Here is a 56,986-nt window from a genome sequence, read left to right as displayed (position 1 = left end):
TCGAGACCGGCCAGCAATTCCTCGCTGAAATCCGTGATCTTGAAAAACCACTGCGTCAACTCGCGCTGTTCGACCAGCGCGCCCGAACGCCAGCCGCGACCATCCACCACCTGCTCGTTGGCAAGCACGGTGTTGTCGACCGGATCCCAGTTGACCTTGGAGGTCTTGCGCGTCACCAGACCCTTTTCAAAAAGGTCGATGAACAGCATCTGCTGGCGATGATAATATTCCACATCGCAGGTCGCGAATTCACGTGCCCAGTCGAGCGAAAGCCCCATCGATTTGAGCTGGCTGCGCATCGTGGCGATGTTCTGATAGGTCCATTCCTTCGGATGCACCTTGTTCTGCATCGCCGCATTTTCCGCAGGCATGCCAAACGCGTCCCATCCCATCGGATGAAGCACGTTGAAACCCTTGGCGCGCTTGTAACGGGCGACAACGTCACCCATCGCATAGTTGCGCACATGGCCCATATGGATGCGCCCCGATGGATAGGGGAACATCTCGAGCACATAATATTTCTCGCGGATGTCGCTATTGTCGGTTTCGAAGGTCCGGTCTTCTTCCCAGACTTTCTGCCAATGAGCTTCCGCCACGCGCGGATTATAACGTTCGGCTGCCATGACCGTATTTACTCGTACGAAGGTGATGCAATAAGGAGAGTCGATGTTTAATGGCGACCTTCACCACGTATTGGCGAAAGCGTCAACCTTTTGCGGATGAAAAGCCTGAAAGCGAGAGTTTCATGTCAGATATCGTAGCGAACCTGAACACGGTCAAGGCCGCAATCGCCAATGCCGAAGAGGAAGCACAGCGCGACAAGGCTTCCGTGACGCTCGTCGCCGTATCGAAAACCTTCGATGCCGAAGAAATTCGCCCGGTCCTCGACGCAGGCCAGCGCGTCTTCGGTGAAAACCGCGTGCAGGAAGCACAAGCCAAATGGCCGGGACTGCGCGACGATTATTCCGGCATCGAACTGCATCTCATCGGCCCGCTGCAATCCAACAAGGCCGCCGATGCCGTCGCCCTCTTCGATGTCATCGAAACCGTCGACCGTGAAAAGATCGCAGCCGCCTTGGCCGTCGAGATCAAAAAGCAGAACAAGGCCCCAAAGCTCTACGTGCAGGTGAATACCGGACTTGAAGAACAGAAAGCCGGCATTGCGCCGAAGGAAGCTGTCGCCTTTGTCGAGCGCTGCCGCAAGGAACATGGCCTCGCCATTGAGGGGCTGATGTGCATCCCGCCTGCGGATGAAAATCCGGGACCGCATTTCGCGCTTCTGGAAAAGCTCGCCCGCGAGGCACAGGTCGAAAAGCTCTCCATGGGCATGTCGGGCGATTATGAAACCGCCATCGGTTTCGGCGCGACATCTGTGCGTGTCGGCTCGGCCATCTTCGGCGGCAGGACCAATCCGTCTCCCAACTGATCGCTTTCAGTGCAGGACGATCTCGCCCTGCACATTCGTCCAGTCCGAGGGGCCAAGCAGCCGGAAATGCGTGTAGCTGACCGAATGCAACGGCCCGTCGATCTCCCGATTCCAGAATTCGATGAAATGATTGAGAACGGGAAAATCGGGCGCGAGGTCATAATCCTGCCAGACGAAAAGCTGCAGCAGATGCGGGTGATCAGGCAAGTGGTAGAAAACTTTCGCCGTGGTCAGACCATAACCGGCGAGCTGGAGTTCGAAGGCTGACTTTGCGTTCAAAGTGGACGTCGTCATGGCGATTTCCCCTTTTTGTGAAGAGCCTTATTGTCAGGCTCCTGAATAGGAGATAATCACTTCAAATGGTTTTTAAACTGTAAAAACAATATATTAGCACCATTCGACAGCGAGTGCTGCCAGTTGCTATTTCTAACGATGCGTCATTGTGGATCATGGACGCGCCGATTGTCTAATTTACCTTGCCCGCAATGGAAGGTAGACAGGGCACCCGATGGTCTCGCCTTTCACGGTGGACCGTCTCATCCGGCGGGAGGTGCCGGTCAGTTTTTGGGTGCATTTATACGAGCGGGATATCGTCCGGCTCGCGGAATGCTGAAGGAGGAAATCATGTCGGAAAAGCTTTACCCGGTCCTTGCCGAGGCAAAGAGAAACACGCTCATCGACAACGCAACCTATCTCGAATGGTATCAGGAAAGCGTGAGCGACCCGGACAGCTTTTGGGCAAAGCACGGACGGCGCATCGACTGGTTCAAGCCCTTCACCAAGGTCAAGAACACCGATTTCAACGGCGACGTATCCATCAAATGGTATGAGGACGGCGTTACCAACGTTTCCTATAACTGTATCGACCGCCACCTGAAGAGCCGTGGTGATCAGGTTGCGATCATCTGGGAAGGCGACAATCCCTATATCGACAAGAAGATCACCTATCGCGAATTGCATGAGAATGTCTGCCGCCTCGCCAATGTGCTGAAGAAGCACGGCGTTAAGAAGGGCGACCGCGTCACGATCTATCTGCCGATGATCCCGGAAGCGGCTTATGCGATGCTGGCCTGCGCGCGCATCGGCGCTGTGCATTCCGTCGTCTTCGCCGGTTTCTCGCCGGAAGCACTTGCCGGTCGCATCGTCGACTGCGAATCCACTTTCGTCATCACGGCCGATGAAGGCGTGCGCGGCGGCAAACCTGTTCCGCTGAAGGAAAACACCGATACCGCCATCGACATTGCAGCCAAGCAATATGTCATGGTCAACAAGGTTCTTACCGTGCGCCGCACCGGCGGCAAGGTGAGCTGGGGACCGGGCCGCGATCTCTGGTACCATCAGGAAGTTGCTAGCGTCGAACCGACCTGCGATCCCGAACCGATGAATGCGGAAGACCCGCTCTTCATCCTCTACACCTCCGGCTCCACCGGCAAGCCGAAGGGCGTGCTGCACACAACCGGCGGCTATCTCGTCTATGCATCGATGACGCATCAATATGTCTTCGACTATCATGACGGCGACATCTACTGGTGCACGGCGGATGTGGGCTGGGTGACAGGTCACTCCTATATCGTCTACGGCCCGCTCGCCAATGGCGCGACGACGTTGATGTTCGAGGGTGTGCCCAACTTCCCCGATCAAGGACGTTTCTGGGAAGTCGTCGACAAGCATCACGTCAACATCTTCTACACTGCGCCTACGGCCATCCGCGCCCTGATGGGCGCCGGCGATGAATTCGTCACCCGCTCGTCGCGCTCGACGCTGCGCCTGCTCGGTTCGGTTGGCGAGCCGATCAATCCGGAAGCCTGGGAATGGTATTACAACGTCGTTGGTGACCAGCGGTCGCCGATTGTCGATACATGGTGGCAGACGGAAACCGGCGGTATTCTCATCACCCCGCTGCCCGGCGCGACAGACCTGAAGCCAGGCTCTGCAACGCGTCCGTTCTTCGGTATCAAGCCGGAACTGGTCGATAATGAAGGCGTTATCATTGAAGGTGCCGTGGACGGTAATCTCTGCATCATCGACAGCTGGCCGGGTCAGATGCGCACGCTTTACGGCGATCACAAGCGCTTCATCGAAGCCTACTTCTCGACCTATAAGGGCAAGTACTTTACCGGCGACGGCTGCCGTCGCGACGAAGACGGTTACTACTGGATCACGGGCCGCGTCGATGACGTGCTCAACATTTCCGGCCATCGCCTCGGCACGGCGGAAATCGAATCGGCACTCGTCTCGCATCACTCGGTTTCAGAAGCCGCCGTTGTGGGCTATCCGCATCCGATCAAGGGACAGGGCATCTATTGCTATGTCACGCTGATGACCGGCGAAGCAGTTCAGGACGAAGATGCCCTGCGCAAGGAGCTGACCCAGCACGTGCGCAAGGAGATCGGCCCTATCGCCACGCCGGACAAGATCCAGTTCTCGCCGGGCCTGCCGAAAACCCGCTCGGGCAAGATCATGCGCCGCATCCTGCGCAAGATCGCCGAAGACGAGTTCGGCGCACTGGGCGATACCTCGACCCTAGCCGATCCGGGCGTCGTGGACGACCTGATCGAAAATCGCCAGAACAAGAAATAATAAAAAGCCCCGGTTTCCCGGGGCTTTTTTTCGACGCTGCCTGAGAAGGCACCCAAGTTTGGTGGGATTTTCGTTCTGCACGCCGAAAATCGTGATCTTCGAGAACCGGAGCGGAGTGTACTTAAAGTACATGAGCACCGGAAGCGCAGAAGAGCGCGATTTGCAGGCCACCAAGGCGACAATATCCCAAGCCTATTAGAAATCGATCGACCGCCCCTTGATCTCCCAATCGCCGAAACGGGCGGGGTCCTTGCCGCCGCGACCACCGATTTCGCGGGGCGCTTCGTTTGCCTTTTCGGCAGCGCGACGCGCTTCGGCTTCCTTCAATGCGCGCTGAGCAGCAGGCGGTAGGTCTTCGAACGTGCGCTTGTCAACGTTTTGCGGGCTTTCGGTTTTTTCGCTCATCGGTCACAATCCCGTTCTCGGTTTTTACTTCGAACATTGAAGCAAAGCCTGTTCATACCCATCATATAGGCAGAAAGGCTTACCGTGCAAAACCCTTGCGGGTCATGTAACCTAAGATTTGGAGACCGCCGCGGATGAATATGACGAAAACTGCCATGCTGATCGCCCTCATGACGGTCATGTTCATGAGCATCGGCTATTTGCTGGGCGGCGGCGGCGGCATGATGATTGCGCTTGTGATTGCAGTCGCCATGAACCTGTTCGGTTACTGGAACTCCGACAAGATGGTGCTTCGCATGTACAATGCGCAGGAAGTGGATGAGCGCAGCGCGCCGGATTATTACCGCATGGTGAGCGGGCTGGCCGCCAATGCGGGCATTCCGATGCCGAAGGTCTACGTTATCCACGAAGACCAGCCGAACGCTTTTGCCACAGGCCGCAACCCCGAAAATGCTGCCGTTGCAGCCACGACTGGCCTCCTCCACCGCCTGACGCCGGAAGAAGTCGCAGGCGTGATGGCGCACGAGCTGGCGCACGTCCAGAACCGCGACACACTGACCATGACCATCGTCGCAACACTTGCCGGTGCCATATCCATGCTCGGCAATTTCGCCTTCTTCCTAGGCGGAAACCGCGAGAACGGCAACGGCATCATGGGCGTGGTCGGCACCATTCTTGCCATGATCGTCGCGCCCTTCGCCGCAATGATCGTGCAGATGGCTATCAGCCGCACCCGCGAATATGCCGCCGACAAGCGCGGCGCGGAAATCTGCGGCAATCCGCTGTGGCTGTCCTCGGCGCTGGGCAAAATCGCGCGCGGCGCCAAGGCCATCCCGAACGAGGAAGCCGAACACAATCCGGCAACCGCGCATATGTTCATCATCAATCCTTTGAGCGGACGTGGCGCAGACAATCTTTTCTCCACACACCCTGATACCGATAACCGCATCGCCGCACTTGAACAGATGGCTGCCGAAATGGGCATCCGCTCGGCTGGAATGGCACCGCGTGCCGCTGCCCCTTCCCAAAGCAGTGGTCCATGGGGTAATGCAGGCGGTAACAGCAATGGCGGTTCGGGTTTTCGCGGACCGTGGTCATAAATAAAGTTGAACAGTGTGAACGATAAAAAGCCCGCGCCAAAGCGTGGAAATAAAAAGCCGCAAACGAATAACAGCGCCGCAGACCTGCGCCCCGGTCTGGCGGCGCGTTTGTGTGCTGCACGCCTTCTCGGTGCGGTGATCGAAAAGAACACCTCGCTCGACGGCCTGACCGACAATACGCACGGCCATCCGCAATATCTGGCGCTGGAGCCGCGCGACCGCGCGCTGGTTCGCGCCATTCTCGGCTCTGCGCTCCGCAATCGCGGCAGCATCGAACGCGCCATCAACAAGCGGCTCGACCGGCCATTGCCGGAAAATGCCCTAGCGTTGAAACATCTTCTGCATGTCGCCATCGCCCAGATTTTCTATCTGAACCTGCCCGATCATTCGGCGGTCGATCTTGCGGTGGAAGCGGCGAACAATGATCCGCGCAATCGCAAATATGCTGGTCTCGTCAATGCGCTGCTGCGTCGACTTTCGCGTAACAAGGAACGTGCTCTCGCCCACACGCTTGAGCCCGAAACCAACGTGCCGGAGTGGTTTGCCAAAAGCATCACCGACGCCTATGGCGCGGAAAAAGCAGCAGCCATTCTTGCCATGCATGCCTATGAGCCGCCGATCGATTTCACCGTCAAGGGTGACGCAAAGGCATGGGCCGAAAAGCTCGGTGGTGTCGCGCTGCCCAACGGTTCGGTGCGCCTGCAAACGGTCGAAGGCAATCTTACCGACCTGCCCGGCTTTGCCGAGGGGGACTGGTGGGTGCAGGATGTGGCCGCGAGCCTGCCTGCACGCCTGATGGGTGATATCAAGGGCAAACGGGTTGCCGACCTGTGCGCTGCCCCTGGCGGCAAGACGGCGCAGCTCATACTTCAGGGCGCCGACGTGACCGCGCTCGACCTTTCCGAAAACCGGCTGAAGCGCCTGCGCGGCAATCTGGAACGTCTCGGTTTCGAGGCGAAGACCGTTGCCACCAATCTGATGGATTTCCAGCCGGAGGAACTGTTCGACGCCGTGCTTCTGGATGCGCCCTGCTCTTCCACCGGCACTGTGCGCCGTCATCCAGACGTGCCTTGGACCAAGACGCCGCAGGACATAGCAAAGCTTGCCGAACTTCAGGGCAAACTTTTGGCGCACACGGCTACTCTGGTCAAACCCGGCGGCGTAATCGTCTTTTCCAATTGTTCGCTGCACCCGCTCGAAGGCGAGGAAATGGCGCGCAAGGCAGCGGAAAATCTGTTGCTGGAACCTTTCCCGATCACGGAGCAGGATTTCCCCAGTCTGAACGGGCTTCTGGAAGGACTGGTCACAGCAGAAGGCTTTCTGCGATCCACCCCGGCAGACCTGCCGCCGGATCGTTTTGAAGGCAATCCGCACATGGCTGGCATGGACGGTTTCTTCGCGGCCCGCTTCAAGCGCCGGGCCTGAGACCGGATATAAGCAAACAAATCGTATAATTTGCCATAACGGGTCGCGATACCCGTTATGGTTAACGCTCGATTCACCATTTCTGTACAATTGTATCAAAGGAACTGGCTGTTCGATCTGGCCAAACAATAATGACAAACGATACGGAGAAAGACCGGGTGGCAGTCGCCCTCAGCGAAACCCCACATCTTTGGGGATTGGCCGTTGCACAGGCTTGGCGCAAGTTCAGCCGCCGTCTGCGCATGGGGCCGCTTTATCGCTGGCGCTTCACCGGCTTCACCCCGGATCGTATCCTGATCGCTCCGCCCGACCTGCGCGTTGCCGACGCGCAATTGGCACAGGAATTCTATCACGGCCGTTTTGCGCTGGCCGGTCGTCTGGTCGAAACCGGCGGATTGTCGCCTTTCGCCGTCGAACCGCCGACGCCGGAATGGGAAGCAGCGCTTCAGAGTTTCGGCTGGCTCCGTCATCTGAAAAGTGCCAATAGCGAACTGGCAACCGCTAATGCGCGCGCGCTCGTCGATGACTGGATGCGCATGTTCGGCAAGCGGATCGGCGGCATCGCCTGGTCACCGGAAGTCACTGCCCAACGCATCATCGCCTGGCTTCAGCATTCAAACCTTATTCTGTCAGGCGCCGAACTTCCCGCCTATCGCCGCTTCATGCGCTCGCTCGCCATGCAGGTGCGTTATCTGCGCACCGTTGCCGCCGCCATGGATGATGGCGAGGAACGGTTGCGCGCCCGTATCGCGTTGGCATTCGCCGCTCTGGCTCTGCCTGTTTCGCCACCGACGGCACGCGCCGCCCGGCGCAATCTGGAGTACGAGCTGAAACGCCAGATTCTGCCCGATGGCGGACATATCTCGCGCAATCCCGTTACAGTTCTGGAACTGCTGGCCGATCTTCTGCCGCTCCGCCAGACCTATGCCAATGGCACGGAAGCCCCGCCCAAGGCGCTGATCGAAGCCGTCGAGCGCATGTTGCCGGCCCTGCGCTTCTTCCGCCATCAGGATGGCAGCCTTGCGCTTTTCAACGGCGTCGGCCCGACCATGCCGGAACGCATCATCTCGGTTCTCAGGCATGACGAGACCGCTGGATCGCCGCTGACCCATGCGCCCTATTCCGGCTATGAACGGCTTTCGATGGGTTCGACCACCATCATCGCCGATACCGGACTGCCGCCGCCGGTCACAGCTTCGCGGGATGCCCATGCCGGTTGTCTCGCCTTCGAAATGTCCTCCGGGCGCCAGCGCTATATCGTCAATTCCGGTATTGACCGTTTCGGTCCGCCGGAATTTCGTCCATTAGGTCGTTCCACGGCTGCGCACTCCACGGCCACCATCAACGACACCTCATCGTGCCGCTTCAGCCTCAATGCGGGTCTCTCCAACATGATCGGCACGCCGATCATTGCAGGCCCGACCCGCGTGCAGCGTGACCGGATCGAGGAAATGGGGCGGCAGGGCTTTGTTGCCAGCCATGACGGCTATGCGCGCCTGTTCGGCATCTATCACGAACGTCGCCTTGTGCTGTCGCACAATGGCAGCGTCATTCAGGGGGCAGACCGCTTCTATCGCGGCGATGGCCGCCCGTTGAAGGCGAACGGACGCGACAATATCGCGGTGCGTTTCCATCTGCATCCGTCGGTCGATATTTCCTTCGATGAGAACGGATTGATCGTTCTGTCGGCGGATCGCGACGATACCTGGGTCTTCTCCTGTTTTGAAGTTGCGCCGCAACTGGAAGATTCGATCTTCTTTGCGGGCTTCCGCGGCCCCGTGACATCGAAGCAGATCGTGCTCTCCTTCCCGGCATCAGAATTGCCGGAAGTGAACTGGCAGTTCAGCCGCGTCGCACTCGGCAGTTACGTATAATCCGCTCTCAACCCCTCACCCTGGGGAGGCGCGGCAGCGCCGTCTCGAAGGGTCGAGGGTCAACGGGACCGAATGCGGGGCAAGAAATACCTCTTCACCGTTCTTTTCCGGCCTTTTGCGGTAGGATTCTCGGCGCGCCTGTGTTAGGGCGAGCCGTCCACTTTCCTGAACGCATCCGTTTCAGCAACGAAGAGACCAACTCCCTATGGCTGTCAGCTCCAAGCATATTCCCGCTCCCGATCTTCATCGGGTGCGCCGCGCCCTCCTTTCCGTTTCAGACAAAACCGGCCTGATCGATTTCGCCAAAGCGCTTCACGCGCAAGGTGTCGAAATCCTTTCGACCGGCGGCACCGCCAAGTCGATTGCCGCCGAAGGCATTCCGGTGAAGGATGTATCCGAAGTAACCGGCTTCCCGGAAATCATGGACGGACGCGTCAAGACGCTGCATCCGGCAGTCCATGGCGGCCTGCTCGCCGTGCGCAACGATCCGGAACACGTCGCGGCCATGGAAGAACACGGCATCGGCGGCATCGATCTTGCCGTCATCAATCTCTATCCGTTCGAGGAAGTCAGCTTCAAGGGCGGCGATTACGACACCACTGTCGAAAACATCGACATTGGTGGCCCCACGATGATCCGCGCTTCGGCCAAGAACCACGCCTATGTCGCCACGGTTGTCGATCCTGCCGACTATGCCGACGTCGTCGCTGAACTGGAAAAGTATGTGGGCTCCCTGCCGCTTGCCTTCCGCAAGAAGCTTGCCGCCAAGGCCTTCTCGCGCACGGCAGCCTATGACGCAGCCATTTCCAACTGGTTTGCCGAAGCGATCAACGAAGAAACTCCGGTCTATCGCTCGGTCGCAGGCAAGCTGCATTCCGTCATGCGCTACGGAGAAAACCCGCACCAGACGGCTGGCTTTTATCTCACTGGCGAGAAGCGCCCCGGTGTTGCCACAGCGACCCAGCTTCAGGGCAAGCAGCTCTCCTACAACAACATCAACGACACTGATGCGGCTTTCGAACTCGTCGCAGAATTCGATCCTGCCCGCACCGCAGCCGTCGCCATCATCAAGCACGCCAATCCTTGCGGCGTTGCAGAAGCAGCCACCATCAAGGAAGCTTATTTAAAGGCACTCGCCTGCGATCCGGTTTCGGCGTTCGGCGGTATTGTTGCGCTCAATAAAACGCTCGATGAGGAAGCCGCTGAAGAGATCGTAAAGATCTTCACCGAAGTCATTATCGCTCCGGATGCCACCGAAGGTGCACAGGCCATCGTTGCTGCCAAGAAGAACCTCCGTCTGCTCGTCACCGGCGGCCTACCGGACCCGCGCGCCAAGGGCATTGCCGCCAAGACAGTTGCCGGTGGTTTGCTGGTCCAGTCGCGCGACAATGGTGTGGTCGACGATCTCGATCTCAAGGTCGTCACCAAACGTGCGCCGACCGAAGCCGAACTCAACGATATGAAATTCGCCTTCCGCGTCGGCAAGCATGTGAAGTCGAACGCCATCGTCTATGTGAAGGACGGTGCAACGGTCGGCATCGGTGCAGGCCAGATGAGCCGCGTGGATTCAGCCCGCATCGCAGCCCGCAAGGCTGAAGACGCAGCAGAAGCCGCCGGTCTTGCAGAACCGCTCACCAAGGGCTGCGTGGTCGCTTCCGACGCGTTCTTCCCGTTTGCCGACGGTCTGCTTTCCGCCGTTCAGGCCGGTGCAACCGCGGTCATCCAGCCGGGAGGTTCCATGCGGGACGATGAAGTGATCGCCGCTGCCGACGAACATGGCATCGCCATGGTCATGACGGGGATGCGTCACTTCCGCCATTAGAGCTTTTACGCATTATCCTGCGCAAAACCGCTCCGCACTTTTGCTGGAAATGCTCTACCCCCCTTATAACAAGTATTTATTGAGGCCCCGGAACCAACCATTCCGGGGCCTCGTTTTCATTGAGTTTCACATTGTTTCGTTTAAATTCGCTTTCAACATCGACCGGATCAACGGAGGAGCCCGCCCATGACGCAGTTTATCGGTTCCATCGACCAGGGAACCACGAGTTCGCGTTTCATCATTTTCGACAAGCAGGGCGATATCGTCGCGAGTGACCAGCGCGAACATGAGCAGATTTATCCGAAGGCGGGCTGGGTCGAACACAATCCGATAGAAATCTGGCGCAACACACAGCACGTCATTGCCGCAGCACTCAAAAAAGCAAAACTGAAGGCAAGTGATATCGCTTCCGTCGGCATCACCAACCAGCGCGAAACCACACTGCTCTGGGACAGGAAAACCGGTGCGCCGCTCTATAATGCAATCATCTGGATGGATACGCGCACCGACGAACTTGTTTCCCGGTACACGAAGGACGTCGGCGCAGACCAGCTTCGTGCCAAGACCGGCCTGCCGATCTCGACCTATTTCTCCGGGCTCAAGCTGCGCTGGATACTCGACAATGTTCCGGGTGCGCGTGAAAAGGCCGAAGCCGGAGACGCACTTTTCGGCACAATCGACACATGGCTGGTCTGGAACCTGACTGGCGGCACCGATGGCGGCATCCACATCACCGATTTGACCAATGCTTCCCGCACCCAGCTGATGGATCTTTCGACGCTGCAATGGGATGAAGACATACTTCGTCTTTTCGATATTCCGTCAGCCTGCTTGCCGGAAATCCGCTCTTCAAGCGAGGTCTATGGCGAGATCACCCTGCCCTCCCTTTCCGGTGTAAAACTTGCGGGCATTCTGGGCGACCAGCAGGCAGCGCTCTTCGGTCAGGCATGTCTGGAACCGGGCGAAGCCAAGAACACCTATGGCACGGGCTGCTTCATGCTGATGAACACCGGCGAGAAATTGGTGCCCTCCAATTACGGCCTGCTGACCACGGTTGCCTACAAGCTCGACGGTGCCAAACCGGTTTATGCACTGGAAGGCTCCATCGCCATTACCGGCGCCCTGGTGCAATGGCTGCGCGACAACCTCGGCATCATCAAGAACAGCAGCGACATCGAAACACTGGCGCGCACCGTGGAGGACAATGGCGACGTCTATTTTGTTCCAGCCTTTTCCGGCCTCTTTGCACCGCATTGGCAGGATTCAGCGCGCGGTATCATTGCTGGCCTCACCCGCTTCGCCAACAAGGGGCACATTGCCCGGGCGGCCCTGGAAGCGAGCGCCTATCAGGTGCGCGAAGTGCTTGATGCGATGGTGAAGGATTCAGGCGTCGAAATCACCGAGTTGCGCGCCGATGGCGGCATGACCATCAATGAACTGCTCATGCAGTTCCAGTCCGACATTCTGGATGTGCCGGTTGTGCGCCCGAAAATCATAGAGACGACGGCACTGGGCGCTGCCTACGCGGCGGGGCTCGCCGTCGGCTACTGGAAATCGACGAAGGACATTGTGGAGAACTGGCAGGTGGGCCATCGCTGGCATCCGCGAATGTCGGCTGAGGAAAGCACGCGCCTGTTCAATGCGTGGGAAAAGGCCGTGCAGCGTTCGCTAGGCTGGATTGAATAGAAGTCTCGCCCCGGCCCGTCACGACGGGCTGGTTGCAGCCAGCTTGTCAGCCGGATAAGGCGTCACTGCAATCAGCACCAGACCGACCGCAAAGAATATGACCAGCACCGACATGCCCAGCGCCGCCGATCCGCTCAGCGCCGTGATGGTGGCAACCAGAAACGGTCCAAGGAAGCTGGTCGCGCGCCCGGCGAGCGCATAGATGCCGAAATAGCGGCCCGATTCCTCCGGCTTGATGCTGCGGGCAAACCATGAACGCGACGAGGCCTGAACCGGACCGAAGGCCGCACCAATCATCAGACCGCAAATCAGATAGGCGTGTTCTGCCGCGCTGGAGAACAGTCCTTGTGTTGTGGGAGATGCGAAAGGCATCAGGCCGAACAAAGTGTAATCGCGTCCGGTCGAGACAATGCCTATAGAAGCAAGCAGCAACAGCACCAGCGAAAAGATCACGACAGCCTTGGAACCAATCCGTGTATCGACGCGGCTTGCGACCAGACAACTGAAAATCGCCATGACATTCATCACCATGCCGAAAAGCCCGATCTCGGTGATCGTCCAGCTGAACAAGGCTGCCGCATAACCCGCACCGAGCGCCAGCGTAGCATTGACGCCATCCTGATAAATCATGCGCGCCACAAGGAAGCGGACAAGTCCCGACCGTTTGCGCGCCTCGGTGAGCGTAACCTTCAATTCTGCAAAGCCAGAGCGCAACGCCTTGCGCAGAGGCTCGCCACGTTCCGCGTCCGGCGTGAACAAAAACATTGGCAGGATGAAAACGAAATACCACAGGGCAGCCAGCGGTCCGGTAATGCGCGCATCCTCCCCCAGTACGGGATCGAGACCGAACAGGGGCTTCATGCCGATGATCGTTGTGCCTGTTTCAGGCGAGGCCGCCAGACATAGCACCACGAAAATGAGTACGATCATGCCGCCCAGATAGCCGAGCCCCCAGGCGATGTTGGAGACACGCCCGATATCGTTGCTCGGCACCAGACGCGGCATCATGGAATCATTGAAGACGATGGAAAATTCGGCAGCCACCATGGCCATAGAAAACGCACACAGTACCCAGAACAGGTTCGCACCCGGAACGGCGAACCACAGCAGGCAGAGGCCTATAATCTTCAGCACGGCGAAGAAAGCGATCCAGGGCTTACGCGCGCCTGTCCGGTCGGCCACCGCTCCCAGGATCGGTGAAAGCACAGCAATGAGAAAACCGGCAGCGGCAAAGCCATAACCCCAAGCCACCTGGCCGGCTTCAGGATTTTCTGCCATGCGCGAGATGAAATAAGGCCCGAAGATGAACGTGGTCACAACGGTAAAAAAGGGCTGCGCCGCCCAGTCAAAAAATATCCAGCCCCAGATGCCACGCCGCGAGGCATAGCTGCGGGCAGCCGCAACCTGATCGCTCAATTGCTCTTTCCTTCCCCCCGGGCAAGAAGTTGGCCCAACCATTGACCGGCCAGTCGGTCGGAAGCCTCTCCTTTATCAGCCGCACCTTATAACCCGAAACTCGGCTTCAAAAGAAACAAAAAGGGCGACCGAAGCCGCCCTTTTGCAAGTTTATGTCGTTGTTTTCTATTGCGCCAGATCGGACATCAGGCCCGCTGCAACCGCCAGTCGCGAGACCGTCAGGTCACCACCTTCCGTCAGCGCCACCATGCGGTTCTTCACCTGCTCGATGCGCGCGCCATCGGCTGCAAACCAGGCTGCTGCCGGGTCCTTATCCTTGGCAAAACGCTTGAGCGCCGCAATGGTGATACCGCGTGCGGCCTGCGTGATCGTATCGCTTGCTCGTGACAGAGCAAGCCCGTCATAATAGTCCGTGACGGGGATGGAGCGCGCGGCTTCCTCGATGCGTCCGATGCGGAAGGCTTCCGAAACACCGAAATAGGTCTTGGCGGTTACCACCCGGTCGGCATCGGCCAGATGCGCGATCAGCGCGATGTCCGGCATGATGCCTGCAAGCTGCAGATTGGCAAGACGCTGGGCCAGCTTTTCCGGTGCACCCTTTTCCACGAAAGCAGCCTTGTCGGCCTGCAGCGTGCTCTTCAGGTATTCCGGCATCAGACCGTCGAAACGCGGTTCCAGCTCGGCACGTGCCCTGGTGATCGTGTCCACCAGTTCCGTCAGATTGGCGCGTGTCGTATCGTTGCGCAGCACCCAAGCCGTCGTCGCCTGCAACATTTCGCCGACGAGATGATAGAACTGGTTCTGCACATCGCCCGGCACCTTGCTGTCGAGTGCATCAATGGCATCATAGATCGTGTCGATATCGAAGCCGTCACGCACCGCCACATAGGCGCGGACGATATCGGCAGGCGACTTGCCGGTCGTATCGGCCAGACGGCTGATGAAGGTGATACCGCCGCGGTTGATGACATCGTTTGCCAGCAAAGTAGCGACGATTTCACGGCGCAAACGATGGCCGGAGATTTCCTCGGCATAAGTCTTGGTCATGCGCTTCGGGAAATAGCCGAACAGCAGCGACTGAAAGTAAGGCTCATCCGGAAGCTGGCTTGCCACCAGATCATCCGAAAGCGACAGCTTGGCATAAGCAAGCAGAACCGCCAGTTCCGGACGCGTCAGCGGCTGACCCGCTTTCTGGCGTTCGGCCAGAAGCGCATCGGATGGCAGATACTCGACCTTGCGATCAAGAAGCTTGCGATTTTCGAGTTCCGCCATGAACCGCGCCTGATAAGGCAGCTCTGCCAGACCCTGCCTTTCGCTGAGCGAAAGCGCCAGCGGCTGCAGATAGTTGTTGCGCAGAACCAGTTCGGACACACCATCGGTCATGCTGACCAGAAGCTTGTTGCGTGCCGGGCGCTTGAGATTGCCCGAACGCATGGCGGCGGCCAGAGCGATCTTGATGTTGACCTCGACGTCCGAGCAGTTGACGCCTGCCGAATTGTCGATGGCGTCCGTATTACCGCGACCGCCTGCCAGCGCATATTCGATACGCCCGCGCTGCGTTACGCCAAGATTTGCACCTTCGCCGATCACCCGCGCACCAACTTCCGCGCCAATGATGCGGATCGCATCATTGGCGCGGTCACCTACCTGCGCATCCGTTTCGGCAGACGAGCGGATATAGGTGCCGATACCGCCGAACCAGAGGAGATCGACCTTCGATTTCAAAATCGCAGTCATGATTTCCTGCGGCGTGCCGGAGGTCTTTCCAAGGCCGATGGCTGCAGCAGCCTCCGGCGAGAGCGTGATCGTCTTCTGGCTGCGGCTATAGATGCCGCCACCAGCCGAAAGCTTGGAACGGTCATAATCCTGCCAGCTCGAACGCGGCAGTTCAAACAGACGCTTGCGCTCGGCAAAGCCGTCGGCTGGAACCGGGTTCGGATCGATGAAAATATCGCGATGGTCGAACGCAGCCACCAGCTTGATCTGTTCGGAAAGCAGCATGCCGTTGCCGAACACATCGCCCGACATATCGCCCACACCGGCAACCGTGAAAGGCTCGGTCTGGATATCCGTGTCGAATTCGCGGAAATGCCGCTTCACGGCTTCCCATGCGCCGCGCGCGGTAATGCCCATGCCCTTGTGGTCATAACCGGCGGAACCGCCGGATGCGAAGGCATCGTCCAGCCAGAAATCATGTGCCTGGCTGATGGCATTGGCCGTATCGGAGAAGGTGGCCGTGCCCTTGTCGGCAGCAACGACGAAATAAGGATCGTCATTGTCATGGCGCACGACTTCCGCCGGCGGCACGACATGATTGTCCTCGATATTGTCGGTAACCGACAGAAGTGTGGAGATGAACACCTTGTAGGCATCACGACCAGCTTCGAACACGGCATTGCGATCGCCGCCAACCGGCAGACGCTTCGGATAGAAGCCGCCCTTGGCGCCAACCGGCACGATCACCGCATTCTTGACCTGCTGTGCCTTCACGAGGCCCAGCACTTCGGTACGATAATCCTGTGCGCGGTCCGACCAGCGCAGACCACCGCGGGCGACAGCGCCGAAGCGCAGATGCACGCCTTCCACTTCCGGCCCATAAACGAAGATTTCGCGATAAGGGCGCGGGTCCGGCAAGCCTTCGACCAGACGCGGATTGAGCTTGAAGGCAAAGGTGACACGCGGCTTGCCGTCGGCACCCGGCTGATAGGCATTGGTGCGCAGCGTCGCTTCGATCAGATTGCGGAAACGGCGCAAAATCTGGTCGTCGTCGATGCTCGGCACGCCAAGCAATGCGGTCTCGATGGCATCGACCAGCTTCTTTTCAGCCGCATCACGGCGCTTGGCCGATGGGTTGAAGCGCAGATCGAACAGCGAATAGAGATCGCTGGCGATTTCCGGATAACGGTTCAGTGCGGCCGCGATGAAGCCCTGCGAATAGGCAATGCCTGCCTGTTGCAGATAACGACCATAGGAACGCAGGATCATGATCTGGCGTGCCGTCAGGCGTGCGGTCTGCACCAGCGCGTTGTAACCGTCATTGTCAGCCAGACCGTCCCAGACATTGCGGAACACATCTTCCAGCATCTCGCCATCGTCGGAAAGATCGACGGGAGCGCCATAGGCGTTCACGAGCTGCATGTCGTGCACGTAAACGGCAGCGCCGTCCTTGCCAGCATGCGGCAGGTCGATGGTCTGCTCGCTGACGACACGGAAGCCCATATTTTCCAGAAGCGGCACACGCTGCGACAACACAACCGGCGCACCGTGATGATAAAGCTTCAGCGAAACCGCATCAGGACCATCAGTGCGATAACGATAGAAGTCTACGAAAAGCGGAGCCTCTGCGCTGAGGCCAGCGATACGTTCCGCATCGACCAGCGCTTCCGGCGCCGTGAAGATTTCGCGATAGGATGGCGGGAAGCTTGCAGCAAGCGCGACGGTCTTTGCGTCTGCACTGTCAGAGCTTTCACGAACCGCATCGTCCCATGTGCGGACAATGGCGCGCACTTCGGCTTCCAGCGCTTCGCGATCCACATGCGGTGTGGAGCGCTCATGACGGCGGATGACGAACTGAACGCGCGTCAGGCCGTTCTGCAGGAAGACCGGGTGGAATTCGAAACTGTCACCGCCATAGATATCAACGAGATAGTGCCCGATCTTCTCGCGCACGACCGAGTCGTAACGGTCACGCGGGATATAGACCAGCACGGTCGCAAAACGGCCAAAGCGATCGAGACGCGGAACAGCGCGCACGCGCGGGCGTTCGCCGAGCGCAAGGATCAGCTCGGCATTGGCCGTCAGGCTTTCCACATCAATCTGGAAAAGCTCGTCGCGCGGATATTCTTCCAGCACGTTGATGAGCGCCTTGCCCGAATGGTCCTCGCGGTTGAACCCGAGATGCTTGATGACGGCATCGGCCTTGGAGCGAATGAACGGAATGCCTGCAACCGAACTCGTATAGGCAACCGAGGTGAAGAGACCGACCAGGCGCAGTTCGCCGATGGCCTCGCCCTTCTCACCGAATATCTTCACGCCGACATAATCGAGATAGGAGCGGCGATGCACCAGCGAAAGCGAATTCGCCTTGGTCACGATCAGCGGCTCGTTGCTGTCGAGGAATTCCGTTACCTCACGCGGCGTCACCGTGTCGTCGTCATCCTTGCGCAGGACGCGGACTTCATTGTCGTTGAGAATGCCGAGCGTTTCCTTGACCGGAACCAGTTCGCGCTTGTCGCCCTTGCCTTTGAAGGTGAGTTCGCGAAGTCCGAGGAAGATAAAACGATCGTCGCGCAACCATTCCAGAAATGCGATGGCCTCCGGCATGGCCGGATCACTCGTCATGTCATAAACGCGCTTGTAATCGGCGATAGCGCCATCGAGGCGCTTCAACATCGGCTTCCAGTCGCTGACAGCAGCACGAACCTGTCCGAGCGCGCGCTTGATGGCGGCAGTCAGATTGGCCTTGACCTGTTTGTCGAGGGCTGGAAGATGAATCTGTACCAGGCTGACGCGCTCGACGCCCTTGGCAGGCGCGAGCTGCGATGCTTCGCCCAGAATGACCAGCTCGTCCTTTTCGCGCGCAATGTCCAGAACCGGATGCACGACCATGAAAATCTGGCTGACATGATCATTCAGCTCACCCATGATGGAGTCGAGCAGGAACGGCATATTGTCGTTGACAATGGTGATGACGCTCACTGGTCGACCATGGCGCTCGATACCATTATCGACACTGATGATGCTCTTGCCCTTGCGGTAGGATTCGAGGGCGGCATAGCCGTGACGGGCTGAACTGTCGAGAGCGGCAGCATCGTAAGCGGCCAGATCTTCTGGCGGCGCCCATTCGAAGAGAAGCTGCGAGAAGGCCGTAAGCGCCTTCGACTTGCCTCCCTTCTTCTCCTCCTTGCTTGCCTTGGAACCTTTAACCTTGCTCGACCGATCCTGCTTTGCAGTCACGTCGGATACTCCTGTCATGATGGCAATGCGCGCCAAACTAGCAGATTAGGCATTGGTTTCGATGGCAATTCGTTGAAAATAACGAAAAATTTCCCGGAAAGTCAGAAAGACCGCATTTAATCCATTTAATTTGGAACAAAACTTCGAAAACTTCCCGCGAAATTTCGGAATATGCCAGCGGATTTCTCCGCGCGGCTCAAAAGTGCTGCCAAAAGGGTCAAGCAGCGGCCCTGCTTCGCCACATTTCCGACTAAAGTTGCAGATGATTCTGATAAATGAATCGGCCTGTCAGTGCCTGAATCAAGAAGCGTCAGGCCGTGGCGAAAACGTCATTTGCAGCCCGGCATGGCGACTTTTGGAACAGACACTCAGAGCTCGATCAGGTGATCGTCCAGCTCATTGATATTGTCCGGTCCTGCCGGAAAATGCTTTTCCAGCAGAACCCCGGCCTGACCGATAGCCAGTACGAAACCCTCGGTCATTTGTGCGCGGGAGGCGTGATGGATGAGCGTCGCGACGATTGCATTCCACTCGTCCTGTTCGACACGCGCATGGATGCCCGCATCGGCGATCACCTCGGCATAATGTTCGGCCATTGAGACAAAGAGCAGAATGCCGGTGCGGTGCTCCGTAATATGGACATTGCGCGCCAGAAACTGCTGCAGCGCATTGAGATGGGCGCGCTTGTAACGGATGCGGCGCGGCACCAGCAACATGCGAATGGCCGGAAAGAACCAGAGCACCAGCATCGCAGTCAGGAACGCCGCCAGCACCGCAAGTCCGAACATAGGCAGGCGGATATCGAACCAGTACCAATGGGCGAGAAAAGCCGCGATCACCGAAGCGATGAGGATGCCGCAAGTCGCAACAAAGCCCGCCGCAAAGAAATAGTCATCGCTCGAGCGCGCCAGAACGGCATAGATTTCGCCGCTGGTTTCTGCTTCCGCCTTGCGGATGGCCTCGGCAATACGGGCATGGTCCTCGGCGCCAATCAGCGTGTGATGCTTCATCGTTGCGTCTCCCTACCAGCTACCCGAGGCGCCACCGCCACCGGATGAACCGCCACCACCGGAGAAACCACCGCCTCCCCCGCCGGACGACCAGCCACCGCCGCCGCCCCAGCTGCCACCACCCCTACCGCCAGAGCTGCCGCCGCGATTGTTGTAATCCACGACCATGCCGAGCCACTGATATTTGCCCGGCCCGATCTTGCGTCCTAAAACCGGCGTCAGGATCGCCATGCCGAAGCCGCCGAAGAAGATCAGGCACCAGAAGGCGATGAAGACGACAAAGACCCAGTCGACATCATCCGAACTCGACTGCACATTGCGCTTGGCCCGCGCTTCAAGCTCGGCGGCATCGCCGGAAAGCACCGAAAGAATACCATCAACACCCTGTACGATGCCGTTCGAGTAATTGCCGGTACGGAATTCGGGAATGATAGTGCCATTGATGATGACGCTTGAAAGCGCATCGGTCATGACACCTTCGAGACCATAGCCGACCTCGATCCGCACCTTACGGTCATTGGGCGCAACCACCAGCAATATGCCGTTGTTTTCCTGTTTCTGCCCCAGCGCCCAGGCACGGAACAGACGGTTGGAATAGGTTTCGATGTCTTCGCCGTTGAGGCTCGGGACCGTCACCACGACCACCTGATCCGATGACTTCGCTTCAAAATCGGCAAGCTTCTGGGTCAGTTGCTGGCGCTCGGCGGGGTCGATGATCCCCGCCGCATCCACCACACGACCGGTCAAGGCCTGTGCAGGCGTCGACGCGTCTTGTGCAAGGGCCACCGTGTGCAGCGTCAGCGCTGCGCAAAACAGCAGGAAAGCGAGCGCAAGGAGATGTCGCGGCCAGCCCAACCAGCCAAGACCGCGACGATCACGCGAGAGTGCTGCACTCGCCCCGAAACGCATCATGAAACGCGCCGTCAGTTGAAGTTGACTTTGGGCGCGGCCTGACTGCCTGCATCGGCACTGAAGCTCTGCATCGGCTGTGCATCGCGATACCAGATCCACGTCCAGATCATCGTCGGCATGGTGCGCAGCGCCGTGTTGTAGACGCGAACCGCCTCGATATAGTCGCGACGTGCGACGGCGATGCGGTTTTCAGTACCTTCGAGCTGCGACTGCAATGCAAGGAAATTCTGGTTGGCTTTCAGGTCCGGATAGCGCTCGACCACCACCATCAGGCGCGACAGTGCGCTTGTCAGATTGGCCTGATTATCCTGGAACTGCTTGAAGAGTTCCGGATTGTTGAGCGTTTCCGGCGTGATCTGCACCTGCGTCGCCTTGGCGCGCGCTTCGATCACAGCCTGCAAGGTTTCCTGTTCGTGAGCAGCATAGCCTTTCACGGTCTCGACCAGATTGGGCACGAGATCGGCGCGGCGCTGGTACTGGTTCTGCACCTCGCCCCAGGCAGCCTTCGCCTTTTCCTCATTGGTCGGGATCGTGTTGAAACCGCATGCCGATAGCAGCGGAACCAGAACAGCGAGACCAAGAGCGATGAAAATACGGCGAAAAGAGAAAGAAGTGGCAACCGTCGCAGCCGACATGGACTTCTCCTGAAAAGAGCGCTTTGCCAAGCGCCGGGGAAACAAATTCATCACCCGCATATGTGCGTTCACGCAAATGCGAGCCGTCAAATCAACAAGATAACGCAATTTCGCGCATCGTCCAGCCTGATTGCGGCGCATGCACAACAGTCAAAGAAAACCGCCCGCGTACGGCGCCGCAGCGAGGTCTTTCCCGAATGGATTTCACCTTATGAATATGTTGACTCAGTCAACACAATAGATATTGATAATGTCAACATAGGGAGACGCCGCGCCGGGCGTAAGCAGACATGACGCAAGTAGACAATCTCGACGACATCAGCGCATTGCGGGCGTTCAACCGTGTCTATACGCGCCGTCTCGGCCTGCTGAACGCCCATCTGGACAAGAGCCCGTTCACGCTGACCGAGGCGCGTATCCTCTACGAGATCGCACATCGCACAGCACCTGCGGCGTCAGACATCATGCGAGCGCTCGGGCTCGACCGCGGCCAGCTGAGCAGAACACTGAAACGCTTCACCGAACGTGGGTTGATCGAGACGTCAGAGCATCCCGACGGAGGCCGCAGCCGTCCCATCCAACTGACCGATGCCGGTCGCAAGACATTCGGCGCACTGGAACGTAACACCTGCGACGCTGTTGGCGAACTTCTCGACGGACTGCAGCCGGATCAGCGCAGAAATCTGCTGGCAGCAGCGGGTACGATCAAGCGCTTATTTGATGACGAGCACCCCAAGGATTTGCAGCTGCGCAATCTGCGGGCTGGTGATCTGGGGTGGATCATTCACCGGCAGGCAGTGCTCTATACGGACGAGTATGGCTGGAGCAGCGACTATGAGGCACTCGTTGCCCGCATTCTTGCCGATTTCTCTGAAGCCTTCGATCCCGCCCACGACGCGGCATGGGTAGCTGAACTCGACGGTCGTGTGGTTGGATCGGTGTTTCTGGTCAAGGGGGACCAGCCAAAGCTTGGCAAATTGCGCCTGCTCTATGTCGAACCGGATGCGCGCGGGGCCGGTGTCGGTGCAAAGCTCGTGAACGCCTGTATCGAACGCGCGCGCACTGTCGGCGATGAGCGCATCACTCTATGGACGAACAGTGTTCTCACGGCAGCACGGCGTCTTTACGAACGCGCCGGATTCCGGCTCATTGATGAAGCACCGCACCATTCCTTCGGCGCGGATCTCACCGGCCAGACATGGGAGCTGGACCTGAGGTAAGGCTCGACCGGCAACATCTTAGCCAGCCCATAAGACCAGCCCATAAGAAAAGCGGCGGATTGCTCCGCCGCTTTCTCAAAATGCAAGCTGCGCGAAGATTATTCGCTTGCAGCTTCTTCAGCCGGAGCAGCAGCGGCTGCGGCAGCTTCAGCGGCCTTTGCGGCAGCTTCTTCTTCAGCCTGCTTGGCCATGGCCAGACGTTCCTGAGCCTTCTTGCCCGGCTCACCCTTGGTCGGGTTGCTGCGGGTCGGACGCTTTGCAAGACCAGCCTGGTCGAGGAAGCGCAGAACGCGGTCGGTCGGCTGTGCGCCCTGTGCAATCCAATGCTGGATGCGGTCGGCATCGAGCTTCACGCGTTCAGCGTCCTTGGCCAGCATCGGGTTCCATGCACCAACGGTTTCGATGAAGCGACCGTCGCGCGGGCTGCGGACGTCGGCAACAACGATGTGGTAGTAAGGACGCTTCTTGGAGCCAGCGCGGGCCAAACGAATCTTCAGAGACATTTTTTCTTTCCTTTAGACAATTGCTTCGCCCGAGGGTTGGTCTGGGCAAAACGGGTTAAACCGTAGCTACGGTTGTTGTTTTGACGCGCATCTTACCCGAAAACCGTTTCACACTTTTCGGGATGCGCTTTACTTTCCGCCGTGGTTTGCGGCGGCATGCTCATGATGCCGAATGACTTCCTTCACGATGAAGTTCAGGAATTTTTCGGCGAAATCGGGATCGAGGTGGGCATCGGTTGCCAGGGCGCGCAGACGTTCCACCTGACGCTTTTCGCGGGCCGGATCAGCCGGTGCGAGGCCACGTTCGGCCTTGAGTACACCGACAGCCTTGGTGCAGCGAAAACGTTCGGCCAGCATGTGGATCAGCGCAGCATCGATATTATCGATGGAGGCGCGCAGTGCCAGAAGTTCAGCCGGTGCAGTGTTCTGTTCGTCGCTCATGATGCTCACTTCTTCTTCGGCAGACCTGGAAGGCCGCCACCAAGACCGGGAAGTTTCGGTCCACCCAAGCCCGGAAGACCACCGCCCGGAAGGCCCGGCAAACCGCCGCCTTTCGTCAGACCGGCTGCTTCCGCCTGCTTGGCAAGCGCTTCAAGCTGCTTGGGGTCCATCTTCGAGAGATCAGGCATGCCACCAAGGCCGCCCATTCCGCCACCGAGACCACCAAGGCCCATCTTGTTGGCAAGGCCGCCCATCATCTGCTTCATCATTCCGCCCTTGCCCTTGCCCATGACTTTCATCATGTCGGCCATCTGGCGTTGCATCTTGAGAAGCTTATTGATGTCGGCAGCAGTCGTGCCGGAACCCTTGGCAATGCGCTGCTTGCGGCTGTGCTTGAGAAGGTCGGGATTAGCGCGCTCGGCCTTGGTCATCGAGCCGATGATGGCGAGCTGGCGGTCGAACACCTTGTCGTCGAGACCGGCTGCTGCTGCCTTGTCCTTCATTCCGCCCATGCCGGGCATCATGCCCATGATGCTGCCCATGCCGCCAAGCTTTTTCATCTGGCCCAGCTGATCGGCAAGATCATTGAGATCGAACTTGCCCGACTGCATCTTCTTGGCCATCGCCGCGGCTTTTTCCGCGTCGATGTTTTCGGCAGCTTTTTCCACGAGCGAAACAATGTCGCCCATGCCGAGAATACGGTCGGCGATACGCTTCGGATAGAATTCCTCAAGCGCATCCATCTTTTCGCCGGTGGCGATCAGCTTGATCGGCTTGCCGGTGATGGCACGCATCGAAAGCGCTGCACCGCCACGGCCATCGCCATCCATACGGGTGAGAACGATACCCGTAATGCCAACGCGCTCGTCGAAATTGCGCGCCAGATTGACGGCATCCTGACCGGTCAGGCTGTCGGCGACGAGCAGGATTTCGTGCGGATTGGCGGCCTTGCGGATATCCGCCATTTCCACCATCAGCGGCTCGTCAATATGCGTGCGGCCTGCGGTATCGAGAATGACGACATCGTGTGCGCCGAGCTTTGCAGCCTGTACGGCGCGCTTGGCGATTTCGACTGGCGACTGGCCGGCGATGATCGGCAGCGTGTCGACGCTGGTCTGAATACCGAGCTGACGAAGCTGTTCCTGTGCGGCAGGACGGCGCGTATCGAGCGACGCCATCAGCACCTTCTTGCGCTGGCGCTCCGTCAAACGCTTGGCGATCTTGCCGGTGGTGGTCGTCTTGCCCGACCCCTGCAGACCGACCATCATGATGACGACAGGTGCAGGCGCGTTCAGGTCAATTGCGACACCTTCGGTGCCAAGCATCTCGATAAGCTCGTCATGGACGATCTTGACGACCATCTGGCCGGGCTTGATGCTTTTCAGAATCTCTGCGCCGACGGCCTTCTCACGAACGCGGTCGGTGAAGGAGCGAACCACTTCCAGCGAAACGTCAGCCTCGATCAGCGCGCGACGCACTTCGCGCAACGCCGCGGCCACATCGGCTTCAGAAAGAGCGCCGCGTCCGGTAAGGCCGTTCAGGATGGAGCCAAGACGCTCCTGAAGTGATTCAAACATCGAATTTCCTTTTAATCCAAGAAGAGGCATATGCTTCGTCAGGGATAAATCGTCCCGCTTATCTGCCAGTTCAAGAAGCAACCAAAGCGATACAGCACCCGAGGGCGCATCGCGCTGTCGGATGTGGACCTCCGGGATCGCTTTATACCAAATGGGTCCCGGTCGGTGGCTCGCGTTCTGAAGATCGCGGATAGATTGGAGCTGGCTTTAAGGTGATCAGCCCGCAATGTCAAGCAAAAGGCCTGAAACTCACTGAAACCGGCCCAGTTTGTTTTGGGCGCATCTTGTTCCGAAAACCGTTTCACACTTTTCGGGATGCGCTCCAATACAGGGCCGGTTTCGATTTTGTTTTACTGTGCGGCCACACCGGCAAGCGGATCGCCGATGCCCAGCACATAAAGGCCGATCATCAGCAGCGTTCCCGCCAGAACCACATAATAGATCGTGGGAATGATGGTCATGCGCAAGGTCGTGCCTTCACGTCCCAGCAAGCCGACCGTCGCGGAAGCTGCAACCACGTTGTGGATCGCGATCATGTTGCCAGCGGCAGCGCCCACTGACTGACCAGCGACCATCAGCGCACCGGAAATGCCAAGCCCTTCCGCCACGCCATACTGGAACTGGCTGAGCATGAGGTTCGACACCGTGTTGGACCCGGCGAGGAACGCACCCAGCGCACCCACGGACGGTGCGAAGAACGGATAGACATTCCCGACTTCCACCGCCACCCAGTCGGCAACCATCAGCGGCATGCTGATGAGTTCCTTGCCGTTGACGCCGGAATTGATCATGACGCGCACCATCGGCACGGTGAACAGAAGCACGAAGCCCGCACCCACCAGCGTCTTGGTGCTTTCACCGAAAGCCTTGGCGAACTGTCCGCCGTTCATCCGATGTAGGAAGAAGGTGATCACACAGACGATGACCAGAAGACCGCCCGGCAGGAAGAGCGGCGTGAAATCACCACCTATACCGGTTTCGCCCATGATGTCCTTGGCAACGAACGTGATCGACTTCAGCGCATTGCCAACCGACGGGAACGTACGGCTGACCACCAGAAAGATCGCCAGCAGAATGTAAGGGGTCCAGGCCAGAACAAGCGGGATTTTCTTCGAGGTCAGTTCATCGAGCTTGATCTGGACGGTGCCGACCCAGCCTGCAGGCCATTCCGAAGCGGGAGGGAAATCCCAGCTCTGCTTCGGCATCAGGAATCCGGCTCGTGCGGCAAACGTCGCCAGCGCAAGCCCGACGAGACCGCCGATCATGGACGGGAATTCAGCACCAAGGAAAACTGCGCTCAGCACATAAGGAATGGTAAACGAGAAGGCCGCAAACAGCGCGAAGGGCAGAATGGCAAGACCTTCCGTCCATGAGCGGTTGCGCCCAAAGAAGCGGGTCATGATGACCACAAGGAACAGCGGCATGAACGTGCCGCAGATGGCGTGCAGGATAGCCACTTCCGATGTGATGATATGGAAGAACTGTTCCCAGCTCGATCCGGTGCCCTGCAATTGCGCCGTCAGCGCCTCGCGATTGAGACCTGACTGGACACCGACGATAAGCGGCGTGCCGACAGCACCGAACGACACGGGCGTCGACTGGATGATCAATCCGAAAGTAACGGCGGCAAGTGCCGGAAAACCGACGGCCACCATCAGCGGCGCCACGACAGCAGCGGGCGTGCCGAAACCGGATGCGCCTTCGATAAACGAGCCGAACAGCCAGGCAATCAGGAACACCTGAATGCGGCGGTCAGGGCTGATCTGGGCAAAGCCGGAGCGGATCGCAGAAATGCCGCCAGAATATTTGAGTGTATTGAGAAGCAGAATCGCACCGAAAATAATCCAGAGCAGACCTGCAGTCTGGATCAGGCCCTGAATGGTCGAGGCAATGACCCGGTTGCCGCTCATGCCCCAGACCGCCATTGCGATCACGACAGTCAGCACATAGGTCACCGGCATCGCAATGCGGGCCTGAATACGAAATCCGACCAGCATCACGCCGGCTACGAGAATTGGCAGAAATGCAAATAATGCAAGAAATCCGTTCGACATGTGGCGTCCTCCCCGTCAATGTCACGAACTTTGAAAGTCAACTATGAAACTCTGGTAAATAAATTTTACCAGTAAGACCATAAGCAATAGGTATGAAAGCCACAGCTTCCAAGCGAAAAATTCCGATCAAGGTTTTGGGACCAACAAAAGCTTGCTGTTTTTGTGCAAAAATGCTTGAGACGCGGCATTTCGCACCTGCCTCGTCCCGCTTTGCCGTTGCCGCATGACATTTGGTGTAAGGAATGGCAAATTCGCGTTGAGGTCGAATCAACTCCAAAGGAGAAACGAATGGCATTGGTTGCCAAGGGCCGGTCTTGGACGGCAGCAGCAGTTCTTGCAGTGGGCATGATGACGGGAACAGGCATTGCCGAGGCAGCCCAGTGCGGCAATAATGCCGCCGGTTATAATGCCTGGCTCCAGCAGACGATGAAGGAAGCCGCTTCGCGTGGTATTGGCAAGGCCGCGATCGGTGCGCTTGGCAATACCAAATACGCGCAGGCCACTATCAATGCCGACCGCAACCAGAAGAGCTTCAAGCTCTCCTTCGAACAGTTCATGCAGAAGCGCGGCGCTGATACCATCATCAAGCGCGGCCGTGCGCAGAAGCAGCAGAACGCCGCTCTCTTCGCTGCGATCGAAAAGCGTTATGGCGTTCCAGCCGGCCCGCTGCTCGCGATCTGGGGTATGGAAACAGGCTTCGGCGCCTATCTCGGCAAGCAGCACACGCTGTCGGCTGTCGCGACGCTCGCCTATGACTGCCGCCGCAGCGATTATTTCACCGACCAGCTCTATGCAGCGCTCAAGCTGATCGACCGTCAGGACCTCAATCCGAATGCGGTTGGCGCCATGCATGGTGAAATCGGCCAGACGCAGTTCCTGCCGGTCAACGTCCTGAAATACGGCGTCGACGGCGACGGCAGCGGCCATATCGACATGGCCCGCTCCAAGGCGGATGCTCTCTATTCGACCGCGAACTTCCTTGTCGGCCATGGCTGGCAGCGCGGTGCAGGCTATCAGCCAGGCGAACCGAACTACGGTGCGATCCAGGGCTGGAATGCTGCACAGGTTTACCAGCGCGCCATCGCCGTCATGGGCAAGGCCATCGACGGCAAGTAAGAACTGAAGGCTGAGATCGCAATTTCGCTCTGAAATTGTCGTAGAAAAGCCTCATGCTTCACAGAATAGCCCCAAAGTTTGGGGCTATTTTCGTATGTTTTGATGCGAATTTTCGCGTTTGGAAGACAAAAACGTCAATCTTGGCTGGCCAAAATATGGCAAAACGGCCCCTCTCGATCTGAGAGAAGCCGTTTCAGGAAGCGTTTTTTAAATCTGGATCAGGCCGGGTCTGGCCGTTTGAAATCACCCGTCTGGTGATCCATCACCCACAGCTCGCCGGTCGAGATATCGAACCATGCACCGTGCAGAGTGAGCTTGCCCTTCTTCTCCAGAATATCGACGCAAGGGAATGTGCGCAGATTGTTGATGGAGTAGCGGATCGAGATACGTTCCAGCGCGGTCTGGCGCTCGCTCTGCGTCATGAGCTGATTGCCACTGATGGCTTCGGCTGCAGGCGCGATCAGGCTCATCCATTTGCCGATGAAGTCACCCGGCGAAAGCGGTGCGCTTTCGGTGTCGAGCGCAGCCTTGATGCCGCCGCAACGGCCATGGCCCATGACGACGATGTTCTTCACCTTGAGGCTCTGAACCGCAAATTCCAGTGCTGCCGAAGCAGCATGGTATTCGCCATCGGGCTCGTAAGGCGGAATGAGATTGGCAACATTGCGCAGGACGAAGATTTCGCCGGGCGCCGTGTTGAAGATGGTTTCGGGAGCCGCACGGGAGTCACAGCAAGCGATAACCAGCGTTTCCGGTGATTGTCCCTTGTCGGCCAAATGGCGATATCGTGAAGTTTCGTGGGCAAAATGCTCGCGCATGAAGGTTCGATAACCGGCGAGAAGTGAGTCTGGAAGATCAACCATATTTTTCCAATATCCCTATCGAAAACCGAGATCAATCGAAATGCACTGAACGGACTGCGTCCAATTGGACGCATGATCCCTTTCGCTTTCATGCAAGCTTCTCAAGCCCATATCGCCATGCGAAGACCAAAAGCATCGCGTTCTTCATGGTCGGGATGCGGGCGCGCTTCACCGCGCGCATGACGACCAGCCACGAGATACATGGCGCAGGCGTCAAGAAAGTCATCCTCCTTGGCACCGCGTGGAACGCGACCTTTCAAAAAATCCTCCGGCAATCCGCAGTGCTGCAACAAGGCCCGGCGCTCGGCCATTCCTTCCGGATTCACCCGGCTTTTGATCTTCTTCGGCAGGGACATGGCCTTCATGCCATTCAAAACCGCAAAAGCCAGTTCGGGATGCGATTCGATGATACGCTCGGCAAGCCGTAGATCGCAGCGCAAAAATTCATCGATCTCGCAGATCTTCGGGAAAAGCCCGAAAGCCTGCCGGGAAACCTTGCGTGGCGGGTCGGTGCGTTCCAGCGACAAAGAACAGCTCTCGCGATAATCTTCGGCATAGACAGCAGCACGCGGCGGAATGGAAAAAACACTCGATTGCCTTCCGGCAAGATGTGCTCGTGCGGCCCGCTCCGCCGAACGCCCGCCCTTTTCCGGCAGGCCGATCGGCATATCGACCGCAATGATCGCTTCGTCCGGAAGCGACGCCACCAGGGCGGAGAAACTGCCGAACACTTCCGCTCGCAAACCGCCGCCATCCCCGATCACGGCGATCCAGCCGCGAGGACAGCCGTCAACACCAGCAAGCACTGGAGCCATAAGTGTCAAGCGCGGAACCCCTTGGTCGGATGCATCAGCCGCCGCGTCTGCACCATGGCCATCGGCGTGGCGAGGCTCGACGCATCGGCTTCCAGCATCAGCTCGTCCGCCCCGCGCTTTGCCGAACGCGCCATGATTTCGAACACTGCCGCAGTAGTGCTCTGCAGCATCTTTTCCTCCGCCATGCCAGACAGGCGACGCGCCAGAAACACGGCAGAGGTCAGATCACCGAGACCGTTGGTCGGGCCATCGACACGGCGATGTTCGGCCATCAGCGCCATGGTCGGCGTGAGCAGAATATTGCCGATGCTGCCGCTCATCAGCGGAAAGGCCGAGGTGACCAGCATGGTTGCCGGACCGGCTTCCAAAGCGGCCTCCATCAAGGCGGAATTGTCTTCCAGCGGAACGCCGGTCATCCATGAAAGCTCGAAACGATTGGGTGTTGCGATATCGGCAAGCGGCAGAAGCTTGTCGCGAATACCCATGGCAGTCGCTTCGGGGACATAAAGCCCCTTTTCATCGCCGATGACGGGATCGCACAGATAGACCGCCCCCGGATTCTTTGCCTTCACGGCTTTGACCAGTTCGGCAACGGCTGCCGCCTGCTCGGGATGGCCGAGATAGCCGGTCAGGACAGCACCCACCTCGCCAAGCCACGGTGCGCGCTGAAGATCCTGCATCAGGCGCGAAAACTCTTCCGCCGGTGGCACGATGCGTCCAGCCGGAGCACCTGGAACCCCATGGCCCGGATGCCATGGCAGCACCACGGTCGGCACGGCCCAGACGGGAAAGCCCAGCGTTTCCAATGCGAATACGGCGGCTCGATTGCCAACCGACCCGCGCACGACATGGCTTGAGATGACAATAACGGTTGTCGCATCCGAAGGCGCAGAAAGCGTCATTGGGTACCTAGCTTTGCATGAGATAGAAAATGAGCCAGACGATGATCGCCAGCGTGATGAGGAAGCCGAGCCCGCGCCCGACACGCGTGGCCCAGAGTTCGATGGGATCATTTTCGGGAGCGTCGGTGGCAGCCAGATGATGAGCAGTGCGGGAAAATCCGCGCCGCACGATGCCTTCGGCACCGGTCTGCTCGCGTTCGAGCCTGTCGAGAATACGCCGAGCCTCTTCCTGACGCTCGCGTCCCGGCCCGCCGCCTTCCCCTATGCCCGCCTGCTGGCGCTCGCCCATGCTCTGCCTGCCCTTTGCAATGACCTAGTGTGACTTTGAATCCGAAATTCGTTCGCAACCCCGCCCCAGAGTGATACGAATTTCGGATTCGCCACACTAGTTTCCAACAGAAGAAACAGGCACAGCATCACGCTCAAGTCGCAGTTCTGCAAGCAGTTTATTGCAGTCTCATGCGAGCTTCACGATCAGCTTTCCGAAATTACCTCCTTCCAGCAGGGAAATGAAAGCTTTCGGCGCATTCTCCAGCCCATCAACAATGTCTTCGCGATAACGCACCTGACCGTCGGCAATCCACTTCACCATGTCATGGTAAAAGGCTGGCCTCTGATCGGCAAAATCACGCTGGATAAAACCGCGAATGGTCAGGCTTTTCGACAGAATATCCCGCATCACCAGCGGCAGCCGGTCAGGTCCATCGAACGGGCCGCTCTGATTGTACTGCGCAATTAGGCCACAGACCGGAATCCGCGCAAACTGGTTCAGCAGCGGAAACACCGCGTCGAAAACCTTGCCGCCGACGTTTTCGAAATAAACGTCGATGCCCTTCGGGCAGGCCTCAGCCAGTTCCTGCGCGAAATTCTTGCTGTGGTGATCGATAGCCACATCGAAACCGAATTCATCGATCAACGCCTTGCATTTATCCGCTCCGCCCGCAATGCCGACAGCGCGTGCGCCCTTCATCCGGGCAATCTGCCCGACAGCAGAACCGACCGGACCGGTTGCGGCCGCAACCGCGACGGTCTCGCCCGGTTTCGGCTGGCCGATGGTGAGCAGGCCGGAATAGGCGGTAAAGCCCGGCATGCCAAGAACGCCAAGCGCCGTCGTTACAGGGGCTTCCTTCGGGTGGAGCTTGCGCAAGGTCGAGGCATCGGCAACCGCATAATCCTGCCAGCCGGAATGGGAAAGCACGAAATCACCCGGAGCAAAGCCCGCGCTCTTGCTTTCAACGACTTCGCCTACCGTGCCACCCTCCATCACATCGCCAATTGCCACCGGCGCGGCATAGGATTTGGCCGCGCTCATACGCCCACGCATATAAGGATCGAGCGACAGATAATGCAGTCTCAGGAGAACCTCACCGTCGCCGGGGCTCGGGATCGCCACTTCCTCCAGCCGGAAGTTTTCTGCGGTCGGCCGGCCTTCCGGGCGCGATGCCAGCACGATACGGCGATTGATCTTTTCGCTCATGAACGGAACTCCTGACAGTGATGATCGGGCTTCGAGCTACATATTATTAGTTTAGGGCGATGATCGGAAAAGTTGAGCTTTTGCAATCAAAATCAAGCTATACATCCGTTGTGAACGCTTGGCTTGGAAAGCTGTTCCAAAGCTAGCGAATTTGCGCTGTGCGTCACCCTCTTTGCAGCGGCCTTGCGCCTTAGAGCCTGAACCAAAAATCGGCAGGCCGTGGCGAAAATGGTGATTTTCGAGTACCGGAGCGCAATGTACTTATTAACGTACATGAGCACCGGAACGCAGGAAATTGCCATTTGCAGACCGGCATGGCGACTTTTGGAACAGGCTCTTAGGACAAACGACATGAATGAGGACAAGCTTTTTCTCTTGAAACCGGGGTTTGAAGATCCGGCTTATCCCGGCCAGCTTTTCTATTGCTGGCATTGCGCCCTCATCGAGGGTGTTCTGGCTTCTTTTCCGGCACTGGGAGACAGGCTGGATATAGAGCGCGTCGACTGGCAGCGCCCGCGCAGGGCCGTCATAGAACTGGCAGGCGAAGACAACCAAAACCTGCCCTTGCTGGTACTGAAGGAAGGCGACCGGTCCCCGTTCGAGACCGGGAGGCACGAAGGGTGTTCGCTGATCGGCGACCCGCACAAGATACTGGCCGCCCTTGCGGAGCGGCACGGCTTTCCGCTGCCGCATCCGTAAAATAAAAACCCCGCCACAAGGGCGGGGTTTCGCTTGGGGGACAGTAAGGCTTGCCTATTACTTCATCGTCGGGATGACGAATTCCGCACCGTCTTTCACACCAGACGGCCAACGCGAGGTGACGGTCTTGGTCTTGGTGTAGAAGCGGAATGCATCCGGGCCGTGCTGGTTGAGATCGCCGAAGCCGGAAGCCTTCCAGCCGCCGAAGGTGTAATAGGCGATCGGAACCGGGATCGGCACATTGATACCGACCATGCCGACCTGCACGCGGCTGGCGAAATCGCGGGCAGCATCACCGTCACGGGTGAAGATCGCAACGCCGTTGCCATATTCATGATCGTTCGGCAGAGCCAGCGCTTCCTCGTAGTTCTTGGCGCGCACGACCGAGAGAACCGGACCGAAGATTTCTTCCTTGTAGATACGCATGTCCTTGGTCACGTTGTCGAACAGGCAACCACCCATGTAGAAGCCATCTTCATAGCCCTGCATCTTGAAGTTACGGCCATCGACGACCAGCTTCGCGCCTTCTTCGACACCGAGGTCCACATAGCCGCGTACGCGGTCGAGCGCAGCCTTGGTGACCAGCGGGCCGTAATCGGCGGAATTGTCGGTGGAGGTGCCGATCTTCAGCGATTCAACACGGGGAATGAGCTTTTCCATCAGACGGTTGGCGGTGTCTTCACCGACCGGAACGGCAACCGAAATCGCCATGCAGCGTTCGCCAGCCGAACCGTAGCCAGCGCCGATCAGCGCATCGACGGTCTGGTCCATGTCGGCATCCGGCATGATGAGAAGGTGGTTCTTCGCACCACCGAAGCACTGCACGCGCTTGCCGTTCGAGCAGCCGCGGCCATAAATATACTGGGCAATCGGCGTGGAGCCGACAAAGCCGATGGCCTGCACGTCCGGATCGTCGAGCAGCGCATCCACCGATTCCTTGTCGCCGTTGACGACGTTGAAAATGCCTGCCGGAAGACCGGCTTCCATGAACAGTTCGGCAAGGCGCATCGGTACGCCCGGATCGCGTTCGGATGGCTTCAGGATGAAGGCATTGCCGCAGGCAATCGCCGGACCGGCCTTCCAGAGCGGGATCATGGCCGGGAAGTTGAATGGCGTGATGCCAGCAACAACACCGAGCGGCTGGCGCATGGAGTAAGTGTCGATGCCCGTACCGGCATTGTCGGTGAACTCGCCTTTCAGCATGTGCGCCGCACCGAGGCAGACTTCCACCACTTCGAGGCCGCGCTGGATGTCGCCCTTGGCGTCGGCAATGGTCTTGCCGTGTTCGCGGGCCAGCAATTCGGCCAGGCTGTCATATTCGGCTTCGACCAGTTCGACGAACTTGCGCAGGATGCGAACGCGACGCTGCGGGTTGGTCGCAGCCCAGGCTGGCTGTGCGGCCTTGGCGTTTTCGACAGCCGCGCGCACTTCTTCCTTGGTGGCGAGCGCTACCTTGCCCTGCACCGAGCCGTCGAGCGGCTGGAAGACGTCTGCCGTGCGGCCGCTCTTGCCTGCCACATGCTTGCCGCCGATGAAATGTCCGATATTGCGCATCGAAGAACCTCCCTGATGATCGCTTTGAGGAGCCTGCAAAGCTCCCATCGTTGACATCATCTTGACTCTGCAAATTCATGATTGCAAGGCGATGAAAAGCGTATCCGTTGTGCAAATTTTATAGTAATCAGAATACATCCTTATGCAGAGAGCATCATGAACTGGGACGATATTCGCATATTCCTCGCTGTTGCTCGCTCAGGCCAAATTCTGGGCGCGGCCAAAAGGCTCGGCCTCAACCACACCACGGTTGCCCGGCGGCTGACCGCGCTTGAAACGGCGTTGTCCACCACGCTCCTGACCCGCCGCACCAACGGCTCGACGCTGACACAGGCGGGCGAGGAGTTTCTGCTCGCCGCCGAACGCATGGAAGCCGAAATGCTTTCCGCCCGCTCGCATGTCGGCAATGCGGATATTGCCGTGTCGGGCACAGTGCGTATCGGCGCGCCGGACGGGTTCGGGGTCAACTTTCTGGCGCCCCGGTTGGCGCGGCTGACACAGAAATATCCGGACCTGACCATCCAGCTTGTGCCAGTGCCGCGCTCGTTCTCACTGTCGCGCCGTGAAGCCGATATCGCCATTACCGTCGAACGTCCGGAACAAGGCAGGCTGATCGCGCGCAGGCTCGTCGATTATACGCTCGGTCTCTATGCGCATCGCAGCTATCTGGAGGAGAACGGCACGCCGGAAAACACCGACGATCTCGCCCGGCACCGGCTCATCGGCTATGTGGAGGATCTCGTCATCAACCCGTCGCTGGCCTATGCGCCGGAAATCAGCCGCGACTGGAAACCGGCCTTCGAAGTATCGAGCGCGCTTGGACAGGTCGAGGCCGTGCGCGCCGGTGCAGGCATCGGCATATTGCACGCCTTCATCGCCCGCGCCGATCCCGATCTCGTGCCCATTCTGCCAGATCGGGTGATCCGGCGCGCCTACTGGCTCGCCTATCATGAATCTGCCCGCACATTGCGGCGCGTCACCGCCATATCGGCACTGATTTCCGAACTGGTGGAAAGCGAGAAATCGCTGTTCAGTTAAGCATGATCCCGAAAAGTGGAAGCCAGCTTTCGGATCAGATCATGCTAAATCAATTGAGCCGCATATAGGCGACCATGACGCCGACAATCATTGCAGCCGGAACGAACAAGGCGTCGAGGCCGATGAAATAATGGCCGAGACCGCCGCCGACAGCGCCCAGCATCAGGGACAGCCAGACCGCCACATGCTGCAGCCAGCGCCATTTCGGCGTTTCACCGCGCAGCGAACAGGCAAGATCTGCGGCTGCGTTGAAAAGCGTACCAGTCACATAGGTCACGCCAAGACGCGCAGCCCCGATGGGCTGCACCGCAGCATTCTGCGCGCCCATGGCTGCGGCAAGCAACAGCACCGGCTGGACCAGCAATGCACCCTCGCGCCGCAACACGCCGACCAGCAGCAGGATCGCCACCACGCTTGCCATCACATAAAGACTGCCCGCACGACCGTATGAACGCACCGCAAGCGTGCCGAAGAAGGCGCCGGAAAAGAACAGCACGATCAGGATCGCGGGAAACCAGACCAGCACAGTGCCCTGCACGCCGGGCTGTCCCGCCAGCGCGACACCCAGCTGCGTGGTATTGCCGCTCATGAAGGATGCAAAGAAACCGCCCAGCTGCAGGAAGGCAATCGCATCGACGAAACCAGCCGATGCGGTCAGAACCAGACCGAGCGAAAGTTTGGAATTCGGTGTCATGGGATTGAACTTCGGAATGAAGAAACCCGGCTTGCGGGAAGCCGGGCCTGTTCAGAAGAATATTTACAGGTCAGGCGCGTTTGACGATGCGCAGGATAATCAGGAGGATGGCCGCGCCGATAAAGGCGTTGATGATTGAGGCGACAATCCCTCCGCCAACGGAAAATCCGAGACGCGGCAGCAACCAGCCTGCAAAGAATGCGCCGATCACGCCGACGATGATATTGCCGATCAGGCCGAAACCACCACCCTGCACGACCTTGCCAGCCAGCCAGCCGGCGATCAGACCTACGAAAAGAAATACGAGAAGACTTCCAACATCCATGCGTTTTTCTCCCTCTCAAAACGCAACCGTTCGGTGCGCCTGAAGCGAGTTGACTATATGTTGGGCGGCGGCACAAGGGGGCGGAGGCTCCTCCCCCCTGTTAAATCAGGCTACCAGATGCCTGAAAGCCGCGACGACTTCCTCGTAAACCTTGCGCTTGAAGGGAACGATCAGTTCCGGCAGCTCGACCATCGGCTTCCATTCCCAGCAGTCGAACTCGGCAGTGTGTCCGCCGGGCGGCGGGTTGATGGCGATTTCACTCTCGTCGCCTTCGAAACGATAAGCAAACCACTTCTGCGTCTGGCCGCGATACTTGCCCTTGAGTGCCAAACCAACCAGATGCGGCGGCAGGTCGTAATTGATCCACTCCGACGCTTCTTCGAGCAGCGATACCGACTTCATGCCGGTTTCCTCATAAAGTTCGCGGATAGCCGCCTCGAGCGGCTCCTCGCCCTTGTCGATCCCACCCTGCGGCATCTGCCAGAGCTGGGTCGCGCCATCCATCTCGTCGCCCGGAATGACGATACGACGGCCAGACCAGACCAGACCGGATTTGTTCAGCACCATAAGCCCAACACAGGGGCGGTAAGGCAAGCTTTCGGGATCGACGGGACCTTTGTGCTTCGACATGACACTCTCCATGATATGCAAATTACTGCCGTTCGGGGTCGCGGACCAGCGCCGAGACCGGCACGATTTCAATGCCGCGCTTCTTGACCTCATTGGCCCATTCGGCAACTGCATCGACGGTCACCGCAAAGGCCGAGCCGGTGCCGATGGCGCTGCCATTGGCACGCGCAGTCCGTTCCAGCTCGTCAAGGCGGTCGAGGATCGCGCCGCGCTCCTGCGCCGCATCGATCAGAATATCCGCCGCCGCGAAAGGCACCACATCGCTTCCTGCAATCCGGTCAGCCTGACTGCGCGCCGAGGTGCCGTCATCGAGATAATACAGGCCGCGCTTTCCGATCTCGCCCAGCACCGGCGAGAAGGCTTCGGTCTCGGATGTAAAACGCGCGCCCATATAATTCATCACACCGGCATAATTGGTCATCCGCGACAGCGCCCACAGCAAGGAAGCCTGGTTCTTGCTGGCACCATCATCCACCGTCAGCGTATTGCGACCGGGATTGACGCGCGGATAGTCGAAAGGCTCCATCGGCAATTGCAGCACAAGTTCATGACCGTTTTGCCGGGCCGCCTGCATCCAGCGCTGCAAACTGTTGCCCTGCGGCGCAAATCCGAGCGTGACTTCCGGCGGAAGCTTGTCGACTGCCTCCATGCTGCCGGTCTGTGACAGCCCAAGTCCGCCGATGACAAGCGCAATCCGCGCGCCCCGCGCGCCGGACCATGCGGCTGCATAGGCATCCATGGGGCGCAGACCGTCCGCCCCGCGTACCGGCAGCGGGCCGGTGGGGCTTTGCTCGACCAGCGCCTGTTCCGGCAGATGGGCGACACGCTTATCCTGTCCGGATTGATGCGTGTTCTGCACCACAACCACATTACCCTCTGCCATACCGGTGGCAGCACCTGGCATACCGGGCGGCATGTCCGGCGTGACCTTCATGATGGCAGGCCCCGGCTGACCGCTTGCCCCGCGCAGCGCACTGCCGGGCGGCGGTGTATTGCCGGTTACGGGCTTCGCTTCAGTCTTGTTGGCGACTGGCACTTCGACTTGCGTCGGGTCCACGGCGGCGGTTTCAGTTTTGCGAAAAGCTGCCTGATTGCCTTGCCAGATGGCGAACACCGCGCCCCCGGCAAGGCAAAGCCCGCCTAAAATGACAAGGCCTGTCACGAACGAACGAAAAGCGCGGGAGCGTGAGCCCCCGCGCTTTTGCGGTTTCTTATCCAGTCCTAACGGGCTGTTCAGATCCAGCATGGAGCGATCAGTTCAACACACCCTTCTTCGGATCCGGCGGGAATGCGGCATTGGCCACCTCACCACGCAGGAGCTTGAAGGCTTCGTTGAGCTGGATGTCGTCCTTCGGATCAGCCGGGACATAAGCCGACGAACCAGAGCCATTGTCATCCTCGGCATTGCCCTTGATGTGGCCCTTGAGTTCGGATTCGCCGCGAACGACGTCCTCACCCTTCAGTTCCGGCGGCAAAGGCTGGTCGACCTTGATGTCAGGCGTGATGCCCTTGCCCTGAATCGACGTGCCCGACGGCGTATAATAAAGCGCCGTAGTCAGACGCAGCGAGCCGTTTTCACCAAGCGGAATGATCGTCTGCACCGAACCCTTGCCGAAGGACTGCGTGCCGAGCACCGTGGCGCGGCGATGATCCTGCAATGCACCGGCAACGATTTCCGACGCGCTGGCCGAACCGCCATTGATGAGAACGATGACCGGCTTGCCGTCGGTCAGGTCGCCCTTGCGTGCATCGAAGCGGGTAACATCCTGCGGATCGCGACCACGAGTCGAGACGACTTCACCCTTGTCGAGGAAGGCGTCGGAAACAGCCACAGCCTGATCGAGCAGACCACCCGGATTGAGGCGAAGATCCAGCACAAAGCCCTTGAGCTTTTCGGCCGGAATCTTGTCCTGAATATCCTTGATCGCCTTCTTGAGGTCTTCGGATGTCTGTTCGGTGAACGAGATGACGCGCAGATAGCCGATATCGTTCTCGACGCGATAGCGAACGGCCTTCACCTTGATGACAGCGCGTGCGATCTTCAGCGTGATCGGCTTGTCGACGCCCTGGCGCTGGATGGTCAGCTCGATAGACGAACCGATTTCACCGCGCATCTTGTCGACCGCATCGGTCAGCGAAAGACCGCGAACTTCCTGCCCGTCAATCTTGGTGATGAGATCGCCTGCCAGCACACCAGCCTTGGAAGCGGGCGTATCGTCAATCGGAGCGATGACCTTCACGAGATCGTTGTCCATCGTCACTTCGATGCCAAGACCGCCAAACTCACCCTTGGTCTGCACGCGCATGTCCTGCGCGGCTTCCGGGTTGAGATAGGAGGAATGGGGATCGAGCGAGGTCAACATGCCGTTGATCGCGCTTTCGGTCAGCTTCTTGTCGTCCGGCGGCGTCACATATTGCGCGCGCACCCGTTCGAAAATATCACCAAAAAGGGCCAGTTCCTTGTAGACATCGCTATCTTTCCCTGCCGCAAAAGCAGTGGAAGCCGGCGCGCCCTGGACCATCACCATGGCTGACGCCCCCAGAAGGGCCCCGGCGAACAGCAGCGATAGTTTACGTATCATTTTCACGTCCTTCCAGAAAGCCGTTCGGTCCACCAAGGGGCAGGATCGACGGGTTTTCCATCCTTTCGAAATTCAATGTAAAGCAATGGCGCACCATTGCCCACCTCTATCGGTGCAACACTTGCCAGAAGTTTTTCTCCCATCGCGCCGACCGGCTCTCCCGCAAGTACAAACTGGCCTTGCGATACGTCGATTCGACCCATGCCAGCCATGACGACATGATATCCATTGCCCGCGTCGAGTATCAAGAGCTGCCCGTAAGAACGGAATGTGCCTGCGTAAAGTATCACGCCATCGGAAGGTGACGTAATCGTGGCAGAAGGCAAGGTTTCAACGACCTGCCCCATCATGCTGCCGCCGACACCGTCCTTCTCGCCGAAGCGGCGCATCGTCTTGCCAGCTGCAGGCAAAGCGAGCTTGCCTTGTAGCGAAGCAAAATCAATCTGGGCTCGCAGATGATTGTCGTTTGGCGTTGCTTCTCCGGCTTTTTCCCTTGCTGCGGCAAGGCGATCCGCCTCGGCCTTTCGAGCGGATTCGGCTGCATCGCGCACGCCCGCCATCTGCTTGTCGAGCCCGTCGATAAGGTCTTTCAGGCTGCCTGCCTTGGCCGCCAATTCTTCCGAACGCTGGCGCTGCGCATCGATTTCCTGTTCCGACTGCGACTGCAATTTCTTCTTCTCCTCAAGAAGAAGTGATTGCCGTTTCTGCTCTTCGGCCTGAACCGTGCGCGTCGCCTTCAGCTTATCCTGCTCTTGCCGGATGGAGGCAGTGACCCGCTGCATATCCTTCAGGTCGCCGGTCAGCTCTTCCACCTGCTCACGCATTTCAGGCACGACAGCACCAAGAAGCACGGCGCTGCGCACTGAAGCCAGAGCATCGTCAGGCCGCACCAGAATGGCAGGCGGCGGGTTCAGCCCCATGCGCTGCAATGCGGCCAGCACTTCCGCCAGAACGCCGCGCCGTGCGCGCAGCGACGAGCGAATGCCATCTTCCTGCTCGCGCAGCGCGGTAAGCTTGTCGGCAATATCGGCAATATCCTGCTGCAGCTTCTTGTCGGTCTTGGCCGACTGGATCAGCGCTGCGGTGATGGTGGTCTGGTCCTTCTTGAGCCCGGCCACCTCATCTTCAAGCTGTTTCAGCTTGTCGCCGGTGACGGTGAGTTCGCTGCTGAGCTTTTCATATTCGCTCGCCGCCTGATCACGCTGCTGCTGCAAGGCTTCCTGCGCAAGAACCGACGGCGCGCAGCCGAACAAGCCAGCCAAAACGAGGCCAGCCAAAACGAGGCCAGCCTGCGTGAAAGCAAGCAATCGTGGTCTTTTGAAAAGGCGTTCAGGACTCATGCGTGTTCTATCAGGACGAAACAAGGCCAAATTCAGAGCCGAAACTAGACTGAACCCGTTAACGAACCATCAACCATAAATACCGCCGATAACAGATCGCTGGTTAAACCGGCCTTCGCACGATAAACCGGTCGTCATGAATGCAAAAGCACTGAAGACGATGACGGAGGATTGGCGCGAAGGGCGCGGCTATGTCCATACCTATATTTGCAAGCATATCGTAGCGGCAAAGCGTTCCGACCGCGCCTTCATCGTTGAAACTCTTGCTAAGGCCGGTCTGGAGATCACCCGGCAAGCAGCAGATGGCCTTACCGTTCTCATTCCCGAAAGCGGCAAGAGTTTCACACTGAGGGGCGCAGTCTACAACCAGCCCCCATATCAGGACCTGTGATAAGGGTGGCCTGCCAGAATAGTGGCGGCGCGGTAAAGCTGCTCGGCAATCAGGATGCGGGCGATCTGGTGCGGCCACGTCAATTCGCCCAGCGCCAGAACGAGATCAGCGCGTGATCGCAATGCCGGATCGTGACCGTCCGGCCCGCCAATGGCGACGATGAGATGACGCTTGCCGTCGTCCCGCATCCGCCCGATGCGATCCGCAAAAGCTTCAGATCCGAGCGCCTTGCCGCGCTCGTCGAGAAGGATCAAGGCAGCTCCATTATCGAGAGCTTCATGAATGCGCTGGGCTTCTTCGGCCTTGCGCAACTCTGCCGTCTGGCCCCGGCTTTCGGGAATTTCGCTCACACCGGCGAATTCAAGCCCCAATGGCGGTCCAGCTTTCGAAAATCGGTCGAAATAGCGCTCGACCAGTTCCCGTTCGGGGCCGGCTTTCATCCGGCCCACGGCAAAAACACTCACACGCATGACGCTCTCAATTCATCGAATTAAAGCGGATCGCGCTTTAATCTTCTTTTTTCGCGCATTATCCAACGCAAAACCGCTTCGCAGTTTTGGCTCGAAAATGCTCTAATGCACCAATCCCGGCGCACGTTCGGTGTCGAACGCGTCGAAACCCTCGTCGAGCCAGATCTTCTCGAGATTGTAGAAGTCACGGACTTCCGGTCGGAAGACATGGACGATGATGTCGCCGGTGTCGATGAGAACCCAATCGCCACTCTCGAGACCTTCGACCCGTATATCCTTGCAGCCTGCTTCACGCAGAGCCTGCAGGAGATGGTCGGCAACCGCCGTCACATGACGATGCGAACGGCCCGACGCGACGATCATATAATCGCCGATCGTTGATCTTCCGCGAATGTCGATGGGGATGATGGATTCTGCCTTGGAGTTTTCGAGACTGGCCAAGGCCGCGTCGAAGGTCTGGGACACGAGATTGGACTCGTCCATCCTGACCGTTGAAGGCGCGTGATGAGCCTTCTTCTCAATTGCTGTTCTCAGTGTATTCCCTTTCTCAGCAGAACAACGCCGTGTGGCAGTTATAAGCACCACACTCCCTAAAATAGGCAGAGTCCCTGTTTTGTTTCAAGACTATCGGCTTTTCCAAACCGTTCACTTTTTCAGTTTATTCGCCCGTTTTGCATATATCTTGTCGAAATCGTCATGAAAGCATCAAGATCATGTACGGGATTTGCGGATCGCGCTGGATGAGAGCGACGAACGCGGTCCATGGATGAAGGTCCAGGCCGGAGGTGTGCGACGCGCCAGCATCGGCGCATATTGTTCATCGACGCGACTGTCGGAGAATGTCTGCGCCATGCGTGACGACAGATAGGCCAGCGTCGAACCCGGCCGGTCGATAACCGCAATCGGAAAATTCTGCGCGATCTCGCGCCAGCGCTGCCAGCGATGGAAGGAGGCAAGATTGTCCGCCCCCATCACCCAGACGAAATGGACACCGGGATTGGCATCGCGGATAAGCGCCAGCGTATCCGCCGTATACCGCACATTGAAGGCTGCCTCGAGCGCCGTCACCTTGATGCGCGGATCAGATGCGATTTCCTCGCTCAGCTTCAATCGGTCGGCAAGCGGCGCCAGTTCGCGACTGTCCTTCAGCGGATTGCCGGGCGTCACCATCCACCAGAGCTGGTCGAGCTTGAGCCGCCGGATTGCGATTTCCGCCACCAGCGCGTGCCCGCCATGCGGCGGGTTGAACGAGCCGCCAAACAGCCCGACCGCCATGCCCTTCTCGACATAAGGCATGCGCAGATAATGCGCATCGACACCAGGATATTGTTCCCTCAATGCGGAAAGCCCGAAGCCGAATTTCATTCGAACCTAACCACGGATCTGACCGTCACCGCGAACGCGATATTTGAACGAGGTCAGTTGCTCCACGCCGACCGGTCCACGCGCATGCATCTTGCCGGTGGCAATGCCGATTTCCGCGCCCATGCCGAACTCGCCGCCATCGGCAAATTGCGTCGAGGCATTGTGCAGGAGAATGGCCGAGTCGATCTCGTTGAAGAAGCGCGCAACCGCTGCCGCATCCTCAGCCACGACAGCTTCCGTATGGTGCGAGGAATAGCGGTTGATATGCTCAATCGCGCCCGAAATACCGTCAACCAGCGCAACGGAAATGATCGCGTCGAGATATTCGGTCGACCAGTCCTCTTCGGTGGCAGGCTTTGCTGCCGGATAGAGCGCCAGCACGTCCGCACTCCCGCGAATTTCACAACCCTTGGCAGCCAAGTCTTCGAGGATCGGCGCCAGATGCATCGCAGCTGCGGCACGATCAACCAGAAGCGTTTCCGCCGCACCGCAAATGCCGGTGCGCCGCATCTTGGCATCGACCGCAATCTTGCGGGCCATGTCGAGATCGGCGGACTTGTCGATATAAAGATGGCAGATGCCTTCCAGATGCGCGAAGACCGGCACCCGCGCTTCTGACTGAACGCGCGCAACAAGGCTTTTTCCACCACGCGGCACGATCACATCAATCGCACCGTCCAGACCTTTCAGCATTTCACCAACAGCGGCACGGTCGGTCACTGGCACGATCTGGATCGCATCGGCTGGCAGGCTGGCTGCTTCGAGTCCCCTGACCAGCGCCTTATGAATAGCAGCCGATGAATGCGCCGAATCCGAGCCGCCACGCAGGATAACGGCATTGCCTGCCTTGAGGCACAGCGCGCCGGCATCCGCAGTCACATTGGGGCGGCTTTCATAAATGACGCCGATCACTCCGAGCGGCGTGCGCACGCGCTCGATATGGAGCCCGTTCGGACGATCCCATTCAGCAATCACTTCGCCCACCGGATCAGGCAGGGCTGCGATAGCGCGGATACCGTCGGCAATCGCATTGATCCGGCTGTCATCGAGCGTCAGCCGGTCAACGAAGGATGCTGCCATGCCGCTCTTTTCCGCATTGGCCAAATCAAGCTTGTTGGCTTCAAGAATATCGCCACGCGCTTCAAGCATCGCATCGGCGGCAGCAATCAGCGCCCCGTTCTTCTGTTCAGTGGTGGCGATGGAAAGAGGGGCTGCGGCAGCGCGCGCCTTGCGGCCCACTTCCGCCATGACTGCAGCAATATCGTTTACCGTTTCTGCCTTGGTCAGCATCCCATCTCCCCTATGCGACTTCTGCATTGCTGGCAGCACGCACAACCAGATCGTTGCGGTGGATCATCGCCGCGCGAGCATCATAGCCAAGAATTTCACTGATCTCATCGCTTTTATGGCCTGCGATCTTGCGCGCATCCTCGGCATCATAAGCGATCAGTCCGCGCGCGATTTCGCGTCCGTCCTCGTTCAGCACCGCGACCGTATCACCGCGCTCGAACTGGCCGTCGATTTCCCTGACGCCTGCGGGCAAAAGCGACTTTCCGGATTTCAGTGCCCTGGCCGCACCGGCATCCACCGTCAAACGGCCAGCCGGTTCAAGATTGCCGGAAATCCAGGTTTTCCAGGCATTTACCGGCGCACGCGCCGGTTCAAACAGTGTCGCGCGTTCACCGCGATCGATTGCTGAAAGCGGGCCGAAACGCGTGCCCGATGTGATGATCATCGCGGTCCCTGCCGCATTGGCGATCTTGCCCGCGTCGAGCTTCGTCTTCATGCCCCCGCGCGACAGTTCCGACGCCGCCGCTCCCGCCATGGCCTCGATCTGCGGGGTGATGGTTTCGACCAGCGGCAGAAACTCGGCGTCCGGGTTCTTGTGTGGCGGGGCCGTATAAAGCCCGTCAATATCCGACAGCAGGACAAGCAGGTCCGCGCCCATCATGGTCGCCACGCGGGCAGCCAGACGATCATTGTCACCATAACGGATTTCGGTGGTCGCCACCGTATCGTTCTCATTGATGACCGGCACGGCCTTCAGCTTCAACAGCGTCTCGATGGTCGCGCGCGCGTTGAGATAGCGGCGGCGCTCCTCGGTGTCGGACAGCGTGACGAGAATCTGGCCTGAACGGATGGAATGACCGCCAAGCACATCGGCATAGGCCTTGGCGAGCGCGATCTGGCCTGCGGCGGCGGCCGCCTGACTTTCCTCAAGCTTCAGCGCCTTCTTCGGCAGCCCCAGAACGGTGCGTCCAAGAGCAATAGCACCGGAAGAAACCACCAGCACTTCGACGCCTGCATGATGCAGAGCGGCAATGTCCTGCCCGAGGCTTTCCAGCCAGTCCCGCTTGAGACCGGCTGCTCGATCCACCAGAAGGGCGGACCCGATTTTAACAACGATGCGGCGATAGTTTTTCAGTTGCTTCAGCATGCTTTCATTCCCCCTCGCCGCGCCCTGTCGTCTTATTCTTCGGCTTCCGCCGTACCGGCCTCTGCGGCGCGGCTCTGGTCGATGACGCTTGCGAGCTGGCGCAGAGCATCGTTCAGACCTTCATGGCTGACGGCTGAAAGCAGCAGCGGGTCGCGCCCACATGCCTTTTTCAGCGCCTTGACCTTGGCCTTGCGCGCTTCAGGATCGAGCGTATCGATCTGCGACAGCGCAACGATTTCCGGCTTGTCGGCAAGCCCGTGTTCATAGGCCTCAAGCTCACCACGAATGACCTGATAGGCCTTGGCGACATCTTCTTCCTGCGCCGAAACCAGATGCAGCAGAACGCGCGTGCGCTCGACATGGCCGAGGAAACGGTCGCCAAGGCCGACGCCTTCACTCGCACCTTCGATCAAGCCCGGAATATCGGCGATGACGAATTCGCGGCCATCCACGCGGGCGACGCCCAGATTGGGATGCAGCGTGGTGAATGGATAGTCGGCAATCTTCGGCTTGGCAGCTGTCACACTTGCAAGGAAGGTGGACTTTCCGGCATTGGGCAGACCGACCAGACCAGCATCGGCGATCAACTTCAGGCGCAGCCAGATGGTGCGCTCGATGCCTTCCTGTCCGGGATTGGCGCGGCGCGGCGCGCGATTGGTCGAGGTCGTGAAATGCAGATTGCCGAAGCCGCCATTGCCGCCCTTGGCCAGCCGGTAGCGCTGGCCGATTTCGGTGATGTCGCAGATCAGCGTTTCGTCGTCTTCCTCAAAGATCTGCGTGCCGACCGGCACTTTGAGAATAACGTCGTCGCCCTTACCGCCGGTCATATTGCGGCCCATGCCATGCATGCCGGTCTTGGCCCGGAAATGCTGCTGATAGCGATAGTCGATCAGCGTGTTGAGGCCGTTTACAGCCTCCACCCAGACATCGCCGCCGCGTCCACCATCACCGCCATCGGGACCGCCGAATTCGAGAAATTTCTCGCGGCGGAACGAAACCGCCCCCGCACCGCCATTGCCGGAGCGGATGTAGATCTTTGCCTGATCGAGAAACTTCATCTGAACGTAACCTTCTTGGATGCCCGCACTCTGGCGGGCTTTTGGGCGGCAGACGCCCTGAATATTGTTACATGCGGGCCTGTGCCCGCATGTGGTGTGTTGCAATTACAGCAAAAGCGGCCTCCTGCAAACAGTCGAGGAGGCCAGATTTCATCCGAGTTTGTCTTTCCAGACCGGATCGGTGAAATCGATATAGATCAATTCCTGATCCAGATACTGGCCCTGCACGTAAAGTGACTTGGGTTCGACACCGAAAGTCTTGAAACCGAGCGCATAATAGACGCGCTTGGCGGCTTCATTCGTGGCCACCACCTTGGCATCCAGAACGACGACCTGCTTTGCGGCATGGTCGATGACCTTGCTGACGAGAGCCTTGCCCAAGTCCAGCCCGCGCGCTTCGGGGGCCACATAGACACCCCAGAGCGTGCCGCGATGGCGCTCGGACTTGCGGTCGTGGCGGAAAAGGCCAGCCGTTCCCAGCAGGTTTTCACCGTCGAAGGCACCGAAAACCACATTACCGTCCACCTGCTCCAGACGACGTGCGAACACGCTGTCCGAATAGGCATTCTCTTCTTCGAAACTCGAACCGAAGGCCATTGGCGCACGCTGCAAAGCGCTTAATCTTATGGCTCGATAGCGATGCAGATCGCCCTTTTCGAGCGCACGCACCACGATCTTCTCGCGTGCGATTGCATGAGTATCCATCATCTCATTCCCCGTTATTATTGGTCCTGCGGCCTATAAGGTTTGGCGCGCAGGACCCTTTGTTATGACTGCCAGCTTCTCAGCCCGATCCAGGTGCGACGATCGAGGACATAGCGCTCGACCGGCACATTGCCTGCGGCAAGCGAATCCGCCATGCCCATGCTGCTGAACTGGAATCCGCACTTGTGGATCACCCGGCGGGAGCCGCCATTGCTGGCCCGGCACGAGACATGCAGCCGCTCGATGGCAGTTGCACGGAAAGCCAGATCGATCAGGGCGTGAGCAGCTTCGGTGGCAAAGCCGTGCCCCCAATAGGGCTCACCCAGCCAGTACCCGATTTCCAGCCCCTCGCCATGCTTATGCGCATGAATGCCGCAGCAGCCCATAAAGATGCCGGTTTCCGCTTGCGTGATAGCGTAGATGCAATTGCCCATCTCGCCTTTTCGCACGCGCTCGACAAAATCGACCGCATTTTCACGCGTGTATGGATGCGGCATGCGGGCAAGCATACCGGAGACGCGGGCGTTATTGGCAAGATAGGAAATCGCATCCACGTCTTCGACATGCGGCGGGCGCAGGACCAGCCTTTCAGTGACGAGGACAGGACAGTCTAATTCATAAGCCAGATCGGGGGCCAGATCAGCGCTCGTATCGGGAGCCAATCCGGGCGACAGATCCGTGTAACTGTCTCTTCTTTCGCTACTGCTTGCGTCGTAACAATCTTCTTCCAGAACTTCGACAACCATTTTTCGTTCCTCCAGATGCAAAAAGGGAAGATGGTGGCCCCATCTTCCCTTCGATCTTTTGGCTAGGCTGCCATTTGCACCGGGTCCGATGGGACGCCGGTGCTTTAGAGAGTGCCCGGCTTACTCTGCTGCTTCCGCGATCGGGTCTACCGATACGTACGTGCGGCCGTTGGCTTTCGTACGGAAAGATACTGAACCGTTCGTGGTTGCAAAAATCGTGTGGTCCTTGCCGAGGCCAACATTGGCGCCCGGATGCCACTTCGTGCCGCGTTGGCGCACGATGATGTTGCCGGCGAGCACAGCTTCGCCGCCGAACTTCTTCACGCCAAGGCGTTTGGATTCTGAATCGCGACCGTTACGCGAGGAACCGCCAGCTTTTTTGTGTGCCATTGGTGTTCTCCTTTAATCTCTCTACTTACTCAGCCGACTCGGCCTTGGCTGCTGCCTTCTTAGGCGCTGCCTTCGGAGCCTTCTTCTCGGCGGCCTTCTTGGAAGGCTTTGCGCCGTCGGTGAGGATCTCCGAGATACGGATGGTCGTCAGTTCCTGACGATGACCGCGGGTGCGCTTCGAATTCTGACGACGACGCTTCTTGAACGCGATGACCTTGCGGGCACGGCCCTGTTCGACGACTTCGGCGGTGACAATAGCACCGGCGACGGTCGGGGCGCCAATGGTCGAGCCGACCATCAGAACTTCTGCGAATTCTACGATGTCACCGGCTTCGCCAGCAACTTTTTCGACCTTGATGAGGTCGTTTGCGGCAACGCGATACTGCTTGCCACCGGTCTTGATGACTGCGAACATTTGTTGTCCTTTCGGTTGTTCGGTCCGGCTCTCATTTCCACGACATTGGCGTCGAAGTGATGGGCCGTCTTTTTATCAGTCGGTTGATGAGCGGGCTTTTGGCCCCTGATCGCAGCCCGGAAAAGTCCGAAATCTGCAATCAAAACAATAGGCGCGGACTATCCCACGCCTAAGGTTTGGTGCTTATAGGTGTGAAGCGGCAGAAAAGTCAAGAATTTTCACAACGGAATGCAAATTAGGTCTTGTCTAATTGCCTCTGGCTCGTTAATGAGCCGCTACACACTTAGCATTCGCTTTAGATGCTTTTCAACGGCGCGATTTTTATAGATCGTTTTACCGTAGTGCACAATGCGGAGAGGTGGCTGAGTGGTCGAAAGTACCGCACTCGAAATGCGGCGTGGGGGTAACTCCACCGTGGGTTCGAATCCCACCCTCTCCGCCATATCACTTCAAGGTTGTGTGTCTTCCTGACAGGTATTCTCGGGCTTGCAGACCAGTCCAGCCTGCGCCAGCAGACCAGCCACGCCATCACGTGCGCCCAGCCCCTCGGGATCGCACAGATATTCCATGTGATCATTCAAATATCCGGCCATAGGCGCACGCCAGTCAGGCGAGGTTTCGATCATCTGTTCAGATGTATAAAGCAGATATTCGACATATGCCCCATAGGCCGTGAGCTGCGTCGTGCCTCTCAGCGCACAATAGTCGGCCTGGGCCAGCTCGGGCTTTTGTACCGTCAGATTCAGAAACTCGCGATATATTTCGCGCGCTGTCTGGTCGCGCTGAATGAGATCGGCCTGACCGACCTGATAGGGAATGATAACCAGCGCCGAGAGCGCGGCAAAGGCTGTAGCAATCCCGCCCAGAGCGGCTAACGGTTCAGTATTACGCCGCAACCAGTTCCACATGTTCAGACCTTGGGTTGCTCATGGGTAGCACAATGGATACCACCGCCAACCTCACCCACCGGATCGATATTCAATGTAACAATCTCCCGACCGGGATACAGTTTGGCAAGAATAGCAGCAGCCCGTTCATCGGCTTTACGATCCCCGAACTCGGCAGCTATCACCGCGCCGTTACAAACGTAGTAATTGACATAGGAAGACACGAAATCGTGGCTTTTCGAGCGGATATTATAAGGCTCCGGCAGAATAACCATATCGAGTTTGCGACCCTCGGCATCGGTGGCTGCAGCCAGAATGTCGTGCGTTTCGAAGGCAGCAGCCGACCAGGGATCGTCGGGATCGATCTTATCTCCCATCTGGATTACCAACTGTCCCGGCTTAACAAAACGGGCAAGCGCATCGATATGATAATCGGTGATATCGGCACCAATGATTCCGGGCGCCCAGATCATCTTGCGAGCGCCCATCGTATCCAGCAGCATCTTCTCGATTTCAGCTTTGCTGCCCCGATTGCGATTGCCATTGACGAAGGTGCTTTCATGAGCGATCAGCGTGCCATGGCCGTCGGTTTCAACACCACCCGCTTCCCCCACCAGCCCGGTGTCGAAAACCTGCACCCCCATCCGTTCGGCTATCCGCGCGGCGATCTGACCGTCTGCCCCATGGGTCTGCTTGTTGCCCCAACCATTGAAGTTAAACTGCGTGACGGCGAGACCACCCTTGCCATCCACGACAAAGGAGGGACCGGAATCACGGCACCACAAATCATCGGTTGGAATGTCCCATAATTCCACATTCCGCGACACCAGCTTGCGAACTGCGCGGTGGTGCTGTGCCGCCGCCAGCATCACGACCGGCTCGAATTCAGCAATGGTGTTGGCGATTTTCGCGATCGTTTTCTGAATGTCATCCAGAAAATCAGGATCGTCATAGACCGCCGGATTCACCGGCCATTGCATGAAAGTGCGTTCATGCGGCTCTGTTTCTTCCGGATACCAGAAACCGGCAGAACGAGCCGATTGACCTTTAGCCTGCCCTCTCTGTGACTGCGTAGACATAGCAACGGCAGCAGCGGCAGCACCCAACAAGGTTTGGCGGCGGGTCATCATCGTATCACCATGAAAATAAAAAGAAAAAAACGTATTTTAGAGCATCTTTATATACGGTAAAGCGACCCGAACTTGCTGTCAACAAAGGCCCGCTTCTCCGCAACACGTAAACCATGCTAGAAGCGTATCATGACTGTGTTATCCGCCGTTACTCCCGTCTACCATCCACCGCTGGAACCCTACCTCTCGATCCTTCATCGCGATGCGGGCTTTCTCGTGCTGGATAAGCCGAGCGGCCTCTTATCCGTACCGGGGCGTCACCCTGCATTGTCGGACAGTCTCGCAACACGCGTTCAGGAACAGTTTCCGCAAGCCCAGATGATCAATCGTCTCGACAAGGACACGTCGGGCCTTGTGCTGATGTCGCTCAACCGCAAGGCACATGCTGCCATCGCCTCGCAGTTTGAAGCGCGGACGACGCAAAAATCCTACGTTGCAGCGGTCTGGGGGCTTGTTGAAGATGACGAAGGGCTGATCGACCTGCCTCTGGCCATAGACCCCGACAACAAACCGCGTCATCGTGTCGATCGTGAAAATGGCAAACCAGCACAAACTCGCTGGCGGGTTCTGGATCGGGACGAGAACACAACGCGTCTGCGGCTTCATCCCCTCACAGGGCGCACGCACCAGCTGCGTGTACATATGAAAGCGCTCGGCCACGTGATCCTTGGCGACGAATTCTATGCCGAAGGTGAAGCGCTGGCTGCTGCAGATCGCCTTCTTCTGCACGCGGAAGAATTGTCTTTCCAGCATCCCGATGGTCGTTCCGTGACCTTTACCGCGCCCTGCCCCTTCTGAGAGCATCCATGTCGCAGAAAATCGATACATCGGAACTGGTCGTTGATTTCGTCGGAGGCGCTGTCGGCCACCGGTTTCGCTCCGGCGAAGGACGCGGACAGGCACTCGCCAAGGCCGCAGGTCTGACACGCGATGCCACGCCGGAAATCGTGGATGCGACAGCGGGGCTCGGACGCGACGCATTTCTGCTGGCATCGCTGGGTGCAAAGGTAACTTTGATCGAGCGTTCCGAAAAGATGCACGCTCTTCTCGCCGAAGGGCTGGCGCGCGCTGCTGAAGAAGGCGGTCGCTATGCCGAGACTGTCGCACGCATGACGCTTCTGCTGGGTGATTCCAGCCTGCTCCTGCCGGATCTGAAGCCACAGGTCGTACTGGTTGACCCGATGCACCCTCCACGCGGTAACAGTGCGCTCGTCAAAAAGGAAATGCGGCAAATCCGCGAGATCGTCGGCACAGATCCGGATGCCGAAAGACTGATGCAAGTGGCGCTGGAAGCCGCGCAGAACCGCGTGGTGCTGAAATGGCCCCTGCGTGCCGGCCCAATGGTCGGATTGCGCAAACCTTCCCACCAGATACTCGGCAAAAGCACGCGCTATGACGTGTTCGTCAAAGCCAAGCTGAGTTGAACATCATGCAACAACTATGACTGGCCACTCCCGCCTGTAGTGGGCCCGCGCAACATTTCGCCGGAATAGACACTGAGGCCATTGCGCCCTTTCGCCTTGGCATCATACATGGCCGCATCCGCAGCCGCCAAGAGTTCCCCCGCCGCACCGCCATGTCTTGGGAAACAGGCGACGCCGATACTGCAGGTGACTTCCAGACATGCCCCGTCCAGTTCGACCGGCTCGCTGATCTTCCGCCTGATTTCGTCCAGCCGGGAGCAAAAATCACCTTCATCCGCCTGCAAAACCAGAATGAATTCATCGCCTCCCATGCGACCGGCTAGTTCACCGTCGCGCAGGAGCACCGAAATTCGTCCGGCAATCCGTTGCAGGAGCTTGTCTCCCGCTGCATGGCCGAGCGTATCGTTGACCGGTTTGAACTGATCCAGATCGAGAAAGCCAACAGCCACCCTCCGAGATCGGGAAGCTGCCTGTTGGAGAATCTCGTCGAGCCTTCGCTCCAGGAAGGCCCTGTTCGCCAGTCCCGTCAGCGTATCGTGTTCGGCCAGATAGCGGATGCGCTCATCGGCAATGCGCCTGTCTATGGCAATGCCGGTCAGCCTCGCTGCAGTAGTGAAAAACTCCCTGAGATCAAGGTCTTTCGAAGCGTCAACATCGGCCACCAAGCCTAGAAAACCGTGCCCCTCAGCGTCCGCAGACGGAATCTCGATGCAGAATATGGTTTGGCTGTCTGGAAGCAATGTCCTCAACACCACTTCGAGACTCGCGGCCGAAATCGATTCAAGCCCACCTCTCAAACCAGTCACCAGTTGAGGCAGCGAAGGCGCGGATATGACGACTTCGTCAGTCGTTTCCCCGGTAACCATGGCAACACAGTGAGCACCAGTTGTAATATCTTCCAGCAAATGTGCCAGCTGATCGACAAATTCCGGTATGGCAACCGCGCTTACCGTCATTTCCAGAATACGGGCCTGAACCTGTATGAAGCGTTCAGCCCTTTTCTTGATGGAAATATCACGAGACACACCCACAACGCCGATAATATTGCCGCTTCTATCACGCAAAGGCACGCGCGAGATCATGAGCCAGCGATCAGCTCCGCCGCGCATGGCGCGTTCTTCATAACCGAGATCCGGCTGGCCGCTTTCCATGACCTGCTTTTCGATTTCGGAAATGCGAGCAGTGATCGCAGCTTCACCATGAATTTCAAAGTCGGTCAGTCCGACCAGATCTCTGATGTCCGACAGTCCGTTGTTGCGAACCACAGCATCATTGGCAAACAGGAACCGACCCTGCAGGTCCTTGGCATAGATGAAATCTGGCACGTGATTAATCATTGCGATGAGCCAATTGAGCTGCTCTTCGCCTGCACAGGCGTGGTCGCCCGGGTTCAGTTGTGATGGCTGACACCCCGCGTGAGCAGGATGTAGATCACCCTCATTCTTATCGGCATCTTGCAATGCCTTATTTGCCAGACCTTTCATGGATAGAGCCCCTCCATGCTTTCATGACCATATTAGCAATCTTTTGATTAGTGGGAATGGCATAAAACGGTCGTACCATCGCTTTGCGTCACATCCGATACTCTTTTCCGTGACTTTACGTGTGGTGTGCAAACTGCCAACATCACTCCGGAGTACAACCATTAGGTTTCCGGTAACGGGGACGAACATTCAGTTTCATTTAGGCAATTCTTTCACAACAAAACATTCCGATGACGAGGTCTCATGAAACAAGGCATCGACCTGACAACAGCCCCGATCAATCAGGCTTTGCTGCTTTTTGCGTTGCCGACGCTTGGCTCTTCCATATTGCAATCGGCCAACGGTTCGATCGATACGATCTGGATCGGCCAGTTGCTGGGCGAGAATGCACTTGCTGCTACGACAAACGGCAACCTGGTCATGTTTCTGCTAACCGCCTTTGTCTTCGGTTTCGGCATGGCATCGACGATCCTGATCGGACAGGCATTCGGGCGGCGTGATGTCGAGACAGCGCGCGCAATAGCGGGCACCACGGTTGGTACTTTCGTGCCGCTTAGCATTGTCGTCGCCATCATCGGCTGGCTACTGGCCCCAAAGGTGTTGGATCTGCTCGGAACGCCTGAAGCAATTGAACCGCTGGCGCGCGCGTTTCTGCAAGTTACGTTCCTCGCCATGCCTGCGATTCTGATGCAGACGACATTGATGATGGCATTGCGCGGCAGCGGCGACGCCATGACCCCGCTCATATTCATGGGAATGGCCGTTCTTTTGGATATAGCGCTCAATCCCCTTTTCATTCTGGGCTGGGGGCCGTTGCCCGCACTAGGTATCGCAGGGTCTGCCTTGGCGACGGCTGCCGCCAATTACATAAGCCTCGCAGCGATGCTTTATTATATCTACTACCGTGATCTGCCTCTGCGCCTGCGCGGCGAGGAATTATGGCTTCTAGTTCCGGACCGGGAATTACTGCGGCTGATCTTCACCAAAGGACTGCCAATGGGCGTCCAGATGATCGTTGTTTCGAGTTCGATGCTGACCATGATGCGGCTGGTCAATCAGGAGGGGGTCGATACGACAGCCGCCTTCGGCGCTACGCAGCAGCTCTGGACTTATGTGCAGATGCCCGCCATGGCACTTGGCGCTGCTGTCAGCGCTATGGCTGCCCAGAATATCGGTGCGGGAAAATGGGACCGCGTGAGTTCGATAACGCGTATAGGGGCGATTTATGCAGTACTGATGACGGGAGCCCTGGTTGTGCTGCTGCTTCTCGCGGATCGACAGGCCATGCAGATATTTCTCGGCGCGGACAGTCCGGCAATCGCGATTGGCCAGCACATCGGGCAGATCGCGACCTGGGGCTTCATCGCCTTCGGCGTATCGATGGTTCTTTTCGGAACTGTAAGAGCAAACGGCCAGGTTATCTGGCCGCTCATCATTCTCTTCGTATCCATGTACCCGGTGCGTCTCGGTGTCGCCGTTGGTCTGCGTGAACAGTTTGGTTCCGATGCGCTCTGGCTGAGTTTCCCAGCTGCAATGGTATCAACCCTGCTGATGGCGACGGTCCTTTATTTTCACGGCGGATGGAAAAAGAACTCATCGATGCATATCGACGCCCACGAACTTCAAGGGGAAGCAGCTTGTGTATCGCAATCGACAGAAGCCGCCCCATCGAGCAACGCGCTTGCTCCCAATGCTCCGCTTGTGGCGGAAGTCGAGCCAGAGACGTAAAGTTCCTGTTCAACCGATGGACCGCATACCGTTCACGCTCCGTCAAGGCTACACAAACGATAGGCTGGTTAGGTTATTGTTTCACAAGCTTCACCTGCAAGGGCACGGGGCGTGACACGATCCCCGTCTGTACGACGAAAGGAATCCTTCATGCTCCAACTAAGACCTATGCGAGAGGATGAGTTCCCGACTTATCTCGGCTATTTCATTCCTGACTACGCAGCGGAGGTTGCATCAATTTATCGTCTTTCCGATGTAGCCGCTCTTGATCAGGTAAAACGAGAAATGGCTTCGGACTTGCCTGACGGTGTCAATACGACTGACCAGATCTTGCTGTGTTTGATCGACCCTGCCTGCAGTCCGGAAAAGCTTCTCGGCTATCTCTGGTACAAACGGGATCCAGCGAAACAGGTAGCATTCATTATGGACTTTTACATCTTTCCCTCTTTCCAGGGGAAGGGATACGGCAAGCTGGCCTTAACAACCCTGGAGGTCGACTTAAAGCGTCAAGGCTTTCAGCAAATCAAGCTCCGCGTTGCCGCTGACAATGTGCGTGCCAGGCATGTTTATGATGCAACGGGATTTCATGTGACCGGTATCAATATGAATAAGTCACTCACTTAGTGGGTATTTGGAGCCAGGCTACCGGACACATTCGATTTTTCATACGATGACTGATAGCGGAGGTTGTTACGCCGAGCTCGATAGCGGCCAGTTTCATGCTTTTGCGGCGTACGATTGTCACGAATATGTTGAGATCAGCCAGCGCGGAGCGATCGAGGTTCACGATTGTCTTCCTTTGATAACGAGGCTGTTTGATAGCTTAAACAGGTCAGTTTGTCGTTATGGTCGGGACGGGGAAGTTTTGCAGCTGCCCCAGGCGGTTTTGGTCAAAAAAAAGCCCGCGTTACGGCGGGTTTTGATTTGGTTTTTGGCTGATGCCTGGTTGCGTATGTCGGGGGATTGTTTCGCAGGAACGGTTCCTTTTGCTGCCCACCCTTGGGGTTATGAGCGCGCTGCGGTGCGTCCGTATAGAACTCGCTTCCGTGCATCGATATTAGGTCGAACGGTCTTCTGCGAGAAGCCGGAGCCAGCTCGCAACGATACGAACATCGGATATGATTGAGCGATTTTGTGTATTTTTGTGGGAATTTGGTTGCGGGGGCAGGATTTGAACCTGCGGCCTTCAGGTTATGAGCCTGACGAGCTACCGGGCTGCTCCACCCCGCGCCATGGGTGTTTTGTATATATTTGAGAAGATGATTTGATTTGTGTTCTT

Annotated in this window: 54 protein-coding genes, 2 tRNA genes and 2 pseudogenes (1 of these 58 cut by a window edge); 17 read left to right on the top strand and 41 right to left on the bottom strand. The window is 58.1% G+C overall.

Going from position 1 to position 56,986, the window contains the following annotated elements; genetic code table 11:
* Nucleotides 1-623 carry the beginning of a leucine--tRNA ligase gene (gene leuS, locus AAE521_RS17935; protein ID WP_342062073.1) on the bottom strand. The gene continues 2,011 nt to the left of window position 1, outside the view, so only the first 623 of its 2,634 coding nucleotides appear in the window; it begins with the start codon at nt 621-623; its stop codon lies off the left edge, out of view.
* Nucleotides 624-745: 122 nt separating this feature from the next.
* Here leuS and AAE521_RS17930 point away from each other — a divergent pair, with 122 nt between their 5' ends.
* On the top strand, nt 746-1,426 hold the full coding sequence (locus tag AAE521_RS17930) for a YggS family pyridoxal phosphate-dependent enzyme (RefSeq protein WP_342062072.1): 681 nt from the start codon (nt 746-748) through the stop codon (nt 1,424-1,426).
* 6 nt (nt 1,427-1,432) lie between these two features.
* On the opposite strand, the gene AAE521_RS17925 is transcribed toward AAE521_RS17930, so the two are convergent.
* Complete coding sequence (locus AAE521_RS17925) at nt 1,433-1,720, bottom strand: usg protein (protein ID WP_342062071.1); 288 nt, start codon at nt 1,718-1,720, stop codon at nt 1,433-1,435.
* A gap of 330 nt (nt 1,721-2,050) precedes the next feature.
* On the opposite strand from AAE521_RS17925, the gene acs reads away from it, so the two are divergent.
* On the top strand, nt 2,051-4,006 hold the full coding sequence (gene acs, locus AAE521_RS17920; RefSeq protein WP_342062070.1) for an acetate--CoA ligase: 1,956 nt from the start codon (nt 2,051-2,053) through the stop codon (nt 4,004-4,006).
* 195 nt (nt 4,007-4,201) lie between these two features.
* Here acs and AAE521_RS17915 read toward each other — a convergent pair whose 3' ends face one another.
* Nucleotides 4,202-4,411 (bottom strand): DUF1674 domain-containing protein, encoded by a 210-nt coding sequence (locus AAE521_RS17915; protein WP_012091251.1) that lies wholly within the window; start codon nt 4,409-4,411, stop codon nt 4,202-4,204.
* Nucleotides 4,412-4,545: 134 nt separating this feature from the next.
* On the opposite strand from AAE521_RS17915, the gene htpX reads away from it, so the two are divergent.
* From htpX to glpK, 5 genes are all read left to right on the top strand, one after another.
* Nucleotides 4,546-5,511: a zinc metalloprotease HtpX gene (gene htpX, locus AAE521_RS17910; RefSeq protein WP_342062069.1), complete on the top strand. Its 966-nt coding sequence runs from the start codon at nt 4,546-4,548 to the stop codon at nt 5,509-5,511.
* A 15-nt stretch (nt 5,512-5,526) separates the two neighbouring features.
* Complete coding sequence (locus AAE521_RS17905; protein ID WP_342062068.1) at nt 5,527-6,936, top strand: RsmB/NOP family class I SAM-dependent RNA methyltransferase; 1,410 nt, start codon at nt 5,527-5,529, stop codon at nt 6,934-6,936.
* 131 nt (nt 6,937-7,067) lie between these two features.
* Nucleotides 7,068-8,810 (top strand): heparinase II/III family protein, encoded by a 1,743-nt coding sequence (locus AAE521_RS17900; protein ID WP_342062067.1) that lies wholly within the window; start codon nt 7,068-7,070, stop codon nt 8,808-8,810.
* 205 nt (nt 8,811-9,015) lie between these two features.
* Nucleotides 9,016-10,632 (top strand): bifunctional phosphoribosylaminoimidazolecarboxamide formyltransferase/IMP cyclohydrolase, encoded by a 1,617-nt coding sequence (gene purH, locus AAE521_RS17895; RefSeq protein WP_342062066.1) that lies wholly within the window; start codon nt 9,016-9,018, stop codon nt 10,630-10,632.
* Nucleotides 10,633-10,818: 186 nt separating this feature from the next.
* Nucleotides 10,819-12,318 (top strand): glycerol kinase GlpK, encoded by a 1,500-nt coding sequence (glpK, locus tag AAE521_RS17890; protein WP_342062065.1) that lies wholly within the window; start codon nt 10,819-10,821, stop codon nt 12,316-12,318.
* A gap of 18 nt (nt 12,319-12,336) precedes the next feature.
* Here glpK and AAE521_RS17885 read toward each other — a convergent pair whose 3' ends face one another.
* The 5 genes from AAE521_RS17885 to AAE521_RS17865 form a co-directional block, all read right to left on the bottom strand.
* Nucleotides 12,337-13,734 carry an MFS transporter gene (locus AAE521_RS17885; RefSeq protein ID WP_374865079.1) on the bottom strand — a complete coding sequence of 466 codons (1,398 nt, stop codon included), beginning with the start codon at nt 13,732-13,734 and terminating at the stop codon, nt 12,337-12,339.
* Between the two features lie 165 nt (nt 13,735-13,899).
* A complete protein-coding gene (locus tag AAE521_RS17880; RefSeq protein ID WP_342062063.1) occupies nt 13,900-18,690 on the bottom strand; it encodes an NAD-glutamate dehydrogenase in 4,791 nt (1,596 codons plus the stop codon).
* A 368-nt stretch (nt 18,691-19,058) separates the two neighbouring features.
* A complete protein-coding gene (locus tag AAE521_RS17875) occupies nt 19,059-19,700 on the bottom strand; it encodes a TPM domain-containing protein (protein WP_010661488.1) in 642 nt (213 codons plus the stop codon).
* 12 nt (nt 19,701-19,712) lie between these two features.
* Complete coding sequence (locus AAE521_RS17870; protein WP_342062062.1) at nt 19,713-20,612, bottom strand: TPM domain-containing protein; 900 nt, start codon at nt 20,610-20,612, stop codon at nt 19,713-19,715.
* Between the two features lie 11 nt (nt 20,613-20,623).
* Entirely contained in the window at nt 20,624-21,247 is a 624-nt protein-coding gene (locus AAE521_RS17865) for a LemA family protein (RefSeq protein WP_010661490.1), read from the bottom strand.
* A gap of 290 nt (nt 21,248-21,537) precedes the next feature.
* On the opposite strand from AAE521_RS17865, the gene AAE521_RS17860 reads away from it, so the two are divergent.
* Nucleotides 21,538-22,467 carry a bifunctional helix-turn-helix transcriptional regulator/GNAT family N-acetyltransferase gene (locus AAE521_RS17860; protein ID WP_342062061.1) on the top strand — a complete coding sequence of 310 codons (930 nt, stop codon included), beginning with the start codon at nt 21,538-21,540 and terminating at the stop codon, nt 22,465-22,467.
* Nucleotides 22,468-22,565: 98 nt separating this feature from the next.
* Here the strand turns inward: AAE521_RS17860 and rpsP are convergent, their stop codons facing one another.
* The 5 genes from rpsP to AAE521_RS17835 all read right to left on the bottom strand — a co-directional run bounded on the left by rpsP (nt 22,566) and on the right by AAE521_RS17835 (nt 27,337).
* Nucleotides 22,566-22,970 (bottom strand): 30S ribosomal protein S16, encoded by a 405-nt coding sequence (rpsP, locus tag AAE521_RS17855; protein ID WP_010661492.1) that lies wholly within the window; start codon nt 22,968-22,970, stop codon nt 22,566-22,568.
* Nucleotides 22,971-23,099: 129 nt separating this feature from the next.
* Nucleotides 23,100-23,411, bottom strand: a complete 312-nt coding sequence (locus tag AAE521_RS17850; protein ID WP_010661493.1) for a chorismate mutase — start codon at nt 23,409-23,411, stop codon at nt 23,100-23,102.
* 5 nt (nt 23,412-23,416) lie between these two features.
* A complete protein-coding gene (ffh, locus tag AAE521_RS17845) occupies nt 23,417-24,988 on the bottom strand; it encodes a signal recognition particle protein (RefSeq protein WP_342062060.1) in 1,572 nt (523 codons plus the stop codon).
* A gap of 350 nt (nt 24,989-25,338) precedes the next feature.
* Nucleotides 25,339-27,042 (bottom strand): L-lactate permease, encoded by a 1,704-nt coding sequence (locus tag AAE521_RS17840; protein ID WP_342062059.1) that lies wholly within the window; start codon nt 27,040-27,042, stop codon nt 25,339-25,341.
* Between the two features lie 37 nt (nt 27,043-27,079).
* Nucleotides 27,080-27,337 carry a hypothetical protein gene (locus AAE521_RS17835; protein ID WP_342062058.1) on the bottom strand — a complete coding sequence of 86 codons (258 nt, stop codon included), beginning with the start codon at nt 27,335-27,337 and terminating at the stop codon, nt 27,080-27,082.
* On the opposite strand from AAE521_RS17835, the gene AAE521_RS17830 reads away from it, so the two are divergent.
* The gene (locus AAE521_RS17830; RefSeq protein ID WP_010661496.1) at nt 27,331-28,158 is read left to right on the top strand and encodes a lytic murein transglycosylase; all 828 of its coding nucleotides are present in this window, start codon (nt 27,331-27,333) and stop codon (nt 28,156-28,158) included. The genes AAE521_RS17835 and AAE521_RS17830 overlap by 7 nt on opposite strands.
* Nucleotides 28,159-28,376: 218 nt before the next feature.
* On the opposite strand, the gene AAE521_RS17825 is transcribed toward AAE521_RS17830, so the two are convergent.
* From AAE521_RS17825 to AAE521_RS17800, 6 genes and pseudogenes are all read right to left on the bottom strand, one after another.
* Nucleotides 28,377-29,021: a carbonic anhydrase gene (locus AAE521_RS17825; protein WP_012091238.1), complete on the bottom strand. Its 645-nt coding sequence runs from the start codon at nt 29,019-29,021 to the stop codon at nt 28,377-28,379.
* A gap of 101 nt (nt 29,022-29,122) precedes the next feature.
* On the bottom strand, nt 29,123-29,836 hold the full coding sequence (locus AAE521_RS17820) for a DUF429 domain-containing protein (protein ID WP_342062086.1): 714 nt from the start codon (nt 29,834-29,836) through the stop codon (nt 29,123-29,125).
* A gap of 5 nt (nt 29,837-29,841) precedes the next feature.
* A complete protein-coding gene (gene pdxY, locus AAE521_RS17815) occupies nt 29,842-30,738 on the bottom strand; it encodes a pyridoxal kinase PdxY (RefSeq protein ID WP_071634389.1) in 897 nt (298 codons plus the stop codon).
* A 7-nt stretch (nt 30,739-30,745) separates the two neighbouring features.
* The gene (locus tag AAE521_RS17810; RefSeq protein WP_071634391.1) at nt 30,746-31,027 is read right to left on the bottom strand and encodes a hypothetical protein; all 282 of its coding nucleotides are present in this window, start codon (nt 31,025-31,027) and stop codon (nt 30,746-30,748) included.
* 168 nt (nt 31,028-31,195) lie between these two features.
* Entirely contained in the window at nt 31,196-32,215 is a 1,020-nt protein-coding gene (locus AAE521_RS17805; protein WP_071634393.1) for an NADP-dependent oxidoreductase, read from the bottom strand.
* 152 nt (nt 32,216-32,367) lie between these two features.
* Nucleotides 32,368-32,517, bottom strand: a pseudogene (locus AAE521_RS17800) (flagellar basal body P-ring protein FlgI); the annotation flags it as partial.
* Nucleotides 32,518-32,566: 49 nt separating this feature from the next.
* Here AAE521_RS17800 and AAE521_RS17795 point away from each other — a divergent pair.
* Nucleotides 32,567-32,914 (top strand): DUF3088 domain-containing protein, encoded by a 348-nt coding sequence (locus AAE521_RS17795; protein ID WP_071634396.1) that lies wholly within the window; start codon nt 32,567-32,569, stop codon nt 32,912-32,914.
* Nucleotides 32,915-32,971: 57 nt separating this feature from the next.
* Here AAE521_RS17795 and AAE521_RS17790 read toward each other — a convergent pair whose 3' ends face one another.
* A complete protein-coding gene (locus AAE521_RS17790) occupies nt 32,972-34,468 on the bottom strand; it encodes a CoA-acylating methylmalonate-semialdehyde dehydrogenase (RefSeq protein ID WP_010661503.1) in 1,497 nt (498 codons plus the stop codon).
* Between the two features lie 156 nt (nt 34,469-34,624).
* Between AAE521_RS17790 and AAE521_RS17785 the strand changes: the two genes are divergently transcribed.
* Nucleotides 34,625-35,506: a LysR family transcriptional regulator gene (locus AAE521_RS17785; RefSeq protein WP_071634118.1), complete on the top strand. Its 882-nt coding sequence runs from the start codon at nt 34,625-34,627 to the stop codon at nt 35,504-35,506.
* A 49-nt stretch (nt 35,507-35,555) separates the two neighbouring features.
* Here AAE521_RS17785 and AAE521_RS17780 read toward each other — a convergent pair whose 3' ends face one another.
* The 6 genes and pseudogenes from AAE521_RS17780 to AAE521_RS17755 form a co-directional block, all read right to left on the bottom strand.
* The gene (locus AAE521_RS17780) at nt 35,556-36,200 is read right to left on the bottom strand and encodes a YoaK family protein (RefSeq protein WP_010661505.1); all 645 of its coding nucleotides are present in this window, start codon (nt 36,198-36,200) and stop codon (nt 35,556-35,558) included.
* A gap of 70 nt (nt 36,201-36,270) precedes the next feature.
* Entirely contained in the window at nt 36,271-36,525 is a 255-nt protein-coding gene (locus tag AAE521_RS17775; RefSeq protein ID WP_010661506.1) for a GlsB/YeaQ/YmgE family stress response membrane protein, read from the bottom strand.
* A 105-nt stretch (nt 36,526-36,630) separates the two neighbouring features.
* Nucleotides 36,631-37,155, bottom strand: a complete 525-nt coding sequence (locus tag AAE521_RS17770) for an RNA pyrophosphohydrolase (protein ID WP_071634117.1) — start codon at nt 37,153-37,155, stop codon at nt 36,631-36,633.
* 22 nt (nt 37,156-37,177) lie between these two features.
* Complete coding sequence (locus AAE521_RS17765; protein WP_342062057.1) at nt 37,178-38,401, bottom strand: divergent polysaccharide deacetylase family protein; 1,224 nt, start codon at nt 38,399-38,401, stop codon at nt 37,178-37,180.
* A gap of 7 nt (nt 38,402-38,408) precedes the next feature.
* Nucleotides 38,409-39,737 (bottom strand): S41 family peptidase, encoded by a 1,329-nt coding sequence (locus AAE521_RS17760; protein WP_071634115.1) that lies wholly within the window; start codon nt 39,735-39,737, stop codon nt 38,409-38,411.
* Nucleotides 39,727-41,077, bottom strand: a pseudogene (locus AAE521_RS17755) (murein hydrolase activator EnvC family protein). Before AAE521_RS17755 ends, AAE521_RS17760 begins: the two are co-directional and overlap by 11 nt.
* Before the next feature lie 136 nt (nt 41,078-41,213).
* Between AAE521_RS17755 and AAE521_RS17750 the strand changes: the two are divergent.
* Complete coding sequence (locus AAE521_RS17750) at nt 41,214-41,468, top strand: hypothetical protein (protein ID WP_342062055.1); 255 nt, start codon at nt 41,214-41,216, stop codon at nt 41,466-41,468.
* Here AAE521_RS17750 and rlmH read toward each other — a convergent pair.
* From rlmH to rplU, 10 genes are all read right to left on the bottom strand, one after another.
* Nucleotides 41,456-41,938 carry a 23S rRNA (pseudouridine(1915)-N(3))-methyltransferase RlmH gene (gene rlmH, locus AAE521_RS17745; protein WP_071634112.1) on the bottom strand — a complete coding sequence of 161 codons (483 nt, stop codon included), beginning with the start codon at nt 41,936-41,938 and terminating at the stop codon, nt 41,456-41,458. The genes AAE521_RS17750 and rlmH overlap by 13 nt on opposite strands.
* 102 nt (nt 41,939-42,040) lie before the next feature.
* Entirely contained in the window at nt 42,041-42,421 is a 381-nt protein-coding gene (gene rsfS / locus AAE521_RS17740; protein ID WP_010661513.1) for a ribosome silencing factor, read from the bottom strand.
* 228 nt (nt 42,422-42,649) lie between these two features.
* Nucleotides 42,650-43,303: a nicotinate-nucleotide adenylyltransferase gene (locus AAE521_RS17735; protein ID WP_010661514.1), complete on the bottom strand. Its 654-nt coding sequence runs from the start codon at nt 43,301-43,303 to the stop codon at nt 42,650-42,652.
* 6 nt (nt 43,304-43,309) lie between these two features.
* On the bottom strand, nt 43,310-44,593 hold the full coding sequence (locus AAE521_RS17730; protein ID WP_342062054.1) for a glutamate-5-semialdehyde dehydrogenase: 1,284 nt from the start codon (nt 44,591-44,593) through the stop codon (nt 43,310-43,312).
* Nucleotides 44,594-44,603: 10 nt separating this feature from the next.
* Nucleotides 44,604-45,740 carry a glutamate 5-kinase gene (proB, locus tag AAE521_RS17725; protein WP_071634109.1) on the bottom strand — a complete coding sequence of 379 codons (1,137 nt, stop codon included), beginning with the start codon at nt 45,738-45,740 and terminating at the stop codon, nt 44,604-44,606.
* A 32-nt stretch (nt 45,741-45,772) separates the two neighbouring features.
* Nucleotides 45,773-46,798, bottom strand: a complete 1,026-nt coding sequence (gene obgE / locus AAE521_RS17720) for a GTPase ObgE (RefSeq protein WP_012091222.1) — start codon at nt 46,796-46,798, stop codon at nt 45,773-45,775.
* Nucleotides 46,799-46,948: 150 nt separating this feature from the next.
* A complete protein-coding gene (locus AAE521_RS17715) occupies nt 46,949-47,506 on the bottom strand; it encodes a GNAT family N-acetyltransferase (protein ID WP_012091221.1) in 558 nt (185 codons plus the stop codon).
* Between the two features lie 59 nt (nt 47,507-47,565).
* Nucleotides 47,566-48,249 carry a GNAT family N-acetyltransferase gene (locus AAE521_RS17710; RefSeq protein WP_342062053.1) on the bottom strand — a complete coding sequence of 228 codons (684 nt, stop codon included), beginning with the start codon at nt 48,247-48,249 and terminating at the stop codon, nt 47,566-47,568.
* A 120-nt stretch (nt 48,250-48,369) separates the two neighbouring features.
* Nucleotides 48,370-48,639: a 50S ribosomal protein L27 gene (gene rpmA / locus AAE521_RS17705; protein ID WP_010661520.1), complete on the bottom strand. Its 270-nt coding sequence runs from the start codon at nt 48,637-48,639 to the stop codon at nt 48,370-48,372.
* A gap of 25 nt (nt 48,640-48,664) precedes the next feature.
* Nucleotides 48,665-49,054 (bottom strand): 50S ribosomal protein L21, encoded by a 390-nt coding sequence (gene rplU, locus AAE521_RS17700; protein WP_010661521.1) that lies wholly within the window; start codon nt 49,052-49,054, stop codon nt 48,665-48,667.
* Between the two features lie 352 nt (nt 49,055-49,406).
* On the opposite strand from rplU, the gene AAE521_RS17695 reads away from it, so the two are divergent.
* Nucleotides 49,407-49,496 (top strand) — tRNA-Ser (locus AAE521_RS17695).
* Nucleotides 49,497-49,503: 7 nt separating this feature from the next.
* Here the strand turns inward: AAE521_RS17695 and AAE521_RS17690 are convergent.
* Complete coding sequence (locus AAE521_RS17690; protein ID WP_235817735.1) at nt 49,504-49,950, bottom strand: hypothetical protein; 447 nt, start codon at nt 49,948-49,950, stop codon at nt 49,504-49,506.
* A gap of 14 nt (nt 49,951-49,964) precedes the next feature.
* Complete coding sequence (locus tag AAE521_RS17685; RefSeq protein ID WP_342062052.1) at nt 49,965-51,071, bottom strand: agmatine deiminase family protein; 1,107 nt, start codon at nt 51,069-51,071, stop codon at nt 49,965-49,967.
* Between the two features lie 129 nt (nt 51,072-51,200).
* Here AAE521_RS17685 and AAE521_RS17680 point away from each other — a divergent pair, with 129 nt between their 5' ends.
* Both AAE521_RS17680 and AAE521_RS17675 read left to right on the top strand, forming a co-directional pair.
* Nucleotides 51,201-51,869, top strand: coding sequence for a pseudouridine synthase (locus AAE521_RS17680; RefSeq protein ID WP_342062051.1), 669 nt, complete (start codon nt 51,201-51,203; stop codon nt 51,867-51,869).
* 8 nt (nt 51,870-51,877) lie between these two features.
* Nucleotides 51,878-52,495, top strand: a complete 618-nt coding sequence (locus AAE521_RS17675) for a class I SAM-dependent methyltransferase (RefSeq protein WP_342062050.1) — start codon at nt 51,878-51,880, stop codon at nt 52,493-52,495.
* A gap of 14 nt (nt 52,496-52,509) precedes the next feature.
* On the opposite strand, the gene AAE521_RS17670 is transcribed toward AAE521_RS17675, so the two are convergent.
* Nucleotides 52,510-53,979: a diguanylate cyclase domain-containing protein gene (locus AAE521_RS17670; RefSeq protein WP_342062049.1), complete on the bottom strand. Its 1,470-nt coding sequence runs from the start codon at nt 53,977-53,979 to the stop codon at nt 52,510-52,512.
* A gap of 243 nt (nt 53,980-54,222) precedes the next feature.
* Here AAE521_RS17670 and AAE521_RS17665 point away from each other — a divergent pair, with 243 nt between their 5' ends.
* Both AAE521_RS17665 and AAE521_RS17660 read left to right on the top strand, forming a co-directional pair.
* Nucleotides 54,223-55,707: an MATE family efflux transporter gene (locus tag AAE521_RS17665; protein WP_342062048.1), complete on the top strand. Its 1,485-nt coding sequence runs from the start codon at nt 54,223-54,225 to the stop codon at nt 55,705-55,707.
* Nucleotides 55,708-55,857: 150 nt separating this feature from the next.
* On the top strand, nt 55,858-56,331 hold the full coding sequence (locus tag AAE521_RS17660) for a GNAT family N-acetyltransferase (protein WP_071634091.1): 474 nt from the start codon (nt 55,858-55,860) through the stop codon (nt 56,329-56,331).
* On the opposite strand, the gene AAE521_RS17655 is transcribed toward AAE521_RS17660, so the two are convergent.
* Nucleotides 56,324-56,494, bottom strand: coding sequence for a helix-turn-helix domain-containing protein (locus AAE521_RS17655; RefSeq protein ID WP_268875495.1), 171 nt, complete (start codon nt 56,492-56,494; stop codon nt 56,324-56,326). The genes AAE521_RS17660 and AAE521_RS17655 overlap by 8 nt on opposite strands.
* Before the next feature lie 366 nt (nt 56,495-56,860).
* Nucleotides 56,861-56,937, bottom strand: a tRNA-Met gene (locus tag AAE521_RS17650).
* Between the last annotated feature and the right edge of the window lie 49 nt (nt 56,938-56,986).

Source organism: Brucella cytisi, assembly GCF_038433355.1.
GTDB lineage: Bacteria > Pseudomonadota > Alphaproteobacteria > Rhizobiales > Rhizobiaceae > Brucella > Brucella cytisi.
This window is presented reverse-complemented; position numbering and strand designations above follow the sequence as displayed.

Bases quoted from the DNA above. Each gene is read 5' to 3' on its own strand.
- AAE521_RS17780 (WP_010661505.1), bottom strand. From the start codon at position 36,200: ATGACACCGAATTCCAAACTTTCGCTCGGTCTGGTTCTGACCGCATCG.
- AAE521_RS17730 (WP_342062054.1), bottom strand. From the start codon at position 44,593: ATGCTGACCAAGGCAGAAACGGTAAACGATATTGCTGCAGTCATGGCG.
- AAE521_RS17675 (WP_342062050.1), top strand. From the start codon at position 51,878: ATGTCGCAGAAAATCGATACATCGGAACTGGTCGTTGATTTCGTCGGA.
- AAE521_RS17875 (WP_010661488.1), bottom strand. From the start codon at position 19,700: ATGAAGCATCACACGCTGATTGGCGCCGAGGACCATGCCCGTATTGCC.
- rplU (WP_010661521.1), bottom strand. From the start codon at position 49,054: ATGTTCGCAGTCATCAAGACCGGTGGCAAGCAGTATCGCGTTGCCGCA.
- AAE521_RS17850 (WP_010661493.1), bottom strand. From the start codon at position 23,411: ATGAGCGACGAACAGAACACTGCACCGGCTGAACTTCTGGCACTGCGC.
- AAE521_RS17820 (WP_342062086.1), bottom strand. From the start codon at position 29,836: ATGGCTCCAGTGCTTGCTGGTGTTGACGGCTGTCCTCGCGGCTGGATC.
- AAE521_RS17900 (WP_342062067.1), top strand. From the start codon at position 7,068: ATGACAAACGATACGGAGAAAGACCGGGTGGCAGTCGCCCTCAGCGAA.
- AAE521_RS17665 (WP_342062048.1), top strand. From the start codon at position 54,223: ATGAAACAAGGCATCGACCTGACAACAGCCCCGATCAATCAGGCTTTG.
- AAE521_RS17670 (WP_342062049.1), bottom strand. From the start codon at position 53,979: ATGAAAGGTCTGGCAAATAAGGCATTGCAAGATGCCGATAAGAATGAG.
- rsfS (WP_010661513.1), bottom strand. From the start codon at position 42,421: ATGGACGAGTCCAATCTCGTGTCCCAGACCTTCGACGCGGCCTTGGCC.
- AAE521_RS17790 (WP_010661503.1), bottom strand. From the start codon at position 34,468: ATGCGCAATATCGGACATTTCATCGGCGGCAAGCATGTGGCAGGCAAG.
- AAE521_RS17660 (WP_071634091.1), top strand. From the start codon at position 55,858: ATGCTCCAACTAAGACCTATGCGAGAGGATGAGTTCCCGACTTATCTC.
- AAE521_RS17765 (WP_342062057.1), bottom strand. From the start codon at position 38,401: ATGCTGGATCTGAACAGCCCGTTAGGACTGGATAAGAAACCGCAAAAG.
- AAE521_RS17710 (WP_342062053.1), bottom strand. From the start codon at position 48,249: ATGGTTGTCGAAGTTCTGGAAGAAGATTGTTACGACGCAAGCAGTAGC.
- obgE (WP_012091222.1), bottom strand. From the start codon at position 46,798: ATGAAGTTTCTCGATCAGGCAAAGATCTACATCCGCTCCGGCAATGGC.
- htpX (WP_342062069.1), top strand. From the start codon at position 4,546: ATGAATATGACGAAAACTGCCATGCTGATCGCCCTCATGACGGTCATG.
- AAE521_RS17750 (WP_342062055.1), top strand. From the start codon at position 41,214: ATGAATGCAAAAGCACTGAAGACGATGACGGAGGATTGGCGCGAAGGG.
- AAE521_RS17795 (WP_071634396.1), top strand. From the start codon at position 32,567: ATGAATGAGGACAAGCTTTTTCTCTTGAAACCGGGGTTTGAAGATCCG.
- AAE521_RS17860 (WP_342062061.1), top strand. From the start codon at position 21,538: ATGACGCAAGTAGACAATCTCGACGACATCAGCGCATTGCGGGCGTTC.
- acs (WP_342062070.1), top strand. From the start codon at position 2,051: ATGTCGGAAAAGCTTTACCCGGTCCTTGCCGAGGCAAAGAGAAACACG.
- AAE521_RS17810 (WP_071634391.1), bottom strand. From the start codon at position 31,027: ATGGGCGAGCGCCAGCAGGCGGGCATAGGGGAAGGCGGCGGGCCGGGA.
- AAE521_RS17825 (WP_012091238.1), bottom strand. From the start codon at position 29,021: ATGGTTGATCTTCCAGACTCACTTCTCGCCGGTTATCGAACCTTCATG.
- AAE521_RS17915 (WP_012091251.1), bottom strand. From the start codon at position 4,411: ATGAGCGAAAAAACCGAAAGCCCGCAAAACGTTGACAAGCGCACGTTC.
- AAE521_RS17760 (WP_071634115.1), bottom strand. From the start codon at position 39,737: ATGATACGTAAACTATCGCTGCTGTTCGCCGGGGCCCTTCTGGGGGCG.
- AAE521_RS17680 (WP_342062051.1), top strand. From the start codon at position 51,201: ATGACTGTGTTATCCGCCGTTACTCCCGTCTACCATCCACCGCTGGAA.
- ffh (WP_342062060.1), bottom strand. From the start codon at position 24,988: ATGTTTGAATCACTTCAGGAGCGTCTTGGCTCCATCCTGAACGGCCTT.
- pdxY (WP_071634389.1), bottom strand. From the start codon at position 30,738: ATGACGCTTTCTGCGCCTTCGGATGCGACAACCGTTATTGTCATCTCA.
- AAE521_RS17770 (WP_071634117.1), bottom strand. From the start codon at position 37,155: ATGTCGAAGCACAAAGGTCCCGTCGATCCCGAAAGCTTGCCTTACCGC.
- AAE521_RS17870 (WP_342062062.1), bottom strand. From the start codon at position 20,612: ATGATGCGTTTCGGGGCGAGTGCAGCACTCTCGCGTGATCGTCGCGGT.
- AAE521_RS17830 (WP_010661496.1), top strand. From the start codon at position 27,331: ATGGCATTGGTTGCCAAGGGCCGGTCTTGGACGGCAGCAGCAGTTCTT.
- AAE521_RS17925 (WP_342062071.1), bottom strand. From the start codon at position 1,720: ATGACGACGTCCACTTTGAACGCAAAGTCAGCCTTCGAACTCCAGCTC.
- glpK (WP_342062065.1), top strand. From the start codon at position 10,819: ATGACGCAGTTTATCGGTTCCATCGACCAGGGAACCACGAGTTCGCGT.
- proB (WP_071634109.1), bottom strand. From the start codon at position 45,740: ATGCTGAAGCAACTGAAAAACTATCGCCGCATCGTTGTTAAAATCGGG.
- rpsP (WP_010661492.1), bottom strand. From the start codon at position 22,970: ATGTCTCTGAAGATTCGTTTGGCCCGCGCTGGCTCCAAGAAGCGTCCT.
- AAE521_RS17930 (WP_342062072.1), top strand. From the start codon at position 746: ATGTCAGATATCGTAGCGAACCTGAACACGGTCAAGGCCGCAATCGCC.
- AAE521_RS17715 (WP_012091221.1), bottom strand. From the start codon at position 47,506: ATGATGGATACTCATGCAATCGCACGCGAGAAGATCGTGGTGCGTGCG.
- AAE521_RS17835 (WP_342062058.1), bottom strand. From the start codon at position 27,337: ATGCCATTCGTTTCTCCTTTGGAGTTGATTCGACCTCAACGCGAATTT.
- AAE521_RS17735 (WP_010661514.1), bottom strand. From the start codon at position 43,303: ATGAAATTCGGCTTCGGGCTTTCCGCATTGAGGGAACAATATCCTGGT.
- purH (WP_342062066.1), top strand. From the start codon at position 9,016: ATGGCTGTCAGCTCCAAGCATATTCCCGCTCCCGATCTTCATCGGGTG.
- AAE521_RS17685 (WP_342062052.1), bottom strand. From the start codon at position 51,071: ATGATGACCCGCCGCCAAACCTTGTTGGGTGCTGCCGCTGCTGCCGTT.
- AAE521_RS17805 (WP_071634393.1), bottom strand. From the start codon at position 32,215: ATGAGCGAAAAGATCAATCGCCGTATCGTGCTGGCATCGCGCCCGGAA.
- AAE521_RS17775 (WP_010661506.1), bottom strand. From the start codon at position 36,525: ATGGATGTTGGAAGTCTTCTCGTATTTCTTTTCGTAGGTCTGATCGCC.
- AAE521_RS17865 (WP_010661490.1), bottom strand. From the start codon at position 21,247: ATGTCGGCTGCGACGGTTGCCACTTCTTTCTCTTTTCGCCGTATTTTC.
- AAE521_RS17840 (WP_342062059.1), bottom strand. From the start codon at position 27,042: ATGTCGAACGGATTTCTTGCATTATTTGCATTTCTGCCAATTCTCGTA.
- rpmA (WP_010661520.1), bottom strand. From the start codon at position 48,639: ATGGCACACAAAAAAGCTGGCGGTTCCTCGCGTAACGGTCGCGATTCA.
- AAE521_RS17785 (WP_071634118.1), top strand. From the start codon at position 34,625: ATGAACTGGGACGATATTCGCATATTCCTCGCTGTTGCTCGCTCAGGC.
- rlmH (WP_071634112.1), bottom strand. From the start codon at position 41,938: ATGCGTGTGAGTGTTTTTGCCGTGGGCCGGATGAAAGCCGGCCCCGAA.